33 protein-coding genes and 1 pseudogene are annotated in these 43,463 nt (G+C 57.8%); 16 read left to right on the forward strand and 18 right to left on the reverse strand.

Going from position 1 to position 43,463, the window contains the following annotated elements; genetic code table 11:
* Positions 1-174 precede the first annotated feature (174 nt).
* Genes JJD74_RS26685 through JJD74_RS26695 form a run of 3 tightly spaced genes read right to left on the reverse strand, consistent with a single transcriptional unit; the run spans position 175 to position 2,824 of the window.
* Entirely contained in the window at positions 175-519 is a 345-nt protein-coding gene (locus JJD74_RS26685; protein ID WP_115148108.1) for a cupin domain-containing protein, read from the reverse strand.
* A gap of 30 nt (positions 520-549) precedes the next feature.
* A complete protein-coding gene (locus JJD74_RS26690; protein ID WP_200617182.1) occupies positions 550-1,956 on the reverse strand; it encodes an NAD(P)/FAD-dependent oxidoreductase in 1,407 nt (468 codons plus the stop codon).
* A 52-nt stretch (positions 1,957-2,008) separates the two neighbouring features.
* On the reverse strand, positions 2,009-2,824 hold the full coding sequence (locus tag JJD74_RS26695; RefSeq protein ID WP_200617183.1) for an AraC family transcriptional regulator: 816 nt from the start codon (positions 2,822-2,824) through the stop codon (positions 2,009-2,011).
* Positions 2,825-3,087: 263 nt separating this feature from the next.
* Between JJD74_RS26695 and JJD74_RS26700 the strand changes: the two genes are divergently transcribed.
* Entirely contained in the window at positions 3,088-3,360 is a 273-nt protein-coding gene (locus JJD74_RS26700; RefSeq protein WP_042559264.1) for a DUF1652 domain-containing protein, read from the forward strand.
* Positions 3,361-3,410: 50 nt separating this feature from the next.
* On the opposite strand, the gene JJD74_RS26705 is transcribed toward JJD74_RS26700, so the two are convergent.
* The gene (locus JJD74_RS26705; protein ID WP_200617184.1) at positions 3,411-5,885 is read right to left on the reverse strand and encodes a UvrD-helicase domain-containing protein; all 2,475 of its coding nucleotides are present in this window, start codon (positions 5,883-5,885) and stop codon (positions 3,411-3,413) included.
* Positions 5,886-6,162: 277 nt separating this feature from the next.
* Between JJD74_RS26705 and JJD74_RS26710 the strand changes: the two genes are divergently transcribed.
* On the forward strand, positions 6,163-6,858 hold the full coding sequence (locus JJD74_RS26710) for a pirin family protein (protein ID WP_042559266.1): 696 nt from the start codon (positions 6,163-6,165) through the stop codon (positions 6,856-6,858).
* Positions 6,859-6,929: 71 nt separating this feature from the next.
* Here the strand turns inward: JJD74_RS26710 and pgm are convergent, their stop codons facing one another.
* The 4 genes from pgm to JJD74_RS26730 all read right to left on the reverse strand — a co-directional run bounded on the left by pgm (position 6,930) and on the right by JJD74_RS26730 (position 13,160).
* A complete protein-coding gene (gene pgm / locus JJD74_RS26715) occupies positions 6,930-8,576 on the reverse strand; it encodes a phosphoglucomutase (alpha-D-glucose-1,6-bisphosphate-dependent) (RefSeq protein ID WP_115148112.1) in 1,647 nt (548 codons plus the stop codon).
* Positions 8,577-8,682: 106 nt separating this feature from the next.
* Positions 8,683-10,083, reverse strand: a complete 1,401-nt coding sequence (locus JJD74_RS26720) for an aminotransferase-like domain-containing protein (protein WP_200617185.1) — start codon at positions 10,081-10,083, stop codon at positions 8,683-8,685.
* 49 nt (positions 10,084-10,132) lie between these two features.
* On the reverse strand, positions 10,133-11,587 hold the full coding sequence (locus JJD74_RS26725) for a hypothetical protein (RefSeq protein ID WP_115148114.1): 1,455 nt from the start codon (positions 11,585-11,587) through the stop codon (positions 10,133-10,135).
* 550 nt (positions 11,588-12,137) lie between these two features.
* The gene (locus tag JJD74_RS26730; RefSeq protein ID WP_047301189.1) at positions 12,138-13,160 is read right to left on the reverse strand and encodes a zinc-dependent alcohol dehydrogenase family protein; all 1,023 of its coding nucleotides are present in this window, start codon (positions 13,158-13,160) and stop codon (positions 12,138-12,140) included.
* A gap of 269 nt (positions 13,161-13,429) precedes the next feature.
* Between JJD74_RS26730 and JJD74_RS26735 the strand changes: the two genes are divergently transcribed.
* Positions 13,430-14,344 carry a LysR family transcriptional regulator gene (locus tag JJD74_RS26735; RefSeq protein WP_042559271.1) on the forward strand — a complete coding sequence of 305 codons (915 nt, stop codon included), beginning with the start codon at positions 13,430-13,432 and terminating at the stop codon, positions 14,342-14,344.
* A gap of 161 nt (positions 14,345-14,505) precedes the next feature.
* On the opposite strand, the gene JJD74_RS26740 is transcribed toward JJD74_RS26735, so the two are convergent.
* Entirely contained in the window at positions 14,506-15,255 is a 750-nt protein-coding gene (locus tag JJD74_RS26740) for an SDR family NAD(P)-dependent oxidoreductase (RefSeq protein WP_234451883.1), read from the reverse strand.
* Positions 15,256-15,447: 192 nt separating this feature from the next.
* Here JJD74_RS26740 and JJD74_RS26745 point away from each other — a divergent pair, with 192 nt between their 5' ends.
* Positions 15,448-16,341: an AraC family transcriptional regulator gene (locus JJD74_RS26745; protein ID WP_200617187.1), complete on the forward strand. Its 894-nt coding sequence runs from the start codon at positions 15,448-15,450 to the stop codon at positions 16,339-16,341.
* Between the two features lie 16 nt (positions 16,342-16,357).
* On the opposite strand, the gene JJD74_RS26750 is transcribed toward JJD74_RS26745, so the two are convergent.
* From JJD74_RS26750 to JJD74_RS26760, 3 genes are read right to left on the reverse strand one after another with little or no spacing between them, the layout of a single operon-like run.
* Positions 16,358-17,332: a saccharopine dehydrogenase family protein gene (locus tag JJD74_RS26750; protein WP_200617197.1), complete on the reverse strand. Its 975-nt coding sequence runs from the start codon at positions 17,330-17,332 to the stop codon at positions 16,358-16,360.
* The gene (locus JJD74_RS26755) at positions 17,329-17,730 is read right to left on the reverse strand and encodes a VOC family protein (protein ID WP_200617188.1); all 402 of its coding nucleotides are present in this window, start codon (positions 17,728-17,730) and stop codon (positions 17,329-17,331) included. Before JJD74_RS26755 ends, JJD74_RS26750 begins: the two co-directional genes overlap by 4 nt.
* 18 nt (positions 17,731-17,748) lie before the next feature.
* The gene (locus tag JJD74_RS26760; protein WP_200617189.1) at positions 17,749-18,492 is read right to left on the reverse strand and encodes an SDR family NAD(P)-dependent oxidoreductase; all 744 of its coding nucleotides are present in this window, start codon (positions 18,490-18,492) and stop codon (positions 17,749-17,751) included.
* A gap of 138 nt (positions 18,493-18,630) precedes the next feature.
* Here JJD74_RS26760 and JJD74_RS26765 point away from each other — a divergent pair, with 138 nt between their 5' ends.
* A complete protein-coding gene (locus JJD74_RS26765) occupies positions 18,631-19,524 on the forward strand; it encodes an AraC family transcriptional regulator (RefSeq protein WP_200617190.1) in 894 nt (297 codons plus the stop codon).
* A 158-nt stretch (positions 19,525-19,682) separates the two neighbouring features.
* Here JJD74_RS26765 and JJD74_RS26770 read toward each other — a convergent pair whose 3' ends face one another.
* Positions 19,683-19,835, reverse strand: a complete 153-nt coding sequence (locus tag JJD74_RS26770; protein ID WP_200617191.1) for a hypothetical protein — start codon at positions 19,833-19,835, stop codon at positions 19,683-19,685.
* 334 nt (positions 19,836-20,169) lie between these two features.
* On the opposite strand from JJD74_RS26770, the gene JJD74_RS26775 reads away from it, so the two are divergent.
* The 7 genes from JJD74_RS26775 (at position 20,170) to JJD74_RS26805 (ending at position 32,689) form a co-directional block, all read left to right on the forward strand.
* A complete protein-coding gene (locus JJD74_RS26775; protein ID WP_200617192.1) occupies positions 20,170-21,909 on the forward strand; it encodes a dipeptidase in 1,740 nt (579 codons plus the stop codon).
* 272 nt (positions 21,910-22,181) lie between these two features.
* Positions 22,182-23,435 (forward strand): multidrug efflux RND transporter periplasmic adaptor subunit MexE, encoded by a 1,254-nt coding sequence (gene mexE / locus JJD74_RS26780; protein WP_115148117.1) that lies wholly within the window; start codon positions 22,182-22,184, stop codon positions 23,433-23,435.
* 15 nt (positions 23,436-23,450) lie between these two features.
* Complete coding sequence (locus JJD74_RS26785) at positions 23,451-26,642, forward strand: efflux RND transporter permease subunit (RefSeq protein ID WP_042559280.1); 3,192 nt, start codon at positions 23,451-23,453, stop codon at positions 26,640-26,642.
* Positions 26,639-28,060, forward strand: coding sequence for an efflux transporter outer membrane subunit (locus JJD74_RS26790; protein WP_200617193.1), 1,422 nt, complete (start codon positions 26,639-26,641; stop codon positions 28,058-28,060). Before JJD74_RS26785 ends, JJD74_RS26790 begins: the two co-directional genes overlap by 4 nt.
* A 249-nt stretch (positions 28,061-28,309) precedes the next feature.
* Positions 28,310-29,365, forward strand: coding sequence for a tetratricopeptide repeat protein (locus tag JJD74_RS26795; protein WP_200617194.1), 1,056 nt, complete (start codon positions 28,310-28,312; stop codon positions 29,363-29,365).
* 157 nt (positions 29,366-29,522) lie between these two features.
* Positions 29,523-31,022, forward strand: a complete 1,500-nt coding sequence (locus JJD74_RS26800) for an ATPase domain-containing protein (protein ID WP_115148120.1) — start codon at positions 29,523-29,525, stop codon at positions 31,020-31,022.
* The gene (locus tag JJD74_RS26805) at positions 31,019-32,689 is read left to right on the forward strand and encodes an ATP-binding protein (RefSeq protein WP_200617195.1); all 1,671 of its coding nucleotides are present in this window, start codon (positions 31,019-31,021) and stop codon (positions 32,687-32,689) included. Before JJD74_RS26800 ends, JJD74_RS26805 begins: the two co-directional genes overlap by 4 nt.
* Positions 32,690-32,795: 106 nt before the next feature.
* Here JJD74_RS26805 and JJD74_RS26810 read toward each other — a convergent pair whose 3' ends face one another.
* The 5 genes from JJD74_RS26810 to JJD74_RS26830 are packed head-to-tail and all read right to left on the reverse strand — an operon-like array spanning position 32,796 to position 39,343.
* Positions 32,796-33,173 carry a response regulator gene (locus tag JJD74_RS26810; protein WP_042559284.1) on the reverse strand — a complete coding sequence of 126 codons (378 nt, stop codon included), beginning with the start codon at positions 33,171-33,173 and terminating at the stop codon, positions 32,796-32,798.
* Between the two features lie 44 nt (positions 33,174-33,217).
* Positions 33,218-34,432: a hybrid sensor histidine kinase/response regulator gene (locus JJD74_RS26815; protein ID WP_042559285.1), complete on the reverse strand. Its 1,215-nt coding sequence runs from the start codon at positions 34,430-34,432 to the stop codon at positions 33,218-33,220.
* Positions 34,426-35,019 carry a chemotaxis protein CheB gene (locus JJD74_RS26820; protein ID WP_047301341.1) on the reverse strand — a complete coding sequence of 198 codons (594 nt, stop codon included), beginning with the start codon at positions 35,017-35,019 and terminating at the stop codon, positions 34,426-34,428. Before JJD74_RS26820 ends, JJD74_RS26815 begins: the two co-directional genes overlap by 7 nt.
* Positions 35,016-35,849, reverse strand: a complete 834-nt coding sequence (locus JJD74_RS26825; protein WP_042559287.1) for a CheR family methyltransferase — start codon at positions 35,847-35,849, stop codon at positions 35,016-35,018. The genes JJD74_RS26820 and JJD74_RS26825 overlap by 4 nt, the downstream gene beginning before the upstream one ends.
* Complete coding sequence (locus tag JJD74_RS26830; protein ID WP_200617196.1) at positions 35,849-39,343, reverse strand: response regulator; 3,495 nt, start codon at positions 39,341-39,343, stop codon at positions 35,849-35,851. Before JJD74_RS26830 ends, JJD74_RS26825 begins: the two co-directional genes overlap by 1 nt.
* A 263-nt stretch (positions 39,344-39,606) precedes the next feature.
* Here JJD74_RS26830 and JJD74_RS26835 point away from each other — a divergent pair, with 263 nt between their 5' ends.
* From JJD74_RS26835 to JJD74_RS26850, 4 genes and pseudogenes are all read left to right on the forward strand, one after another.
* On the forward strand, positions 39,607-39,978 hold the full coding sequence (locus JJD74_RS26835; RefSeq protein ID WP_042559289.1) for a response regulator: 372 nt from the start codon (positions 39,607-39,609) through the stop codon (positions 39,976-39,978).
* Positions 39,979-40,131: 153 nt separating this feature from the next.
* The gene (locus JJD74_RS26840; RefSeq protein ID WP_200617198.1) at positions 40,132-41,439 is read left to right on the forward strand and encodes a glycosyltransferase; all 1,308 of its coding nucleotides are present in this window, start codon (positions 40,132-40,134) and stop codon (positions 41,437-41,439) included.
* Positions 41,440-41,552: 113 nt separating this feature from the next.
* A complete protein-coding gene (locus JJD74_RS26845; protein ID WP_047301348.1) occupies positions 41,553-42,449 on the forward strand; it encodes a phospholipase in 897 nt (298 codons plus the stop codon).
* A gap of 87 nt (positions 42,450-42,536) precedes the next feature.
* A pseudogene (locus tag JJD74_RS26850) lies at positions 42,537-43,337 on the forward strand (AraC family transcriptional regulator); the annotation flags it as partial.
* Positions 43,338-43,463 lie beyond the last annotated feature (126 nt).

Here is a 43,463-nt window from a genome sequence, read left to right on the forward strand (position 1 = left end):
TGAGTCAGCTGCCGGTAATGCGTAGTCATCTGCGCTTGAATCCTTCGGTGTGAGAGCCTGGATTCTACCGGTGGCTGGCTCTCTGCCTCTCGTTTCAAGCGTTGCGCTTATTCTATGAATTCAGGGGGCGATTCCTGTAGAGGCTATTGTTGTTTGGCAGGCAATCTCAAGCAATCAGAAAATCAGCACGTAAGTCTTGCGCACGGTTTCCTGGATATCCCAGATACCGAGCGTGTTGGCCGGCAACATCAATGCGTCGCCACCTTGTATGTGCAGGGTTTCGCCACCGTCGTCCGGGGTGAATGTGCAACGCCCGGAAATGAAATGACAGAACTCCTGCGCGGTGATCTGCCGGCGCCAACGGCCGGGCGTGCATTCCCAGACGCCGGTTTCGACACCATCGTCGCGCTCGACGCTGGTCGTTGAGGCAATGGCTATCGGCTCACCAAGCGGCACGGCGACCGGGTTGGATTCATCGAGTTGTAACGTGGCGGTGTTTTTGAACTGGGTGATGCTCATGGCGTTACCTGTCTTGTGAATAAACAACTGTCAGTGCATGAAACCTTCCATGAACCCTGCCACCCGGCTGGCGAGCTTGCGCCGCCATGGCGCAGTCGCCGGGTTTGCGAGGGTCTGGTCTTCGTGGACGAAGCTTTTGATGATCGCGTTGTAACCGAGCCAGCGGCACGGCTCCGGCTCCCAGGCACGCAGCGCATGAATCCCGCCGTCCGGCAGCACCCACGGCTGGTTAACCAGTTCGCTGTCGCGCTCAAGGATCAGATCGGCCAGGGTACGGCCGCCGAGGTTGCTGGCACCGACGCCCTCCCCGCCATAACCGCCGGCCAACGCAATGCCGTTGGCCCGATCGCACAGCATGTGCGGCTTGAAGTGGCGGGACATGCCGAGGTTGCCACCCCAGGCGTGAGTGATCTGCACATTTTTCAGTTGCGGGAACAGTTCACCGAACAGATAACGACGCAGCTCGACTTCATCGCGGGTCAGGTCAAAGTTGTGGCGCAGCTTGCCGGCGAATTGGTAACCACCGCGGGCGCCGAAAATCAGACGGTTGTCAGCACTGCGCTGGCCATAAGTGACCTGACGGCTGAATTCGCTGAAAGCCTGGCCGCGACTGAGGCCGATCTCGTCCCACGTAGCGGCGGACAGCGGTTCAGTGGCGACGATCAGGCTTTGCACCGGCAATTGGTAGCGACCCAGAGGTGGCAATGTCACCGAATACCCTTCCACCGCCGGCACGATCCAGCGACTGCACACATTGGCTTTGGCAGTGCGCAAACTGCCCGACTGCCAATGCGTAACGGGGCTGTTTTCGTAAATCTTCACGCCCATGCCTTGTACGGTGCGCGCCAGGCTGCGCACCAGTTTGGCCGGGTGAATGGTCGCCACATGCGGGGCGTAGATGCCACCGTAAGGTTTGGCGACACGTATCTGCTGCGCCAGTTGCTCGGGGCTGAGCCAGCGGTAATCGTCGTCGGTCAGACCCTGGGCGTGGAGTTTGGCCAGGTAGTCGCGCAGTGTCGCTTCCTGTTCCGGGTAGCGCGCCGCGCAGTACAGCACGCCGCCCTTGCGGTAATCGCAGTCGATACCTTCACGTTCGAGGACGACTTCCACTTCATCGGGGATGCTGTGCAGCAGATCAAACGAGGCGCGGCGTTGCTCGGGGGACAGTCCGGCGAGCAAACGCTCCTCGCCAAGCAGATTGCCCATCAGCCAGCCGCCGTTGCGCCCGGATGCGCCAAACCCGGCGGTTTGCGCCTCGATAATCGCGATGTCCAAGCCCGGCGCGTGCTTCTTCAGGTAGTACGCCGTCCACAGCCCCGTGTAACCGGCGCCGATAATCGCCACGTCGACGTCCAGATCCCGCTCAAGCTCGGGCCGCGCGATCAGCGGCTCGTCGAGTTGATCCATCCACAAACTGATAGTGCGCCACGCCGGCATGCAAGACTCCGCCACTGAAAACCTTCGATGGCGTCGATCCTAGTGCGCGACCTCAGGAGATGTCTTGCGCGCGTGTCCGCAAAGAAATTTGTTTAACGTAAGCCTTGGGCGACAGGCCGGTGTGTTGGCGGAAACAGCTGTAAAACGCCGACAACGAATTGAAACCCGCGGCGAACGCCAACTCATCGATGCGCACTGGCGGCGCGGCATCGTCCAGTGACTTGAGCAGATGTTGCAGTCGCGCGTGGTTGACGTAGCGGTAGAAACTTTGCCCAAGCACCTGGTTAAGCAGGTAGGAAATCTGATTGCGGCTGTACCCGCACTCCTTTGCAACCCGTTGCAGGTCAAGCTCTGGATCCAGGTACGGTTGCTGGCGTTCGAAGTATTGCTGCAGATCGTCGGCCATAAAACTCAATTGACGCGGCGACAGGCCCAGGCGACTGACGGCCGGGCGCTGGCTCGGCGCAGTCGTATTGCCAACCTGTGCACGCACCAACGAGGCGTATTCATTTACGCGCCAAATCAGCCCGTCCTTGACCGTGATCGCCTCGCTGGAGCGGAACGACACAAGTCCCTCGCCGCCGCGCAGGGTCACTTCGTACTGAATGAACGCAGTGTTGCCATCAACGCGAATGCGGTCGCAATGCTCAAGCGCTTCGTCGGATTCGCGCGGCATGCTCACACGCACGTACTCGCGCAACTCGTCGAGGCCGAGCACGCGGTTCTGGAAAAAATCGCTGTACTGAATGTCCGGGTGATACAGCGCCATCACGCTGTCCAGGTCGCGGTGTTTCCAGCTCAAGTGATAGCGCATGACCGTGGCGGTCGTGGCCTGGGTCTGTGCGGGGCCGTCGTCGTCGGCGTGCATAAGGAGCTCGGCGAAAAAGAACCGAGCTTGCCGAAGTTCGGCACGGGCATCAATGACTAATCCATGATGGCATTTTGGCGATGAATGCGTAGGCCATGACTTACATCAAAAAATACGAATCAATCGCTAAATGAACTGAAAATTCCCACAGGAATTTCACATTGAGATGCTACTTTTAATGTCAGTCACCGGTTGAGCCAATGAAGGCTCTTCCCACCTAACATGAGCTAAAGGAAGCGCTCGATGAAGAAGGCGGGCAACACATGAATAACGGGTCAAGCAAAGTCACGTTCCCCAACGCCTGCCAGCTGATGCGCTGGCATTTTCATCCCATGGGTTTCGAAGCAACGATGGATGCACCGGGAAGCATGATTGCCCGATTGTTTGATCGAGCCAGTGGTGAAACCATGATCGCTATCGCTGGCATCCCGTGCGCAACGGTAATGAATGCGGCAGACGTCGAGCGAATTATCGAGGCTGTGGAGGATGAGCTGGACGCTTTCATACCTCCAGAGTCTCTCAGGAATTACGCATAACTCTATGATTTACAAAAAAAAGCCCGCATTGATGCGGGCTTTCTTGTGGGTCACGCGGTTTGCTTTTCTGCTCGATGGTCAACGAAGAATGGCTTGCCCTTCGCCACTCGGTCGGACGCCTTGGGCATGTTCACCGCTTGCGGCTCCTGCGGCTCGACATACCAATAACAATGGCTGACCGCACGGGTAATCCCGACGTACGCCAGGCGCAAGATCTCGTCCTTTTGCGCGCTGTCATACGGCTCGCTGTCGCCGGTTTTGCCCAATCCGGCCATGCGATAAACCTGGTTCTTGTAAGGAGAACTGGTCAGATGCTGACAGTCACCGAGCAGGAATACCGCGTCTGCCTGCAGGCCCTTGGCGCTGTGATACGTCAGTTGTTTCAAGCGACGAGCTTTGTACGGCAAGCTCGAATCAACATTAACTACAGACTGAATATGCTTTTCTATCAATAACTTATCGCTGCTTTTTCGATAAAGCATCAAGATTGAATGGCCCTGCCGATAATGCTCTGCCAGGCGTTCGCCCAGTGCCTGATCGTCGCGTTCCAGTACGTTGACTGGCAGCAATGGCTTGGGCTCGCCGCTCGCCTTGGCCTTCTTACCTGGGATCGCGGGCGCGGCACGGACGATGTGTTCCGCCGCATCGATGATGTGTTGATGACTGCGATAGTTATCACTGAGCATCACTCGCGTGGTGCTCGGCGACGGGAATTCCTTGTTGAACTCCATGAAGTAACTCGGTGAACTGCCGCGCCAGCCGTAAATCGATTGCCAGTCATCCCCCACACATAGCAGCGACGAGCGCTGCGCGCCTCGTCCGACATGCATGGCCGGCCCACGGCTGCGAATCTCCGAGAGGCTCGCGCGAATCCACGAAACGATCTGTGGCGAAACGTCCTGAAACTCATCGATCATCAGGTGCGACATGGGTCGCAGCAGTTCATCGCTGAGCAGTTTGAGGTTTTCCGGCGAGTGCTCGCTGAACAGCGCGAACATGCGGTTGTAGGTCATGATCGGCGGCTTCTGGTCGAGCAGGTGATCTTCCAGGGCACGCCAGAACAGGCTCAACGCCTCGAAGAAAAACCGGTCGGGGTCATCTTTGGCGAAACTCATGCGGCCAACCGCATCCGGCACGTCCAGCCCCAGGTTCTCGATAAACCCGGCCGCCGCCACGAAACAGTCGAGCAACGGCGCGGAAGCGAGTTCACCTTTGACCTTGTAATCGAAGCCCGGGCCTGCACTGGCATCGCCTGCCAATGTCGCCAAAACGCGTTTTGACGACTCGTAACTATCCAGCCATATCAATGGCTTACGACAGAATGCTTGAAACAGGGTGCGCTTTACTGCCCATTCTGCACGTATCGAAAGTTTCGCATTCGGTCGGCAGAGCTGGGCGTTTTCCCTAGGGTCGAAACCGAGTACGACCCAAGCATCAAGGCTTGGAATGTAGCCGTGACAGTGAAATGTCGAACCATTGATTTCGAAGGTCTGCCGGTTGGGCTCAATGCCTTTGATAGGCCAGGCACCGGCGCCGAACCAAAGATCTTCGATCGCATCGCACAGTTCTTCATCGCGCTTGGCCGCCAGCTCGGTGACGGCCATGCGCTTCTGTACATCGGGGTGATCACGCTCCAGCTCCTTGAGCTGCAACCCGGCCTTTGCCATCGGCTGGATCAGTTGGCGGAAACGCTCGTCCTGCGTGAACAATCGGTGATAGCAGGCATTGAGCTGCTGGCGCTGCGCGTCGTTGATACGCAGGTCGAACGGATTGCTGTCGACCTCCTCGTCAGCACCGGGCGCTCGATGGCTGAGGTTCTCGAAAGCCTGCAACCGCTCGAAACCCGCCAGGCTGCGTACCATCGGCAGGATTCGCGAGTGGAAGGTTCGCACCAGTTCCCGCGCCTGTTTCAGGCTTAGCGCCCGCCCCCACAACGCAAACAGCTCGATCAGCTTGTTGATGAAGTCCTTGCGCGATTCGCGGGTGAAGGTCACTACGGTCATCGAATCGAGTTCAAAGCCCAGATAGTGCGTCAACAGTAGAATGCGCAGGACCAGCGTGGTCGACTTGCCCGCTCCGGCGCCGGCTACCACGGAAGTCGAAGGCGTATCGCTGAAAATCATCTTCCACTGCGCAGTGCTCGGCTGAGCGTGCGCGGGAAGTAAACGCGCGACATCAGCCTTGATGCGCTTCTTCAGCTCAGCGGTGAGCGGTAGGCGCCAGTCGTCGAACAGGAGGTTGTCCACGCTTGGCGGACGATGTTCGGTGTTGCGGCTGTCGCGGATCAGCAACACTTGCCGACCTTCTTCAAACCCCTCGAGCTTGCCCTCTTTGTAACCGTACTCGACACCCGCGGTGTGACCGCTACGAAAGCCATCCGCCTGACCATGCAGCCACGACGCACGGTGTTGCGCGCGCAAACGCGTCAAACCGTGGCCGAAGAAACGTGCGGCCATACGTTTGAACCACGGCATCTCGGCCAATGGGCGAAGTTCGGGAGGAAGATCGGGGGTTTGTTGCGCCACGCTGACGGGCTCCAGTAAGTAAGGCTGTTGAAGGCTATGGTGTCTTTATTTAACGCCGGGTTCTAGCGAAATGCTTACGCTTCATTGGTTTAGGCGATGAATTGAAGGTGGGATAAGAAATCTTCGAGCTTTTTTTGATCGGCTTATTCGATCTTAATACCGCACTTTTTACGCTTTTTATCGATACTTGGCTGATAGATGATCGCCGTCATAAACCACCGGTCTTGGGCCGGGCGCGATAACTGCGCCCCGTCACTAACCTTTTGAGGAGACGATCATGCTTGAACTCAGACCTTTCAACACACTGGGCGCCGCCCATCATGGCTGGTTGGATGCCCATCACCATTTTTCGTTCGCCGAGTACTACGACCCTCAACGCATGAGCTGGGGCAATCTGCGGGTGTGGAACGATGACGTAATCGCCGCAGGCAGCGGTTTCCCGCAGCACCCGCACCGCGACATGGAGATCATCACCTACGTGCGCGAAGGTGCGATTACCCATCAGGACAACCTCGGCAACAAGGGCCGCACCGAGGCTGGCGACGTGCAAGTCATGAGTGCCGGCACGGGTATCGCGCACAGTGAATACAACCTGGAAGCCCAGGACTCCAAGATCTTCCAGATCTGGATCCTGCCCACCGAAACCGGCGCCCCGCCGTCCTGGGGTGCGAAACCCTTTCCCAAAGGTCAGCGTGAAGGGTTTGTGACCCTTGCCAGCGGTAAGGATGGCGATGATCAGAGCCTGCGTATCCGCGCCGATGCACGTTTGGTGGCGGCGAATATCAAGGCTGGTGAGACGGCGGAATATCGTCTCGACGAAGGACGCCGCGCTTATCTGGTGCCGGCTACGGGTGTGATTGAAGTCAATGGCTTGCGTGCACAAGCTCGAGACGGTGTGGCGGTTGCGCATGAGCAGGTACTGACCGTTACTGCGATTGAAGACAGTGAGATTGTGTTGGTGGACCTGGCTTGATCGCCTGATCGCAGGCAAAAAAAGGGGCAACCGCAATGGTTGCCCCTTTTTTTGGCGCGGTGGACTTCAGCTTATTTGCTGGAAATTGCGCCATCCACCAGAGTTTGCGCTTCAACCACCAATTGCTTGAGGTGCTCGTCGCCGATGAAGCTCTCTGCGTAGATCTTGTAAATGTCTTCGGTGCCTGACGGACGCGCCGCGAACCAGCCGTTCTCGGTCATTACCTTCAAGCCGCCAATCGCCTGATCATTGCCCGGTGCGTGGCTGAGAATGCTTTGAATCTTCTCGCCCGCCAATTCGGTCGAAGTGACTTGCTCCGGCGACAGCTTGCTCAGCAGGGCTTTCTGTTCCGGGTTGGCCTTGGCGTCTACGCGTACCGAGAACGGCTCTCCAAGTTCATCGGTCAGCGCTTTATAGGCCTGGCTTGGGTCGCGGCCGGTGCGAGCGGTCATTTCTGCCGCGAGCAGTGCCGGGATCAGACCATCCTTGTCGGTGCTCCAGACACCGCCGTCCTTGCGCAGGAACGATGCACCGGCGCTCTCCTCGCCGCCAAAACCCAGCGAACCGTCGAACAAGCCGTCCGCAAACCATTTGAAACCGACCGGCACTTCGTAGAGACGACGCCCCAGACGCTTGGCGACACGATCAATCAGACCGCTGCTGACCACGGTTTTGCCCACGCCAGCATCGGCACGCCACTGCGGACGGTTCTGGAACAGATAATCGATAGACACTGCCAGATAGTTGTTCGGCGCGAGCAAGCCACCGGAAGGAGTCACGATGCCGTGGCGATCGTGATCCGGGTCGCAGGCAAACGCCACGTCGAAACGCTCCTTCAGACCAATCAAGCCTTGCATCGCATGGCTCGATGATGGGTCCATGCGAATCTGGCCGTCCCAATCGACGGTCATGAAACGAAAGGTTGGATCGACTTGCTTGTTCACCACGTCCAGATCCAGACGGTAGTGCTCGGCAATCGCCGACCAGTAGCGCACCCCTGCGCCACCCAGCGGATCGACACCCAAATGCAGCTTGGCATCACGGATGGCATCGAAGTCGATCACGTTGATCAGATCGGCAACGTAGGTATTCACGTAGTCGTGACGATGGGTGGTGCTGGCCTTGAGCGCCTGCTCGTAACTGATGCGCTTCACGCCAGCCAGTTTATTGGCCAGCAACTCGTTGGCCTTGGCTTCGATCCACTTGGTGATGTGGGTGTCTGCCGGGCCGCCGTTGGTTGGGTTGTATTTGTAGCCACCGCTTTGTGGCGGGTTGTGCGACGGCGTGATGACGATGCCGTCGGCCAGGCCCGAAGTACGGCCGCGGTTGTAGCAAAGAATGGCATGGGAAATGGCCGGAGTCGGCGTGTACTCGTCGCCTTCGGCGATCATCACGGTCACACCGTTCGCCGCCAGCACTTCCAGAGCGCTGGCACCCGCGGGAGTCGACAACGCGTGAGTGTCGATGCCGACAAACAGCGGCCCGGTGATCCCTTGGGCCTCGCGATACAGGCAGATCGCCTGACTGATCGCCAGCACGTGCCATTCGTTGAAACTCAGGTCGAAAGAACTGCCCCGATGCCCCGACGTGCCAAACGCCACACGCTGCGTGGAAATGGAAGCGTCAGGCTGGCCGGTGTAATAGGCCGTTACCAGTCGCGGGATATCGACCAACAATTCTGCCGGTGCCGGTTTGCCCGCAAAAGGACTGAGTGTCATGCAAAAACCTCTGAAATAGAGTGATTCAGGAATAGAACGCAGTTTACTGGCAGTTTGACCGTAGTGCGACGGGATCTATCCGGGACACTCCCGATGTTTTTTAACGTTAACTTTCGGGTGCCATCCGCAATGCGTCGCCCAGCAGCCCGACGATATTCCCCAGATCGTGGTCACCATGGCCCAATGAGCTCAAGCGCAGATGGTGCGCATGCAACCCCTGCAGACTGAACAACTCCCCTGGCGCAATAATGATCTGTTGCTTGAGCAGGCGCTGAAACACATTCTCCATGTCTACCGGACGCAACGAGCTTACCCAGACCGTCGCCCCGCCCTGCGGCTCGACAAACTGCAACGCGTCGCCCAGACGCTCGCGCAATAACTGGATCAACTGCGTTCGTCGCTCCTTCAGCATCCGTCGCAGTACCGACAAATGCTGGTCCAGCCGTCCGCCGCCCAACAATCTCGCAATCGCTTTCTGACGGATTAGCGACAAGCTAAAGGCGCGCAACAGGAAATGGCGTTGCAACTCACTGCGCCAATGGCGCGACAGGACAAAACCAAAAGGCGCCTCTGCACCGATGAACTTCTCGAACGTGGAAAACACCAGCAGGCGATCCGGGTCCAGCCAGTCGCGCAGGCGTTGGGAGTCGACCCCTTCATCGAGTTCGCTGTGACAGTCGTTTTCCAGAACCCAGGTGCCATGACACCCAAGCAGATGGGCGATGGCTTGTCGATTGGTCGCAGATAGCAGGCTGCCGTGGGGCATGCTCAACGCTGAGGACAACAGGATCAGCCGCACCGGCTCGTTCTTGAGCAAAGACTCCAGGCGTTGCGGATCAATCACCCCGCCGGCGAGCAGCGGCAGCTCGATCACGCGCACTTGGGCGCAATCCAGCAGACGCAGGATCACCCAGTCACACGGCGACTCGACCACTACGGTGGCCCCACGCAACTCGAGCACCGAAATCAGAATTTCCAGCACCCCGCGCAAATCGGCACCGATGTAGACGTCATCGGCATGCCAGCAATTCACCGTCGATGAGGTGTAACGCGCAGCCAGTACGGTGCGTAACTCCAGCTCACCGCAAGGCTGCACCAGTACTTGCGGCTGGCGCGGGTACTGGCGCAGCAGTTCCCGCTCAAGCATCAGCAAAGGACGGTCCAGCGGTTGCAGCGAAGCCGGGTCATCGGCGCTCAATACACACATGCCCGGTCGCTGGGTATTGACGTAGACGGTTTCGAGCAGGTCCCTGCCACAACCAGGCACGTCCAGTGCGGGCAGTGCTTTCGCGTAATAACCGGATTTGGCGATTGAATAAACCCGACCTTCCTTTTCCAGCAACGAATAGGCGTACTGGACGGTCGAGATCGACACGTTCAGTCGATCAGCCAGTTGCCGCAAGGAAGGCAGGCGCACTGCCGAGCTGCTCCCGGCTTCCTCGATCAGCAGCGTCAGGTAGCGATAGACAGCCTGATAAACAAAGTCGTTTTCCCGCGACGCTTTCACGAGCCGGCATCCATGGGCTGTGATTCAGGGTTAGGCGATTGGCTCACGGTCAGCCTTCCGCCGATCGATCGTTTGTCGGCTCGGTACCCGCCTCCTCCGCACTGGCGCTGTCGCCGCACGCAAGTAACCGAACGGGTCCCATCGAGTAAAGACGCACAATCAATTTGACCGGCAACCCGCTGACGTCCGTCATCCACTTCAGCACTTGCTCAGGCGCATGCAGGCCCTGCATTGCCCGGTGTAGATCCGGCAATGCCACCAACATGCCGGGATGACAATTGCGCAGAAACCGTTCCAGCCCCGCCCCGCTATCAACAAACGGCGCAAACAGCAGGCACATCAGCTGGATCTCGTTCAAATCGAAACCGGCCGAGAGCCAGCCTTCCGCCTGCACGCGCAACTGTCGCGAATCCTGCAGATTGCCGAAATGGGCGAGCATCTGTTCGCAAACCGGCTCGGGTACTTGTCTGCGACGCATCGTCACCAGGTTGCTTTGCAGGTATTCGCCGACCCCGGCCTCGTAGGTTCTCCCCTCGATGAATCGCGCCTGCATTCCTCGCAGATGCGCAGCGACCAGAGGATCTGCATATTCATCGTCACTTTGATAAAGGCTCAGGTCGTCCGCCTGGAACCCAAGAAAGTCACTGAGCAACGGCCAGCGCTCCTCGAGCTTGCCAACGATCATGTCATTGATGTTGATGAAACCGGTGCGCCGACACGCTTCGAACTCACCTTCCGGGCGCCACGCTACGCGTTCCTCTTCGGTGTAGAACTCGCGATAGTAATCACCACCCAGCCGGTCGAGCAGCGGGAACAGCGCTTCAAAGCCAGCAGAGGTCACCAGCGGACCGGCAATGGCGGCTTTTTGAACGGCGCGACTCAAGCCGTCGAGAAAGTGCTTCTGGCGGTGTAACGACTCACTGCCGATCATGGCATCGACACCATTGTTCCATCGGGCGATCTGACCGTAGTACTCGGCAGTGGCCAAATAAGCGTCGTCCCACAACTCAAGCGCTTCGCTGTAGGTTCTTCGATGTCCCAGCAGCAGCAGGTTTAGACGATGGGTTTCGCGCCCCTCTTCGCAGATCGGTGCCTGATGGTCGAATGGCAGGACCTGGCGATGATCCACCATCAACAGCTCGACCCGAGGATCGTCATGGAGGAACAGCGCGCCGTAGCTGCGGTGCATGTTCTGCAGCGCCGTGTCACTGTTGCCGTTCCAGCGTAAAGTCGCCACCCGTAGCTGAAACGTCCCGGGCGCACGCCCGGCGATACTCAATTGCGCTGCCCGCAGCAGCGCCAATGTGTAACAGCTGTCGCGCGACCCGGTCTGGTTAACCAGCACTTTGAATTGACCGATGTTCTCCATGCCGCCAGCAGCCACGGCCAGTCGCTGGATCAGCAACTGCAACGCCGTGCGCTCCGCTCGTGAGAAAAAACTCAGCAACCGCTGCAATACTTGCTGGTAGACATAATTCATTGCCTGATCGTGGATCGTGCTCATCGGTATTTACCCGGTATAAAAGGTTTCATGGCGCGCAGACAGAAAACCAACCGTCCGCACGACAATTAATCAATAAGTAATAGACGCTCAGATGCTAACACTTACAAATTCGTAGTTATTTGAAACACTTGACCTGACAAAAACTCTGCTTTTGCCACAACAAGACATCAAGCCATTGTTTTACATAGGTATTTTTTATTATTAATTAATCCTAGGAAACTTCCCACAACGTCCCACGACAAGTGATTACAAGAAAAAGAGAAGGCGTTTCGGAATAGCCCTACAGTAATTAAACAAAGAATGCCGTGTTTAACAAAACCGGGGGTTATATGTTGAGGTCGACAAATTGAATGCACAGCCATGGCTCATTCCTTGAGATGAAAGTAATCATTCAATTATCAGGGCTTACATTGCGATTAGAAGATACAGATCCGGGCCAAAAACCAGTTCAGTTGCTGAACAGGTCCCGGACAGGGCACCAGAGACGCTTGCTTTGAAGGAGGGATAAACACGAAAGAGTCCGTGGGGCCACGGACTCTGATTGCCAGGGTTACGCCGACTCGATTTGAAGGGCAACCCGTTCGCGGCATGGGCATTCGTCCATGTAGCGATGCGCTTCGACGAACTCGCTGAACGGGAACACCCGGGTCTTGAGCGGGAGCAACACGCGGTCTGCGGTCAACTGGTTGATGTCACGCAGGGCACGTTGCACGGCGACGTGGTCCTGGGCGATACCCAGCTCCGGCTTGCCGGTGAAGTTGCCGATGCAGTGCACAAAGAACTGGATGTTCTTCTGGAACGCTGCGCAGGCCGGAAACGGTGTCTGGTTCCCACCCTGAAGGCCGTACAGCACAAGGCTGCCACGGGGCGCCAGTACATCGCCAAGCAGCGACATCTGCGGACCGCCAAGGCCGTCGAACACCACATCGACGCCACGGTTGTCGGTGATCTTGTTGATTCGCAACAACAGATCTTCCTCTTCGGTGACAATCACCTTTTCCGCGCCCAGAGACAGCAGGTACTCGCGCTCCTGCGCCTCTTTGGTGGCGGCAATGACGCGCACGCCCATGGCCTTGCCCAGCTGTACAAACGAAGGGCCGGCGCAATGGCTGGCGTCAGTGACCAGGGCAAACTGCCCGGGTTTGACCCGTGCCAGATCGGCGTAGGCGAAATAGGCGATCAACAGCGGTGTGTAATGCACACTGGCTTCGATCGGGCTGAGCACATCCGGATAACGGGTCAGCGCAGTACGCGGCAACACGATCGACTCGCCGTAGACGGGATAGTCGTTCGGACTTTCGGCCGGGAAACTGGCGACCTTGTCACCGACGGACAGGTCTTCGACACCAGCGCCAATCGCCGTGACCACACCGGCCATTTCATGGCCAAGGCCTGATGGCAGACGTGCCTGGGACGACGCCAGGTTCTGGCGCCACAGCGTGTCGTACCAACTGATGCCGATTGCCTCGACACGCACCTGCACTTCGCCAGGACCTGGCTGAGCGGCCGCATGCTCTTCGCATTTGAGCACCTCGGCCGGACCAAACTTGTGAAAACGGATCGTGCGGGACATCGCAAACCTCGTCAAAGTAACCTCTAATGCCATGAACTCTATCTGGGCTTTTAACCCAAGACTATCAGTGGCTATTAATAGTCGACATGCCTGTCATTGATTCCGCAGTATGCGCGGTATTGGCAAAATCCTTGAAAAACTGCTGCCACCGTCTGAGTAAAGCTGAATTTTCCGGTGCAGAGTACCAGCCTTTCCCCGTAAGATTCATGCCGGCCATTGTTCTCATATGGCCGCCCTCGTCAAGCTTGATGACTCTGCCAGGACTCCAGATGAATCGTAATGACCTGCGTCGTGTCGACCTGAACCTGTTGATCGTATTCGAAACGTTGATGCATGAGCGCAGTGTGACCCGCGCCGCCGAGAAGTTGTTCCTCGGCCAGCCGGCGATCAGTGCGGCGCTCTCGCGCCTGCGCAGCCTGTTCGATGATCCCTTGTTCGTACGCACCGGCCGGAGCATGGAACCGTCCGCCCGCGCGGTGGAAATCTTCGCCCTGCTCTCGCCTGCCCTCGACTCGATTTCGACCGCCGTCAGCCGCGCGGCAGAATTCGATCCGGCCACCAGTACTTCGGTATTTCGAATCGGGTTGTCGGATGACGTCGAATTCGCCCTGCTGCCGATGCTGTTAAAACGCCTGCGCGCCGAATCGCCGGGAATTGTGCTGGTGGTGCGCCGGGTTAACTACATCCTGATGCCGGGCTTGCTGGCTTCCGGCGAAATCTCGATCGGCGTCAGCTACACCACCGACCTGCCAGCCAACGCCAAGCGCAAAGTGCTGCGCCGCAGCGCGCCCAAGCTGTTGCGCGCCGACACCGTGCCGGGACCGTTGAGCCTCGACGACTATTGCGCCCGGCCCCACGCCCTGGTGTCGTTTGCCGGCGACCTCAGCGGCTTCATTGATGAAGAACTGGAGAAACTCGGCCGCAAACGCCATGTGGTACTGGCCGTGCCGCAGTTCAATGGTTTGAGCACGCTGCTGGCCGGAACTGACATTGTCGCGACCGTGCCGGACTATGCCGCCGAAGCACTGACATCTGCGGGTGGCGTTCGCGCAGAAGATCCGCCGTTGCCGACACGCACGTTTGAGCTGCACATGGCGTGGCGCGGGTCCCAGGACAATGATCCAGGCGAGCGTTGGTTGCGGTCGCGGATTCAGATGTTTTTTGGCGACCCTGACAGCCTCTAGGTGGCGTAGGGCTGCCTGTTCAACTGATCATTCCTGCCTTGTCATAGGCATTAGGATCGATGTGCTGAGTCCGGGGCCTGTCCACGCGCCTGCACTGTTGGAAGCATGCCCCCGTTGCTCAATAGTAACGGGGGCATGCGTATTTGGCGGGTTCTGTGTTGTCAGTAGCCCACACCACGAACACCGCCCGAAGCCCGGATGGATTCACCTGTCACCCAGTGCGAATCCCGCGATGCCAGAAACACAGCCAAGGGGGCAATATCTTCCGGCTCACCGAAGCGACCCAGCGGAGTTCCGGCGATGAGCTTTTCACCAAATTCACCGGCAAAATTTCCGTCAGTCGCCGGCGTGTTCGTGTGCCCTGGCAGGATGGAGTTGACCCGGATGCCACGCGCGCCCAGCTCCCTGGCCAGTGCAAAGGTCAAGGTGTCGACCGCGCCCTTGGTCGCCGAGTAAACACTTGAAGCCAAGTAGGGATCGGTGCTGAGAATCGAGCTGATATTGATAATGCTGCCTGTCGGGCCCAGCAGCTTGACGGCCTCGCGTACAGCCAGAAGGTAACCCAACACGTTCACGTTGAACTGCTTGTGGAAGGCGTCTTCAGTCAGGTCATCAATCATCTGGAACACCGCCACGCCGGCATTGTTAACCAGCACATCCAGGGTTCCGTATTTGATCCGGATCGTTTCAAACAGTCGAACCACATCATCTGCCTGGCTCATGTCTGCCTGGACAGCAAAGGCGCAACCGCCGGCCTCTGCGATCTGCGCAACGACTGCATCCGCGTCGGACTTGCTGGAGGCGTAGTTGACGATGACTGTTGCGCCCTCTGCGGCCAAAGCCTTGGCGATCCCGGCGCCTATGCCTTTGGACGCTCCCGTGACCACCGCTATTTTTCCTTCGAGTTTCATAAACTGACCTTTGATATGACGTGAAATGAGGCTTGCTTGCAGTCGGGGCTTGCATGACCGCTGGTGCAACGAGCCGCGTGTCATCAGTATTCAGCGATTGAACAATCAGACGTTTGCCGGTTATTCGCTCATCCTTGCCTATTCTTCTCAGCTGGCTTGCCACACACCTGGATTTAGCTCACGGTGGCAGGCATGGAAAAATCACTGGCAGAACTGCGCAGCATCGTGATGCGCGCACAAGACAAGTGGACCGAAACCGGGTTGCCCCGCGTGGCCATGGTCCGGGCAGAGGCCTGTGCGGATCAGGTCTATCAGCCGATGTTGCATCTGGTGCTTCAAGGCACCAAGACCCTGTCGATCGGCGCGGATGTTTCCAGGTACACGGAGGGCACCTATTTCCTGGTGCCCGTCGATGTGCCCGCGACGGGCCAGGTACAGGCCGACACCTTGGATCAGCCTTATCTTGCCGTTAGCCTGACTCTGGAGCCCGATGTAATCGCGACGTTGCTGCTGGACGAGGGCAAGGCGCCCAGGGCCTCGCAAAATACGTGTTTTGAGGGCGTGCGCGCGCCCGTTGAAATGATCGATGCATGGTTACGCATGATGCGACTCATGGATCGCCCACATGAGGTTGCGATACTGGCGCCGATGATCGAACGCGAAATACTGCTGCGCGCGCTACAAGGGCCACTGGGCGATATTCTTCGTGACGTTGCACGACCGGATGGCCGAATGGTGCAGATCCGCCGGGTTACCCAGTGGATCCGTGAGCATTACGCAGAGCCTTTTCGCGTTGAGCTACTGGCGCGCATGTCAGACATGAGCGTTGCCGCCTTCTACCGGCACTTTAAATCCGTGACAGCTATGACACCGATTCAGTACCAGAAGCGCCTGCGCTTGCTAAAGGCGCGCTGGCTGCTGCTGTTCGATACGCTGGACGCGACATCCATCGCTTATACCGTAGGATACGAAAGCGCCTCCCAATTCAACCGCGAGTATGCACGCCTGTTCGGTCTTCCTCCGGCACGGGACGCGGCCAGATTCAGGACGCCCGCCCAAACCGAAGGTTTTATAGCAGCCTCCTGAACAGCCAATATCCACCTCAAAAGTCGGTGATCACCGTACCGTCAATACTCTCGGCAAACCCACCACCAAACACGTTGGCCGGTGTTGCAAAACCCAGCTTTCGTTCACCGTTCAGTACCCGACGTGAAGCTTCTACTGCCGCCAGCGGCGTATAGGAATAGCCGTTCACGGTTTCAATCATCGACCGCACCGTTGCGCCATCAGCCCCGGTAACCTCAACCACTGCCCGCGCGCGATGAGCGGCCCTTTGCTCAGGCGTGGGACCATCAGGCAACTGCGACAGATCACCTTCGGGAAACCCGTCACCCGAGATATGCACGAACATCGCGATGTTGCGGATGCCGGTCGAATGCCAGCCCGTCACCAGGTCGCCGAATGACAAGGGTGCACAGAGGACCGGACCCTCGCCAAAATCAAAGAGACGCGGCGCGGCATCCGGCGTCGCAACAAGTTCACCATCGACCCTGGCGAGCACGCCTGCGCCGATGATCTCGCTGACGCTCATCGCCGACCCGCGAGACATCGAACCGGGGACCTGAAGCGCGATGCTCAGCGCAACCGGTTTTACGGCACGCTTGGCAACATGCACCGCCAGCGAATCAGTAGGAACGACATCCCAGCCGACACCCGGCAACAGCATGACGTGATTCGCAGCCGCTTCAGCACCCAGCTCCTCGGCCATGCGGTAAGTATTGATCTCGGCAGTGATATCCAGATAGTGCACGCCGGCCTTGATACAGGCGTGCATCAACGGCTCGGCCGTTTGCGCGAACGGCCCGGCGAAGTTCAGCAATACTGAGATACCAGACAAAGAGCCCTCGGCATCTTGGGTATCAAACACCCGATAAGGCACATCCAACTGCGCTGCGAGCGATTCGAGACGCTTGGCATTACGCCCGGCGATTTCGAAATCCAGACGGAGCGCTTTTGCTCGCTCAGCAGCCATCCGCCCGGTATATCCCGCTGCGCCGTATATCAGAAGCCTACTCATTGGATGTGCTGCCATTTCTTGAAAACAAATTCGAGGCTGTACCCATCCGGGTCCCACACATTGGCAGCGTAGTAGTCGGGATCGTAATGCAAGCGTGCCCCGGGCGGGCCGTTGTCGACCGCACCCTGATGCAGGGCAGCGGTATAAGCGGCATCAACTTCAGCCTGGCTGCTTGCGACAAAACCAACATGGACCGCGCGCCCTTCCACAACGCCCTCACGCAACCAGAAAAACATCCGGCCGTTGGCACCGAAGCCTTTCAGGTCAGGATGGCCCGGTGGGCCGTCCTTGCCATCGTAGTCCAGGCGCGCGGTGATACCCAACGGGGTCAGGGTGGCTTCGTAGAAACGGATGGACCGTGCGATATCGCTCACGGACAAAAAGATATGATCCAGCATGGCGAAACCCTCATGTATTCAGATGTTGTAGCCACCGGCCACTTCGAGCGTCTGGGCATTGATCCAGGCGCCCTCTTCTGACAGCAACATGGCAATGACGCGCGCGACGTCTTCCGGCTCGCCGACCCGGCCAAGTGCCGTTTGCGCCGCCAGCTTCGCCTCGAACTCAGCGTTCAGCCCCCCGCCCAACCCGGTGCGGATGGCGCCGGGTGATACCGCGTTGGCCCGTATGCGCCGCTCGCCGAATTCTTTGGCCATATAACGGGTGAGCACCTCGAGCCCGCCCTTGAAGGCAGCATAGGGCGCCACGCCAGCGGTGGCGACGCGGGTTGTGGCACTGGTCAGGTTGACGATACTGGCATTTTCCGCGAACAGCGGCAGGAGGGTTTGAGTGAGAAAAAACGGCCCTTTGAGGTGCACGTTGAACAGGCCATCGAACTGCGCTTCGGTGACAGTTGCCATGGGATTGAACAGGCCGTACCCGGCATTGTTGACCAGGCCACTCAGCATAGTGGCGTTCCAGGTGTCCCGTAAGGTCAGTACCACTGACGTGCGAAACGCTTCGAAGCTGCCAACATCAGACACGTCGAGCTTGAGAGCGACGGCCTTGCCACCGACGCGCTCGATGCGTTCCACGACGGTGTTGGCAGCCTGGGGATCAGTGTTGTAGGTCAGAATGACCCCCATTCCGCGCCGGGCAATGTGTTCGGCGGTACTGGCACCGATTCCACGGCTGCCGCCGGTAATCACGATAACGCTCATTTGATGTTCCTCTGTGGCTTATAGGTGACCCCACAGTACTCATCACGATCGCCAGGGTCGTACCCATTCCTACTCGAAACCTGCCTGTTTCTGCTTTTCTCTTGCATGGCGCAGGGTGCTGCCGTCAGCATGCCCGGCATGGACAATCAACTGAATGAACTCAGGTCGCTCGCGGCCAAGGCTGAAAACCGTCGTACCGAAACGGGCATCCCCCGCGTGGCCATGGTCAAGGGCAAAATCCCCGAACACATGCTGGCGGCGGTCTATGACCCGATGATCAATCTGATCCTGCAAGGCAGTAAAAGCATGAGCGTGGGGGATCGGACGCTTCGGTATGACCCTGCGACCTATTTCGTCATGTCCATTGATTTGCCAGCAGTGGGGTCTGTTCATCCAGGCGCATCAGGAGAACCTTACCTGGCAGTCAGCCTTACGCTTGATCCAGCTGTGTTGTCGACGCTATTTGAAGACCTGCCCAAACCTGTCAGCCGCCCTGAGAACAATCTCGGGTTTTCAGTGGCGTCAGTCACAACCGATTTGATGGATGCGTGGGTAAGAATGCTGCGATTGATGGGGGATCCGGAGGCCATCGCAGCCCTCGCCCCGGTTTATGAACGGGAAATCATCTTCCGTGTGCTCCAGGGTCCCCATGGCTCGATGCTGCGGGAGATGGCTGCGCCGGATACGGCGATGGCCCGAGTCAACATGGCGATCCAGTGGATCCGCCGTGACTTCGCGCAGCCAATTGGGGTGGAACGCTTGGCGCAACGAGCATCGATGAGCGTCTCGGCGTTTCATCGCCACTTCAAGGCAGTCACCAGTCTGAGTCCTTTGCAGTATCAAAAACGGGTTCGCCTGCTCCAGGCTAGGACACTGATGGTGGTTCACGCCAAGAGCGTCATGGCGGCTGCCTTCGAGGTCGGCTATGAAAGTGCGACACAATTCAGCAGGGACTATTTACGGGTGTTTGGACTTCCCCCTGCCCAAGATGCTGGAAGAATCCTCGGAAAAACGAGCGCCGCCAGACGCTAATCAGTCAGAGGATTGATAAACCGGCTAGAAAAGATCCATGACCGTCAGCCAATCCGCACTACCGGTTAGCCTCGCTGATAGTCCGAGCCATCCGCCATACTTACCTATGCATCGTGCATTGGCAGGCCTTGGCGGTAAGCAAGCACTCAGGCGCGTCTCTACTTGCTCGGCTGCGCGTCATCCTTCTGCTGCATTTGGATCGATGACTTCGCGCCGTCGGTGTTGTCTTTGGTCTCGTTGTCCGAGCTATCGAAACAGCCTTGCAGCATGAGTGCGCAGCACAGACTTAAAAACAAGAGTGGCTTGTTCATATCAGGTGTCTCCATCATTGCGTGGTAGGGACGGCTTGGTTTCAGTGTAGCCATGGCAGTCATAACGATGGACGCCAAAAGCACCGCGACAGTTCGTTTCTTTGATCATGCTCGGCGACAGGAAGCTGCGCCGCCGATTGAAAATCACCGTCATGAAAAGGCCCGGGATTTAAACCCAAGTGTTTACGTTCGTGCGCCGCTTTTGCATTTCTGTGCGACAGATCCCGTTTCAGGGGTGCCGCACGGCAGCATTGCAGTGGTAGTTTGTAAGGGCATGTGTCCAAGCGTTGAGACACTCTTTTATCAACTGCACTGCCAAGGAATGCCCTTCGTAATGAATTTCCCTTTCAAGAAACTGGCCGCCACCACGCTGATGCTCGCTGGTCTATCCGCCTTCATTGCGCCCGCGCAAGCCAACATCACCCCGCAGCAAAGCGCTGAAATCCTCAAGACGTTCAAGGCCGAGTCGACTACGGATTTCCGTCAGTTCCTCGGCAGCCTGGCTAAAAGTGACTTGGCCAAGACAGCCAATATCAGCCCGGCCATTGGCGCTTTTCTCGACAACAAGACTCTGACCGCTGAACAGCAAAACGAGATCTATCGCCTGCTCGGCATCTACGCACGCGTGAAGTACAGCGCGGCAGCCACCGAGACTCTGCGCGAGTTGGTGGAAATCCCGACCTTTCGCAAGGACGGCGTTGCCCAGCACGACAATCCGGAATTCATCAAGATCGCGGAGAAGATCAAGGACTTGGCCAAGTCTTTCAATCTGAATTTCCGCAACATCGACAACCGCGTTTACGAGATTTCCCTCGATGGTTCCGGCGATGAAGTGGTTGGCATTCATGCGCATGCCGATGTGGTTCCGGTGACGCCGGAGAACTGGGTATTGAAGGACGGTACTCGTCTCGACCCGTTCAAGATCACTCTGATCGGCGATCGCATGTATGGCCGCGGGACCGAGGATGACAAGAACGGCATCGTGGTGACGATGTATGCCATGAAGGTAATCAAAGAAGAAAAGCTGCCGCTGGCACGTAATTTCAAGCTGTTGGTAGACACCACAGAAGAAACCACTGGCGACGCGATCCCCTACTACTTCGAGCGTAACCCTACGCCCAACTACAACCTGGCGCTGGATGGCGGTTACCCGGTGGTGATTGCCGAGAAAGGTTACGGCACCGTCATGGCCAACTTTGCCAAGCGCAAGGCTGAGGGCAAAGGCGCAGAAATCATCTCGATGACCGGTGGTCTGGCTACCAATCAGATTCCTTCGGCGTCGGTCGCTACGCTGGTCACCGATAAACCTGCCGAACTGGCTGCCAGCCTGCAAAAGGCCGGTGACGAGTTTGCCAAGCGCAATGGCGGCGATTTCCAGGTGAATGCCAAGGTTGACGGCAAAGACGTCAAACTGACCGTGACCGGTGTGTCCGCGCACTCCTCCGAGCCAGAATCCGGGGTTAACCCGGTCGCGCGGATGCTGGTCTTTATCAATAGCCTTGATGGCAAAGTCGCGTTCAAGCACAACCACATCACCGATGCCGCGCGTTACGCCGCCGACAACTGGGGTCTGGATTACCTCGGTAACAAGCTGGGGGTCGGTTTCTCGGATTCCTTCATGGGGTCGCTGACCACATCGCTGACCTACGTCGGCATGGACGAAAAAGCCTTCAAACTCGCGGTCAACCTGCGCGTACCGAAAGGTGAGTCACCGGAGAAACTCAAGGCTGAAATCGCTGAGAAACTGGCGGCCTGGAGCAAGAAAAGCCATGTAGCCGTTGCCTTCGATTACTCGATCGCCGAGCCGATGTACCGCAATCCTGAGGGTGAGTGGGTCAAGGCGCTGCTGGCGGTATCGACGGAAAACCTCGGTATGAAACACGAGTTCGGCACCTCCGCCGGCGCTACTTCGGTGCATGAACTGCCGAACGGCGTGCAATTCGGTCTGGCCATGCCGAACGTGAAGTACACCGGTCACACCGATGGCGAATTCAAGACTGTGGAGCAATTCCAGCTGGATCTGCAGATCGTGACCGAAATGATCGGCCGCATCGGCCAGTTGCCCAAACTCTGACCGTGTCGCCGAACCCGTCGCCATGGCGGGTTCGGCATTTTTAATCCCCGCATAATCCCCGCCGCGCAGCCTCGCCTCTGACTTTTGCACAGCGGGCAACACAGAATTGCCCTGAGAGAGATTGATAGCCCCCTAACGAAAGGTGCATGCTAGAGGGCTCGCTCGGGGCTTATATCATTCCGAATGATAGTTACCTTTGCCTCATTCGATTCGTTTGCTAACTAGCCGCCGAGCATCATCCGCCCATCTTCAATACTTGGCGGATGCATTCCATGGAACAGTCACTTAAACATTTGCGCTTCCCGTTGGCCTTGCTGGCCGTACTGGTGATGAGCGCTTGCGGCAAAAATCCGGAAACCGCAGCCGCCCCCCCTGCTGCCAAAGTCAGCGTGGCCAAGGTGCTGGAACAACCGGTCAACGAGTGGGACGAATTCACCGGGCGCCTCGAAGCGCCGGAAACCGTTGATATCCGCCCACGGGTTTCTGGCCAGATCGATCAGGTTGCTTTCACTGAAGGCGCACTGGTGAAGAAAGGCGACCTGCTGTTCCAGATCGATCCGCGTCCATTCCAGGCTGAGGTTCGCCGCCTCGAAGCCCTGGTTGCTCAATCGCGCGCCAACGCCACTCGCAGCCAAAACGAAGCCGCCCGAGGTGAACGTCTGCGTGCCAGCAACGCAATCTCTGCCGAACTCGCCGACTCGCGTACCAGCGCCGCACAAGAAGCCCGCGCCGCCGTTGGCGCACTGCAAGCGCAACTGGATCTGGCCAGGCTGAACCTGAGTTTCACCCGCGTGACCGCACCCATAAGCGGCCGCGTCAGCCGTGCCGAAATCACCGCCGGCAACCTGGTAACCGCCGACACCACGCCACTCACCAGCGTGGTTTCTACCGATAAGGTCTACGCCTACTTCGACGCTGATGAGCGTGTATTCCTCAAATACACCCAACTCGCCCGTCAGGGGCAGCGCGGAGCCACCACCCCGGTGTACATGGGTCTGTCCAATGAGGATGGCAATCCGCACCTGGGTCAGATGAACTTCATCGACAACCAGGTCAATCCGAAAACCGGCACCATCCGTGGTCGCGCGGTGTTCGACAACACCGATGGCACTTATACCCCGGGCCTGTATGCACGCCTGAAACTGGTGGGCAGTGGCACCTACGACGCCATGTTGATCAACGACGAAGCCGTCGGTACCGATCTGGGCAAGAAGTTCGTGCTGGTGATGGATGCGGACAACAAGACCGTTTACCGCGCCGTTGAACTCGGCCCGAAAATCGAAGGCCTGCGAATCGTCCGTAGCGGCCTGAACAAGGACGACACCATCATCGTCAAGGGTCTGCAACGCGTACGCCCTGGCTCACCGGTGACGCCTGAAGTCGTCCCGATGGCCAGCGAGCAAACCATCGCGGCACTCGCTCAACAACGTCAAGCGCTGGAAGCCAGCAACCTGCCTAAAGTCACGCCTGCCAAAGGCGCGTCCGGTTCGGTTGCGAAGCTGGCCGCTACGACCCCACGCGGTTAAGGGACGACAACTCCGATGAATTTTTCCCAATTCTTCATTTCACGGCCGATCTTCGCAGCGGTGCTGTCGCTGCTGATCCTGATCGCCGGTGCGATTTCGCTGTTCCAGCTACCGATCAGCGAATACCCGGAAGTCGTGCCACCGACCGTGGTGGTGCGTGCAAACTTCCCGGGCGCCAACCCAAAAGTCATCGGTGAAACCGTGGCGGCTCCTCTGGAGCAAGCCATCACCGGCGTCGAGAACATGCTGTACATGTCCTCGCAATCGACCGCTGACGGCAAGATTACCCTGACCATCACCTTCGCCCTGGGCACTGACCTGGACAACGCGCAGGTGCAGGTACAAAACCGGGTCACCCGAACCGAGCCGAAACTTCCCGAGGAAGTGACACGCATCGGTATCACCGTCGACAAAGCTTCGCCTGACCTGACCATGGTTGTGCACTTGACCTCCCCGGACAAGCGTTACGACATGCTCTACCTGTCCAACTACGCGATCCTCAACATCAAGGATGAGCTCGCTCGTCTGAGCGGTGTCGGTGATGTGCAACTGTTCGGCATGGGCGATTACTCGCTGCGTGTCTGGCTTGATCCGAACAAAACCGCTTCGCGCAATCTGACTGCTACCGATGTGGTTACCGCCATTCGTGAACAGAACCGCCAGGTAGCCGCCGGCCAACTGGGTGCGCCCCCTGCCCCGACTGCACAAAGCTTCCAGCTGTCGGTCAACACTCAGGGCCGACTGGTCACCGAGGAAGAGTTCGAAAACATCGTCATTCGTGCAGGTGACGACGGTGAGATCACTCGACTTAAAGACATCGCTCGCATTGAACTGGGTTCCAGCCAGTACGCATTGCGTTCGCTGCTGAACAACCAGCCGGCGGTGGCGATCCCGATCTTCCAGCGTCCAGGTTCCAACGCCATCGACATCTCGAATGACGTTCGGGCGAAAATGGACGAGCTGAAGAAAGGCTTCCCGCAAGGCATGGATTACAGCATCGTCTATGACCCGACGATCTTCGTGCGCGGCTCGATCGAAGCAGTGGTTCACACCCTTTTCGAAGCGCTGATCCTCGTGGTCCTGGTGGTGATCCTGTTCCTGCAAACCTGGCGCGCCTCGATCATTCCCTTGGTGGCGGTGCCGGTGTCGTTGATCGGTACGTTTGCGGTGATGCACCTGTTCGGCTTCTCACTCAATGCCCTGTCGCTGTTCGGCCTGGTGTTGGCCATCGGTATCGTGGTGGATGACGCCATCGTGGTGGTGGAGAACGTCGAGCGAAACATCGGACTCGGACTCACACCGGTCGAGGCGACCAAGCGCGCCATGCGTGAGGTGACCGGCCCGATCGTTGCCACGGCACTGGTGCTGTGTGCGGTATTTATTCCGGCGGCGTTCATCTCCGGTCTCACCGGTCAGTTCTATAAGCAGTTCGCACTGACCATCGCAATCTCGACCGTGATCTCGGCGTTCAACTCGCTGACCCTGTCGCCGGCACTGGCTGCTGTATTGCTGAAAAGTCATGACGCACCGAAAGACCGCTTCTCCAGAGTGCTCGACAAGATCTTCGGTGGCTGGCTGTTCCGCCCGTTCAACCGCTTCTTCGAACGTGCCAGCCATGGCTACGTCGGCACGGTGGCTCGGGTTATCCGCAGCAGTGGTATCGCCCTGATCTTGTACGCAGGCCTGATGGTGCTGACCTTCTTCGGCTTCTCGCACACCCCGACCGGTTTCGTACCCGGCCAGGACAAGCAATACCTGGTGGCTTTCGCGCAATTGCCGGACGCCTCGAGCCTGGATCGCACTGAAGACGTGATCAAGCGCATGTCCGATATGGCGCTGAAACAGCCGGGCGTGGAAAGTGCTGTAGCGTTCCCGGGCCTGTCGATCAACGGCTTCACCAACAGCCCGAACGCCGGCATCGTGTTCGTGACCCTGAAACCGTTCGACGAACGTAAAGACCCGAGCATGTCCGCCGGAGCAATCGCCGGCGCCCTGAACGGCCAGTTCGCGAACATTCAAGAGGCGTACATGGCGATCTTCCCGCCGCCGCCGGTACAAGGTCTGGGCACCATCGGTGGTTTCCGCCTGCAAATCGAAGACCGGGGCAACCTGGGCTACGACGAGCTGTACAAAGAAACCATGAACATCATCAACAAGAGCCACAACGTGCCGGAGCTGGCTGGCCTGTTCACCAGTTACACCGTGAACGTGCCGCAGGTCGATGCAGCGATCGACCGCGAGAAAGCCAAGACTCATGGCGTGGCGGTCAGCGACATCTTCGACACCCTGCAGATCTACCTGGGTTCGCTGTATGCCAACGACTTCAACCGTTTCGGACGCACTTACCAGGTCAACGTTCAGGCCGAGCAACAGTTCCGCCTCGAATCCGATCAGATCGGTCAGCTGAAAGTGCGTAACAACAAAGGCGAAATGATCCCGCTGGCGACCTTCATCAAGGTCAGCGACACCTCGGGCCCGGATCGCGTGATGCACTACAACGGCTTCATTACCGCAGAAATCAACGGTGCGGCAGCCCCCGGCTACAGCTCTGGCCAGGCCGAAAAAGCCATCGAGAAACTGCTCAAGGAAGAACTTCCGAACGGCATGACCTACGAATGGACCGACCTGACCTACCAGCAGATTCTGTCCGGCAACACCGCACTGTTCGTGTTCCCGCTCTGCGTATTGCTGGCGTTCCTGGTACTCGCGGCTCAATACGAAAGCTGGAGCCTGCCACTGGCGGTGATCCTGATCGTACCGATGACCCTGCTGTCCGCCATTACCGGTGTGATCATCTCTGGCGGCGACAACAACATCTTCACCCAGATCGGACTGATCGTACTGGTGGGACTTGCGTGTAAGAACGCGATTCTGATCGTCGAGTTCGCCAAGGATAAACAGGAAGAAGGCCTCGATCCGCTCGCAGCGGTACTGGAAGCCTGCCGTCTGCGTCTGCGGCCGATCCTGATGACCTCCTTCGCGTTCATCATGGGTGTGGTGCCACTGGTGTTCTCCAGCGGTGCCGGTGCCGAGATGCGTCACGCGATGGGTGTGGCGGTGTTCTCCGGGATGCTCGGGGTGACCTTCTTCGGTCTGTTGCTGACGCCAGTGTTCTACGTATTGATTCGTAACTTTGTCGAACGCGGCGAAGCCCGCAAAGCGGCCAAGGCGCACTCTCTTCAAAAGCCACTGGAGGCGCAACAATGAGTCTGAAAGTCTTCCTGCCGAGTCTGCTGGTGCTGGCCCTGAGCGCCTGCGCCGTCGGCCCCGACTACAAGACCCCGGCGACGGAGGCGGCCAACATCACGACCGCCACCGACGGCGCCAACGGTCAGAAGAACTTTGACCGTTCGAAGTTCGAAGGCATCTGGTGGCAGCAGTTCGACGATCCGACCCTCAACCAGTTGGTGACGCAATCGCTGCAAGGCAACCGTGAATTGCGCGTGGCGTTTGCCCGCTGGAAAGCCGCACGGGCGATCCGCGATGACGCCAGCAATGACATCATGCCGACCATCACCAGCCGCGCCAGCAGTGATCTGGCCAAGGGGCAAATCCCCGGCCAGACCACCAATCGGGTCAGCAGTGAACGCTATGACCTGGGCCTGGACATGGCCTGGGAACTGGACCTGTTCGGGCGCATCCAGCGCAATCTGGAAGCCAGCGATGCCGATCAGCAGGCCGCCGAAGCCGATCTTTACCAACTGCAAGTCACCATGATTGCCGAACTGGTGGACGCCTACGGTCAACTGCGTGGCGCACAACTGCGCGAAAAAATCGCGGTGGCCAACCTGAATAACCAGCAGGAGTCACGCAAGATCACCATCAGCCTGCGTGATGCCGGCGTTGGCGATCAGCTCGATGTCGAACGTGCCGATGCGCGTCTGGCCTCGGTCGAAGCCAGCGTGCCGCAACTGCAAGCCGAGCAGGTTCGGCAGAAAAACCGCATCGCCACCCTGCTGGGTGAGCGTCCGGACAAACTGACCGTCGACCTGAGTCCGAAAGACTTGCCGGCAATTGCCAAGGCCTTGCCAATCGGCAACCCGGGCGAGCTGCTGCAACGTCGTCCGGACATCCTCAGTGCTGAACGCCAACTCGCTTCAGCCACGGCGCGAATTGGCGTGGCGAAAGCGGGCCTGTTCCCACGGGTCAGCCTCAGCGGCTTCCTCGGCTGGACGGCCGGGCGTGGTTCGCAGATCGGTTCCTCGGCGGCCAATGCCTGGGCACTCGGCCCGAGCATCACTTGGGCAGCATTCGATCTCGGTAGCGTGCGAGCGCGTTTGCGCGGTGCCGATGCGGATGCCGAGGGCGCGCTGGCGACCTACGAGCAACAAGTGCTGCTGGCACTGGAAGAGTCGGTAAACGCCTTCAGCGACTACGGCAAACGCCAGCAACGCCTGATCTCGCTGATCCGCCAGAGTGAATCGAGCCGCAACGCAGCCGACTTGGCAGAGATTCGCTATCGAGAAGGCACCACAGATTTCCTGGTGCTACTCGACGCCCAGCGTGAACGGCTGAATGCCGAAGACAGCCAGGCCCAGGCCGAAGTGGATCTGTATCGCGGGATTGTCGCGATCTACAAAGCCCTCGGCGGTGGCTGGCAGCCGGAGACGGTCGCCAGCAAGTAACCATTGATTGTTAAAGAGCTCCTTTGGTTGGCCGCAACCAACCAATTTTTTGCCCCGCGTATCATTCGGTCGCGGGGCTTTTTTATGCCCGCAATTGCAGGAGAGGCCAAAGTTGGTCCGCCATTTGAAATGCGTTCCGCAGCTCCTAGAGGGGATTGCGTCACGATTCGCATGCTCGGGTTTGACTCACGGCTCGAGCTGACCGAAGCTTGCCGCTCTGCTCAAGTACGTCTGTTTTCGGAAACCCGCATGCCTCAGTCTCGCCGCTATCTGCTTATCTGCCTTGGGCTCGTGCTTATTGTCGTCGTGGCGTGGCTAGCCCTGCGCAGCACCACGCCGGTGATTCCGGACGCGATCAAGCACGGCTACAGCGAAGCGCTGGGCGCTGCCCGAACTGGTGAACCGGGGGCGGCGCGTCAGCTGTATCAGCAATTGGGCCGGCCGGATCTGTCGGTCAAGCGCCGCGTCTGGCTGCACGGCGAACTGCCCAATTACCCGAGCCCCCAGGCTCTGAAACTCGCCGACGCGGACCTGCAGCACGAAGCACCCGAGGTGCGGGTGGCAGCGATCAAAAGTGTGGTTGGACTCGTGCCAGGTGGGCAACGCAGTCTGTTGCTCGGGCCGATGCTTGATGATGAGGAACCGACTGTTCGGTTTGCCGCGATCAACGCCCTGCTCGGCCTGACCCCGGATGAACTCGGGCTGTATTTTGCGCCGTTGCAGCAGGCCATCGACGGCTGGGAGCAAGCACTCAAGGATCAACCGCCGAGCGCCGCCTCTTATGCGCAACTGGCGCGTCTGCATCTACATAACGCCGAGCTCAAAGAGGCACAGCATGCATTGGAGAATGCGCTGCGCCTGGACCCCGGCAACCTGCCGGCGCTGGTGATGCAGATCGATGTGCTCGACCGCCAGGGGCAGGCCGACGCCGCGCGACAGTTGCTCGCGCAAAAGCTTCAAGCCCAGCCTGACTCCGCCTATCTGCAACATGCCCTGGGGCTGTGGTTGCTGCACCATGGCCAGCGCGAATACGCCCTGCTCGGTCTGTCCAAAGCGGTGGAGCTGGAGCCGGACAACAAAGATTACCGCTACGACCTCGCCACCATTCTTCACAGCGCAGAAGAACTGGAAGCGGCGCAAAAGCAACTGCAGGAAATCGTCCAGCGCCATCCGGCCGATCGCAAGGCGCGGGTGCTGCTGATCAACTACTGGAAAGAAAGCGGGCAATTGCAGAATGTGCAGATACTGCTCGCCCAGCTTGAACAGTTGAACCCCGACGATCCGGCAATACAGCAAGGCCTCTGAAATTGTCCTGCGGTGAGGGGAAAAATCCGCTCGCCACAGGAAATTTCCAGCCTTCCTGAAAGAAAAAGCGGAACTGCCATCACGGCTACAGGTCAAGTAAACAGGCAGTCCACCCTAGACGGCTGCCTCGCTTCCCCTAGTCATGAGAGGGCATTTTTTGTCTACATCTAACGAGTTGATCAGTGAAAAAGCCGCCACCGGAGTCGAGGGCCTGGATGACATCCTCGCCGGTGGCTTGTCTCGCGGTCATGTATTTTTGCTGGAGGGTGAGCCCGGCACCGGCAAAACCACGGTCGCTTTGCATTTTCTGATGGCCGGCGCGAAAGCCGGTGAACGCTCGTTGTACATCACGCTCTCGGAAACCGAGCGTGAATTGCGCCAAGGTGCGCTGTCCCACGGCTGGGACCTGGATGAAAACATCAACATCTTCGAGCTGACGCCCCCGGAAAGCCTGCTTAATGCAGAGCACCAGCAGAGTTTGCTGTACTCCTCCGATCTGGAATTGGGCGAAGCCACCAAGCAGATATTCGAAGCGGTCGAACGCTTCAAACCGACCCGCGTGGTACTCGACAGCCTGTCGGAGATCCGTCTGCTCGCACAAAGCTCCTTGCGCTACCGCCGACAGATTCTGGCAATCAAGCACTACTTCGTGCGTTACAACGCGACGGTTCTGCTGCTCGACGACTTGACCACCGAGTCTCTCGACAAAACCGTGCACAGCGTGGCCCACGGTGTGATTCGCCTGGAAGAAATCACCCCGAACTATGGCGCCGAGCGTCGCCGAGTGCGGATAGTGAAGTACCGTGGCCAAAAGTACCGCGGCGGTTATCACGACTTCACCATCATGGGCGATGGCGTGCATGTGTTCCCACGACTGGTCGCAGCCGAACATCGCGGCGACTACCCGCGCCTGCAATTGACCAGCGGTATCAAAGAGCTGGACGCGTTGCTCGGTGGCGGTATCGAGACGGGATCAAGCACGTTGATCTTGGGCCCGGCGGGTACGGGCAAATCGCTGATCTCGATGATCTTCGCCGCCGCTGCTGTGGCACGCGGGGAAAAAGCGGCATTGTTCATTTTTGACGAAGAGCTGGAACTGCTTTTCGAGCGGATGAAGAACATCGGTATCGATCTCAAGGCCCTGCGCGCCACCGGCAACCTGCTGATCGAACAAGTGGATGCCGCCGAGCTGTCTCCGGGTGAGTTCTCCCATCGCGTACGTCGCTGCGTTGACGAAGGCCAGATCAAAACCGTGGTGATCGACAGCATCAACGGCTATCAGGCAGCGATGCCTGAAGAAAAGGCCTTGGTGCTGCACATGCACGAATTGCTGCTGTATCTGAACCGCAAAGGGGCGGCGACATTTATGACAGTCGCCCAGCATGGTCTGGTCGGCGACATGCAGGCACCCGTCGACATTACCTATCTGGCTGACACGGTGATTCTGTTGCGCTACTTCGAAGCCATCGGCAAGGTGCGCCGCGCCATTTCCATCATCAAAAAGCGCACCGGCAGCCACGAATCGACGATTCGCGAATACCTTATTTCGTCGAATGGCATGATCATTGGCGAACCGCTGGAGGCCTTTCAGGGTGTACTGCGTGGCGTCCCGACTTACCTCGGTGAGAGAAAACCGCTGTTGCAGGAACGCATATGACTGTCTCAGTGCCGCTCGCCGAACGGGCGCTGATTCTGGCGCCCATGGGTCGCGACAGCCAAATTGCGCTGATGATCCTCAACGAGGCCGGGTATCACGGCCTGATCACACCGAATCTCGCCGAACTGTGTGCGCAATTGGAAATCGGTGCCGGACTGGTGCTGATCGCTGCCGAAGCGTTGCGCGGCCCGGAACTGGAAACGCTGTTTGTGTACCTGGAAGAGCAGCCAGCATGGTCGGATTTACCGACAATTTTGCTCACTCATCACGGCGGACAGGAACAGGGCCCCTCCTCTCGACTCAGCGATCAGTTAGGCAACGTTACGTTCCTTGAGCGGCCGTTCCATCCAGCCACTCTGATCAGCCTGGTGTCTGCCGCCCTTCGCGGCCGGCGACGACAGTACGAAGCCCGCGACCGTCTGATCGATCTGAGTGAAAGCGAACGACGCCTGCAATCGACACTGGAAACCCTCGAACAGCAAGTCGAAGAACGCACCGCGCAACTGCGGCACAACGAAGAAGCATTGCGTCAGTCGCAAAAAATGGAAGCAGTCGGTCAGCTCACCGGTGGTATCGCTCACGACTTCAACAACATGCTCACCGGCGTTATCGGCAGCCTTGAATTGATTCGTCGGCGTCTGGCCCGTGGGCGCACAGAAGACCTCGACAGCTTGATCGACCTGGGCGTGACCTCGGCCAATCGGGCTGCCAGCCTGACTCATCGCCTGCTGGCCTTTTCCCGTCGGCAATCGCTCGATTCCAAAGCCGTGCAGATGAATAGTCTGGTGCTGTCGATGGGCGAGCTGCTACAGCGCAGTCTCAACGAAAGCATTCAACTGGAAATGCGGCTGGACGAAAAACTCTGGATAGCCGAGGCGGACCCCAATCAACTGGAAAGCGCCCTGCTCAACCTGGTCATCAATGCCCGCGATGCCATGCCCGAGGGCGGCAAACTGGTGGTCGAGACCAGCAATCAGGTCCTGCATCGTGAGTTCACCGTGGCTTACCCCAATCTTGAGCCCGGCGATTATGTGATGTTAAGCGTCACCGACAACGGCAGCGGCATGCCACAAAGTGTGATCAGTCGCGCGTTCGTTCCATTTTTCACCACCAAGCCGATCGGCCAGGGCACAGGCCTGGGTCTGTCGATGATTTACGGCTTCAGCAAGCAGTCGCGCGGGCATGTGTCGATTGACAGCGAAGTCGATCAGGGCACGACCGTCAGACTTTACCTGCCGCGCTACCGTGGCGAAGAACTTGAGCAACCCGCGTCCGACATCCAGCAATCGCCGAATGCAATAGATGGCGAAACCGTGCTGATCGTCGAAGACGACCCGGCCGTACGCGTGCTGGTCAGCGCGGTGCTCAGTGAGTTGGGGTATGCGTTTCTGGAAGCTGGAGATGCCGACGGCGCAATGCCGATTCTCAACTCGACGCAGCGCATCGATCTGTTGATCAGCGACGTCGGTTTGCCGGGGATGAATGGTCGTCAATTGGCTGAGATTGGCCGGCAATACCGGCCGGAGCTCAAGATTCTGTTCATCACCGGATACGCCGAGCATGCGGCGGTGCGCGGTGGTTTCCTGGATTCGGGAATGCAGATGATCACCAAGCCGTTCACCTTTGATCTGTTGACCGCCAAGGTGCGAGAGATGATCAAAAGCTGAAGCCTCAAAAAAGCGGTAAGGGCTGCCGAAGACTGCGATCTTTTGATCTTGAAACAAAGTCAAAAGATCGCAGCCTGCGGCAGCTCTTAAATGAGGGCTATCGCGATCAGGCCAGCATTTCCTGAATCTTTTCCTGCAACACGTCCAGATCAAACGGCTTTTCCAGAATCGGCGCCTTGAGCGTGATCGGGCTACCGGTCTCGCGGATTTCCTGCGGATAACCGCTGATGAAAATCACCTTGAGATCGGGTCGCAGTTTCACGGCGGGCTCGGCGATCTGCACGCCGGAGATGCCGCCGGGTAAACGGAAGTCGGTGATCAACATGTCCAGATGTGGCTTGCTCGCGAGGATTTCGAACGCCTGCTCGCCGTTTTCGGCCTGCAAGACACGATAGCCCTGCCCCGACAGATAATCCGTCAAAACCATCAAGATAACCGGTTCGTCCTCGACGACGAGTACTACATCTTGTGCATCTACGCTCATGGGAAGCCTATGTTCGGTCAATAGCTGCTGATACGACCGTGCGGTCACTCAGAGGTTGCGTCGGATTTGCCGTTTTCCTCGATCGGCAGACAAACGCGAAACAGGGCGCCCTCGTTGATTTGACTCTCGACGACGATGGAACCGCCATGGGCGGCGACGATCTGCTCGGAAATGAACAGACCCAACCCGAGACCGGCCACTACCGTCTTGGCGGAAACCCGTTCGAACTGTTGAAAAATACGTTTCTGATTCTCGGAGCTGATGCCGATCCCGTGGTCCTGAACCTCAACCCGAGCTTCGTTGCCCTGGCGATAGACGCGCACCTGAATCGGGCTCCTGCCGCCGTAACGCAAGGCGTTGGTCAGCAGATTGGAAATCACCTGCTCGATGCGGAACTCATCCCAGCAACCTTTTACCGGCACGTCAGCCTCGAAGGTGACGGTGGTTTCCGCCGCTTCGATTTGCGCAGCAAAATTTTGCAGCAGATTGCTCACCAACTGCACAAGGTCAAAGGAATTCGGCCGGATCGACAGCTTGCCGGTACGGATCCGCGAAACGTCGAGCATGTCCTCGATCAAACGGATCAGGCTTTTGATCTGCCGCTCATCGCGATCGACCATGGCGTGCATCTTGTCGAGGGTGAACGCCGCGGCGTTGTCCCGCGCCAGGTGCATCTTGCGCAATTGGGTTTCGAGTATCAGGCCATTGAGTGGTGTACGCACTTCGTGGGCGACGATTGACATGAAGTCATCGCGCATCCGCACTGCTTGCTCAAGCTCCGACTGGGTGCTCTGTAATTGCTGCAGCAGCGCTTCCTGCTCCCGCCGGGCCTGTTCCAGCGCTTCGACCTGTTGCTTCATAGCCTTGCTCTGGCGATACAGATCGACGAATACGTTGACCTTGCTTTTCACCGCGTGGATGTCCAGCGGCTTGTGCAGGAAGTCCACCGCACCGCTCTCGTAGCCCTTGAACGCATAGTTCAGTTCGCGGCCGGCGGCGCTGACGAAAACGATCGGAATGTTCTTGGTTTTCTCGGTACCGCGCATCAGCTCGGCCAGTTCGAAGCCGTTCATGCCGGGCATCTGCACGTCGAGAATGGCCATGGCAAACTCGTGTTGCAGCAGCAGCGACAACGCTTCGTCAGCCGACAACGCCTTATAGACGGTGCGGTCTTCGCGTTTGATCAGCGCTTCGAGAGCCAGCAGGTTCTCGGGCAGATCGTCGACGATCAGCAGTTTTGCCTGAATATTACTCAGCATGCGATTTGTTCCAGCTCGACTAGCAGACGGCCGATGCCGTGAATGGGTAAGACATGATCCGGCTGCTGAATCTTCAGCGCTGCCAGAGGCATGGTGGCGACCTGAGCGTCGCTGGGCTCCTGCACAATGGTCAGCCCGCCGCAGCGTTTGACCTGCGCCAGCCCGCGCGCGCCATCCTGATTGGCGCCGGTCAGCAACACAGCGGCCAATTTGGGTCCGTAGACATCGGCAGCAGACTCGAAAAGATAGTCAATTGATGGCCGCGAATGATGAAGGCGATCCTCAAGGCTCAAGGACAAACTGCGATCCTGCTCCACCGACAGGTGATAACCGGGCGTGGCGAAATACACTGTGCCGGCCTGAATATCCTGCTTGTCCGTGGCCTCTTCGACTGGCAGCAGCAGACGTCGGGCGAACACTTCAGCCAAGTGGCTGCGACGCTCTTCCGGCAAGTGCAGCACGATGATGATCGGCAGCACAAAACCCTGGCGCAACGGGCCAAGCAGTTTCATCAATGCCTCGACGCCGCCAGCAGAAGCACCGACCACAATAGCCTCGATTCGAGGCAAATCCGCAGTGTCGTTCATTTTTTGCGGTAGATCCGTTCTTGCTTTACCAGCGGCTCGAACTGGTTCGCATAGCTGGAAAAATCCAGCGTCTCCTTGCTGCCCAGTACAAGAAAACCGCGATGACAAAGCGATTCATGGAACAGCCCGAACGCTCTGTCCTGAAGCTTCTTGTTGAAGTAGATCAGCACATTGCGGCAAGAAATCAATTGAGTTTCGGAGAACACACTATCAGTAGCCAGGCTGTGATCGGCGAACGTCACGTTTTCGCACAGGCTCTTGTCGAAAATCGCGTAACCATAAGCCGCCGTGTAGTAGTCGGCAAATGAACACTGGCCACCGGCCTGCTGATAATTGGCGGTGTAGGCCCGGACATTTTCCATCGAGAAAATACCCTGCTTGGCCTTGTCCAGCGAACGCGGGTTGATGTCGGTCGCGTAGATGATCGTGCGATCGAGCAGGCCCTCTTCGCGCAGCAGAATCGCCATCGAATAGACCTCCTCCCCGGTGCTGCACCCGGCAATCCAGATCTTGATCGATGGATAGGTGCGCAGCAGCGGCACCACCTCATTGCGGATGGCGAGGAAGTGCGACGGATCACGAAACATCTCGCTGACCGGAATCGTCAGCAATTGCAGCAACTGCATGAACGCTGTCGGGTCATGCAGGACTTTCTCCTGTAACGCAGAAATAGTCGCGCACTCGAACTGGCTCAATGCGTGCTGCACCCGACGCTTGATCGAAGCGCCGGAGTAATCGCGAAAATCGTAGCTGTACTTGAGGTAGATCGCCTCAATCAACAGCCGCAATTCGATTTCACTGTTTCGCTCTAATGAGTGATTGCCGTCCACTAAATGCGTTCCATCTTCGGTAACCACACACGAATCAGCGAGAACAGACGATCCAGGTCGATAGGCTTGGCCAGATAATCGTTGGCGCCCGCTTGCAGGCAGCGCTCCTGATCGTCCTTCATGGCCTTGGCCGTCACCGCAATAATGGGCAGTTTGCGCCAGCGTGGATCCTTGCGGATCTCAATGGTGGCTTCGAAACCATCCATTTCCGGCATCATCACGTCCATCAGCACCAGATCGATGTCCTCGACTTCATTGAGTTTTTCAATCGCCTCACGACCGTTCCGGCCGATGACCACGACTGCGCCTTTGGTCTCCAGCGCGCTGGTCAGGGCGAAGATGTTGCGTACATCGTCGTCCACCAGCAGCACTTTGCGACCCTCGAAGACCTTGTCGCGGCTGCGCGCGGTCTTGAGCATCTTCTGCCGTTCATGGGACAACTGTGATTCGACTTTGTGCAGAAAGAGTGTGACCTCATCGAGCAAGCGTTCCGGTGAACGCGCGCCCTTGATGATGATCGAGCGCGAATACTTGCGCAGCTCGGCCTCTTCATCGCGGGTCAGGTTGCGCCCGGTGTAGACAATCACCGGGGGGAACGAACAGATGTCTTCGGTGGACATGCGCTTGAGCAGCTCGTTGCCGAGCATGTCCGGCAGCTTCAGGTCGATAACCATGCAGTCAAAGATCGTCGTGCGCAGCAGATCCAGAGCCTCTTGAGCAAGGCCCACGGCGGTGATTTCGATGTCTTCATCGCCAATCAGCCGCGCAATGCTTTCGCGCTGCAGATCATCGTCCTCGACCAGCAGCACACGTTTTACCTTTTGCGTCAGTTTGGCTTCGAGACGGGCAAACACGTCCTTGAGCTCTTCGCGGGTGGTCGGCTTGACCGCGTAACCGATGGCGCCCATGTGCATGGCCGCTTCGACGCGATCCTCGACCGAGATCACGTGGACCGGGATGTGACGGGTTTCGGCGCGCTCTTTCAAACGCTGCAGCACGGTCAGACCGGAGTGGTCTGGCAGCCGCATATCGAGCAGGATCGCATCCGGCAAGAAATCCCGCGCCAGATCGTAGCCTTCGTCCGCCCCATGGGCGACCAGGCACTGATAACCCAGCTCATGCGCCAGGTCGTAAAGGATGTGCGCGAAATTCGGCTCGTCTTCGACCACCAGAATGCAGCGGGTGGCAAACGGCCCCTTGTCACGATCATCGGCAAAGCGCGGGATGTTGACTGGTGCCAGCGATTTAACAGGCACCGCTGGTGCGGCAACGTGCGTCACTGCCGCGGGCGGAGTAAAGCTCAGCGGCGCGAACGGCGTATCGCCCGGCTCGCTGTACTGCAACGGCAATACCAGGGTGAACACACTGCCCTGCCCCGGCGTGCTGCTGACACTGATAGAACCGCCGAGCAACATTGCCAGGTCCCGGGAAATCGACAACCCCAGCCCGGTGCCGCCGTACTTGCGATTGGTGGTGCCATCGGCCTGACGGAAGGCTTCGAAGATGCTTTCCTGCTGATCCGTGGCAATGCCGATCCCCGAATCCTGAACGATGAAGGCAATGCGCTCATCGGGCTGACTGGCAATCGTCAGGCTGACCGAGCCTTGCTCGGTGAACTTGATGGCGTTGGACAGCAGATTTTTGATCACTTGTTCCAGACGCTGACGGTCAGTGAACATCATTGTCGGGGCGCCGGGTTGCACTTCGACACGGAACGCCAGCTTCTTATCCGCCGCGATCGGTTCAAAGACACCCCGCAAACCGTCCGCCAGCCGCGCGACGTGGGTGTTTTCCGGCAGGACTTCCAGCTTGCCCGCCTCGACCTTGGAGATGTCGAGGATATCGTTGATCAAGTTGAGCAGATCGTTGCCGGCGGAATAGATCGACTCGGCAAACTTGACCTGCTCGGGACTGAGGTTGTCCTGCGGGTTTTCCGCGAGCAACTTGGCGAGGATCAGCGAACTGTTCAGCGGCGTGCGCAGTTCGTGAGACATGTTGGCGAGGAACTCGGACTTGTACTTGCTCGAACGCTGCAACTCTTCGGCACGCTCTTCGAGTTGCACCTGAGCTTGATTCAGCTCGGTGTTTTTCAAGTCCATGGCGTCGCGTTGTTCTGCAAGTGTCTGGGCCTGTTCAGCCAGTTGCTCGTTGGTCTGCTCAAGCTCCACTTGCTGGGTTTCCAGATGCGCCTGGGACTCCTTGAGAATCCGCGACTGCTCTTCCAGCTCTTCGTTGGCGGTTTTCAGCTCTTCTTGCTGCACCTGCAACTCTTCGTTGAGTTGCTGGGTTTCGGCCAACACTTCCTGCAGGCGCTGGCGATAACGGGCCGCCTCGATAGAGGTACCGATATTGCTGGCGATCAGCTCCAGCAACTCGATGTCGCGGTCATTGAGCGGACGCAGGAAACCCAGCTCGATCACGCCGTTGACCCGATCGTCGTCGCTGGTCGGCACCACCAGCACACTGTGCGGCAGACCTTCGCCAAGACCGGAACTGACCTTGAAGTAATCGAATGGCACCGAATCCAGCCGAACCAGACGCGCCTGCTGCACCACTTGGCCGACAATGCCTTCAGCACTGTGAATCGCCTGCCCGTGTTCTTCCTGTTCCCGCGAGAAGCCATAAGTGGCGACCCGCTTCAGGTCACCGTGTTCTTCGCGTACATAAAGAGCAGCCACCGCGCTGCCGAGATATTGGGCGCAGAACTGCAGAATGTTGCGTCCCAACAGATTCAGTGTCAGCTGCCCCAGCACCTGCTCGGCCAGTTCAGTCTGGCCGTTGCGCAGCCAGGCCTGGCGCTCCAGGCGTTCGGCGCTGGCTTGCTGCGCGGCCAATGTGGCGCCGTAATTTTGCGACAGATTGACCAGATCACGCCGACCAATGTAGGCCAGCAACCCGCTGATACCCGCGACAAACAGCAGATAAAGGGTGATGCTCCAGATCGTAGTGCGGCGCACCTCTTCATTGCGCGAGGCGCGCAACTGCTGCTCCATGTCGATCACATCTTCGAACTGCTTGCGAATCTCGTCCGTCAGGCGCTTGCCGCGTCCGGCCTTTACCGCGCCACGGTAATCACCGCTGCTGCGCTGTAAATCGATCATCGATTGCGCGTAGGTCGCCCATTCGGTCTGCAACGCTTGCAGACGGCGCAAACGATCGGTTTGCACTGGATTGTCGGCTGTCAGCTCAAGCAACGTATTGAGCGCCACGGCGATTCGCGGCCTGGCTGTTTCGTACGGGTCGAGGAAGTGCTCATCGCCGCTTAACAGGTAACCGCGCATGCCGGTTTCCAGATCCACGGTCAGTTTCACCGCTTCGTTGGCGTTATTGATCACGCGGTCAGTGTGTTCAACCCACTGGATGACCGACAGCAGATAAGTGATCAGCGACACGAAGAACACCGCACTGAGCAGACCGACGCCCAACGGCAGACCGACGTTGCGACTCAGGAGTTTGCGAAAGCGTTGTTCATCAACCGAAGACGGAGAGGACATGGGGCAGCCTTGTCGAACTGTTGAAAACCCGAGAGTTTGCCCCAAAACACCGGCGTGGATCCATTTTTCTGACGACTTTGGCAGTAAATTCCTACATTTGCCTGCGCTTGGGTGCGTGCCAACAGTTATCCTTGCACGCCTCGCAGCTGCTAATCTTTTTTGTATCAAAACGGGAACTTGTGGCTATGCGCCACTTACTCATGCAGGAGCCCGGTATTTTTGATCGGCCGGCGCGCCCCAACCCTACCCTTGAGAGCTTAATTATGTCCGCCACCCTTTCCACCATCCTTGTAGTCGAAGACGATGCCATCGTGCGCATGCTGATCGTCGATGTCCTCGAGGAACTGGACTACAAAGTGTTGGAGGCTGACGGTAGCGAACAGGCGCTGGAAATTCTCGTGGATACAACCAGGCACATTGATCTGATGATGACGGATGTCGGTTTGCCCGGTATGGATGGCCGCGAACTGGCCCTGGAAGCGCGTAAAATGCGTCCCGAATTGCCAATCCTGTTTGCCAGTGGTTACGCCGAAAGTATCGATGTGCCAGATGGCATGCACGTTATCGGCAAACCATTTTCGATTGACGAACTACGCGACAAGGTGAAGGGAATTCTGGAAACTCAAGGCACTTGATCATGTAGTCCCTGCTACGACCGGATTCCCGGAAGCGCCGTACACTCTACGCCTCGAGGCCCCTCCCAGCGGATATCGACAAACCGGACACTGTCCGGTTTGTGTTTTAATTCGCGCTGTTTTTTCCCCACCGTATGCTTAGGAATTCGCGTTATGAGTCAGCCTGCAACCAAAGTTCTCGTCATTGGTTATGTCTGGCCCGAACCCCGTTCCTCCGCTGCCAGCGGGCACGTGATGCAGATTCTCGAGACGTTCCTGGCCCAAGGCTGGGACATCACTTTCAGCAGCCCGGCGGGGCCCGGTGAGCACAAGGCCGATTTGTCTGCACGGGGGATCCGCGAAGTGCCGATCGAACTCAATAACAGCAGCTTCGATACCTTCATCAGAGACCTGGCGCCCGACATTGTGTTGTTCGACCAGTTCATGATGGAAGAACAGTTCGGCTGGCGGGTTGAAAAGCATTGTCCAGACGCCCTGCGTGTTCTGGAAACATCCGACCTGCAAAGTTTGCGACATGCCCGCCATCAACGTCAGAAGGATCGTTTGAAAATCAACGACGATCTGGATGACTTCAGCGATTTGTTCGCCCCGGCATTGCGCGAAGAGTTTGAGTTGATGGCCGATACCGACCTGGCCAAGCGTGAAATCGCCGCGCTGTATCGCTGTGACTTGAACTTGATGATTTCCGAGGTCGAGATAGATCTGCTGGTGTCACAGTTCGGGCTGCCGCGACAACTATTGCACTGGTGCCCGTTGATGATCGAGTCGCCGACAGCAGCATTTCGCCCGTTCGAGGAACGCGCGCATTTTCTGAGCATCGGTAATTTTCGCCACGCGCCCAACTGGGATGCCGTGCTTTGGATGAAGACCACGATCTGGCCGCTGATCCGCCAGCAACTGCCGCAGGCGCAACTGCATATCTATGGTGCGTACACCCCGCCCAAAGCCACGGCGCTGCATAATGCGGCGCAAGGGTTCCACATCATGAACTGGGCTGAAGATGCTTTGCAGGTTATGTCGGCAGCGCGGGTCTGTCTGGCCCCCCTGCGTTTCGGTGCCGGCATCAAGGGCAAACTGGTTGACGCCATGCTCTGCGGAACACCTAGCGTAACCACGCCAATCGGCGCCGAAGGCATGCACGGGGATCTCCCTTGGCCCGGCGCGGTCACACAAACGGCAAGCGACTTCGCGAACAATGCCGTTCAACTTTATACCGATGAGGTGCGCTGGCAATCGAGCCAACTTGCAGGAACAGTATTGCTCAATGAGCGTTACCCTATTTCAGTTCATGGCCCGGCATTGATAAAAAAACTGATCAATTACCAACTAAACCTGAAACAACTCAGGGCCAGTAACTTTATCGGAAACATGCTGCGCCACCACTCCCACAAAAGCACTCAATACATGGCACAGTGGATTGAGGCAAAGAATCGTAACATTGCGCCAGACAGCGACACTTAAGATCCGATAACACACAACTCGAACAACATCATCATTAGTCAAATCTCTGTCATTCGTTATATACATCCTGCGCAGCTAACTTAAACAACTTACCAAGCCAGCAGGATGTAACCATGACACCGATTAGTTTTAAATATTTCCCCGCTCACGAGTGGATGAGAGCGACCCCTGAATGCGACAATCTATCGCTTAAAGAAATGACATTGCCCGGTACGCACAATGCGGGCTGCGACCTGGAGGCCTCTTACTCCAGTGTATTCACGCGTAATTGGTTCGCTTGTCAGGACGTGCCCTTCTACAGCCAGCTAAATCGCGGCGCCCGGGCGCTTGATGTACGCCTGGTCTATAACGCCAAAGCGAGCGGACTTGAGAAATTTCGTTTCGTACATAACGGAGCCCGGTCTTCGCGCACACTGGCTGATCTTATTCGCGACATTAAAGCTTTTCTCGAACGAAGCTTTAACGAGTTCATCATTCTGGACTTTCACAAACTCGAACATGGTGACGAAAGGTTCGACTTCGGCTACTTCAGCGACATGATGAAGGAGCACCTTGGAGAACACATCATACCGACAGAAAACATGAACCTGACGCTGGGACAATTAAAGGCAATCAGCCGGCCTCAGCGAGTCCTGGTCACCGCGCCTTATAACAGCAGTCTTGATAGAAAAATCTTCGCATCTGAAACCCCGCATCGATGGGCCGGCAGCGACGCTTCAAAAATTTTTGAAGATACTTTCTCTCACTCGCGTTTAAAACTTTATATCACTGAAGTTCTGGCCAATCCTCCCGGACAACGGGCGCCGTGGTCGCTGTCGGCTGCCGTCTATGACGCGGGTGGCCCAGTCAGAATGCTGAAAGACCTCGACGAATGGTTCGACCCGGCAAAAAGTGATTGGGCGGAAAAATGCAGCATCATCAACTTCGACTTTATTAAAAGCTCCAAGATCGTCTATTTCTGTTATCTGGCAAATCTCAAGAAGGCGAGCAAAAAGGCTCTTCAGGGTTGATCAGCCAGCCTATTGAGGTATCGGGCTGGCACCCTGCGCCCTGAAAGAGGCATGATCGCCAGGCGATAACAAAAAAAGCGCCCAGCCATGACCCGCACCGCACGCGTGACCGACCCCTCTTACGAGTTGATGGATGACCACAATGGGCTGTCCATCATCTACCGCCAGCATGGTTTTCCCTGCCCGTTGGTGCGTTGGCATTTTCACAAGGAATACGAACTGCACCTGATCGTTGCCAGTTCGGGCAAGGTGTTCATCGGCGACTACATCGGCAACTTCTATCCGGAATCGCTATTTCTCACCGGGCCCAATCTGCCGCACAACTGGATCAGCCAGGTGGCCGAAGACGAAATCGTCGAAAAGCGCGACATGCTGGTCAATTTCACTGATGAGTTGTTCGAGAGCGGCCACCAGGTGTTCGCCGAATTGAAGACGCTTGCGCCATTGTTGGAGCGTGCTCAGTACGGCATCGAGTTCCGCTGCAAACGCACGATCCGCCAGGCCATGACGTTGATGCAACGAATCGCCGACAGCAGCGGCATCACTCGGCTTGGGCACTTTTTCATCCTCATGGAGTTGCTCGCGGCCAGCGATGATTTCCAGTTATTGTCCGGCGCCACCACGCCGCAACTGGCGGACGAGCACAATATCGATCGCACCAACCGCGCGGTCGATTACATCTTCAGCCACTACGCCCGGGACATTTCGCTCGAAGAAGTCGCCGAGCATCTGGGCATGACACCGACCTACTTCAGCCGCGTATTCAAACAGGCGACCGGGCGCACTTTCATCGAGTTCGTCAATCGCTTGCGCATCAGCAAATCCTGCGAGCTGTTGGCCGATGGTGATAAACCGGTGACAGATGTGTGCTTCGAGTCGGGATTCAACCCTGAATTCATAGAATAAGCGCAACGCTTGAAACGAGAGGCAGAGAGCCAGCCACCGGTAGAATCCAGGCTCTCACACCGAAGGATTCAAGCGCAGATGACTACGCATTACCGGCAGCTGACTCAG

This window comes from Pseudomonas sp. MF6776 (assembly GCF_016613125.1).
Taxonomy (GTDB): Bacteria; Pseudomonadota; Gammaproteobacteria; order Pseudomonadales; family Pseudomonadaceae; genus Aquipseudomonas; species Aquipseudomonas iridis.

Coding starts and splice junctions, on each gene's coding strand:
- JJD74_RS26685 (WP_115148108.1), bottom strand. CDS start 519: ATGAGCATCACCCAGTTCAAAAACACCGCCACGTTACAACTCGATGAA.
- JJD74_RS26690 (WP_200617182.1), bottom strand. CDS start 1,956: ATGCCGGCGTGGCGCACTATCAGTTTGTGGATGGATCAACTCGACGAG.
- JJD74_RS26695 (WP_200617183.1), bottom strand. CDS start 2,824: ATGCACGCCGACGACGACGGCCCCGCACAGACCCAGGCCACGACCGCC.
- JJD74_RS26700 (WP_042559264.1), top strand. CDS start 3,088: ATGAATAACGGGTCAAGCAAAGTCACGTTCCCCAACGCCTGCCAGCTG.
- JJD74_RS26710 (WP_042559266.1), top strand. CDS start 6,163: ATGCTTGAACTCAGACCTTTCAACACACTGGGCGCCGCCCATCATGGC.
- pgm (WP_115148112.1), bottom strand. CDS start 8,576: ATGACACTCAGTCCTTTTGCGGGCAAACCGGCACCGGCAGAATTGTTG.
- JJD74_RS26725 (WP_115148114.1), bottom strand. CDS start 11,587: ATGAGCACGATCCACGATCAGGCAATGAATTATGTCTACCAGCAAGTA.
- JJD74_RS26730 (WP_047301189.1), bottom strand. CDS start 13,160: ATGTCCCGCACGATCCGTTTTCACAAGTTTGGTCCGGCCGAGGTGCTC.
- JJD74_RS26735 (WP_042559271.1), top strand. CDS start 13,430: ATGAATCGTAATGACCTGCGTCGTGTCGACCTGAACCTGTTGATCGTA.
- JJD74_RS26740 (WP_234451883.1), bottom strand. CDS start 15,255: ATGAAACTCGAAGGAAAAATAGCGGTGGTCACGGGAGCGTCCAAAGGC.
- JJD74_RS26745 (WP_200617187.1), top strand. CDS start 15,448: ATGGAAAAATCACTGGCAGAACTGCGCAGCATCGTGATGCGCGCACAA.
- JJD74_RS26750 (WP_200617197.1), bottom strand. CDS start 17,332: ATGAGTAGGCTTCTGATATACGGCGCAGCGGGATATACCGGGCGGATG.
- JJD74_RS26755 (WP_200617188.1), bottom strand. CDS start 17,730: ATGCTGGATCATATCTTTTTGTCCGTGAGCGATATCGCACGGTCCATC.
- JJD74_RS26760 (WP_200617189.1), bottom strand. CDS start 18,492: ATGAGCGTTATCGTGATTACCGGCGGCAGCCGTGGAATCGGTGCCAGT.
- JJD74_RS26765 (WP_200617190.1), top strand. CDS start 18,631: ATGGACAATCAACTGAATGAACTCAGGTCGCTCGCGGCCAAGGCTGAA.
- JJD74_RS26770 (WP_200617191.1), bottom strand. CDS start 19,835: ATGAACAAGCCACTCTTGTTTTTAAGTCTGTGCTGCGCACTCATGCTG.
- JJD74_RS26775 (WP_200617192.1), top strand. CDS start 20,170: ATGAATTTCCCTTTCAAGAAACTGGCCGCCACCACGCTGATGCTCGCT.
- mexE (WP_115148117.1), top strand. CDS start 22,182: ATGGAACAGTCACTTAAACATTTGCGCTTCCCGTTGGCCTTGCTGGCC.
- JJD74_RS26785 (WP_042559280.1), top strand. CDS start 23,451: ATGAATTTTTCCCAATTCTTCATTTCACGGCCGATCTTCGCAGCGGTG.
- JJD74_RS26790 (WP_200617193.1), top strand. CDS start 26,639: ATGAGTCTGAAAGTCTTCCTGCCGAGTCTGCTGGTGCTGGCCCTGAGC.
- JJD74_RS26795 (WP_200617194.1), top strand. CDS start 28,310: ATGCCTCAGTCTCGCCGCTATCTGCTTATCTGCCTTGGGCTCGTGCTT.
- JJD74_RS26805 (WP_200617195.1), top strand. CDS start 31,019: ATGACTGTCTCAGTGCCGCTCGCCGAACGGGCGCTGATTCTGGCGCCC.
- JJD74_RS26810 (WP_042559284.1), bottom strand. CDS start 33,173: ATGAGCGTAGATGCACAAGATGTAGTACTCGTCGTCGAGGACGAACCG.
- JJD74_RS26815 (WP_042559285.1), bottom strand. CDS start 34,432: ATGCTGAGTAATATTCAGGCAAAACTGCTGATCGTCGACGATCTGCCC.
- JJD74_RS26820 (WP_047301341.1), bottom strand. CDS start 35,019: ATGAACGACACTGCGGATTTGCCTCGAATCGAGGCTATTGTGGTCGGT.
- JJD74_RS26830 (WP_200617196.1), bottom strand. CDS start 39,343: ATGTCCTCTCCGTCTTCGGTTGATGAACAACGCTTTCGCAAACTCCTG.
- JJD74_RS26835 (WP_042559289.1), top strand. CDS start 39,607: ATGTCCGCCACCCTTTCCACCATCCTTGTAGTCGAAGACGATGCCATC.
- JJD74_RS26840 (WP_200617198.1), top strand. CDS start 40,132: ATGAGTCAGCCTGCAACCAAAGTTCTCGTCATTGGTTATGTCTGGCCC.
- JJD74_RS26845 (WP_047301348.1), top strand. CDS start 41,553: ATGACACCGATTAGTTTTAAATATTTCCCCGCTCACGAGTGGATGAGA.